56 protein-coding genes and 1 pseudogene (2 of these 57 cut by a window edge) are annotated in these 55,297 nt (G+C 72.9%); 34 read left to right on the top strand and 23 right to left on the bottom strand.

The genetic code is table 11. The features are described 5' to 3' along the window. From ABZX11_RS26040 to ABZX11_RS25975, 14 genes are all read left to right on the top strand, one after another. Positions 1-376: the 3' portion of a general stress protein gene (locus ABZX11_RS26040; RefSeq protein ID WP_354917372.1), read on the top strand. 134 nt of this gene lie to the left of the window's left edge; only the last 376 of its 510 coding nucleotides appear in the window; its start codon lies beyond the left edge, outside the window; its stop codon occupies positions 374-376. After that, positions 376-2,244 carry a molecular chaperone DnaK gene (gene dnaK, locus ABZX11_RS26035; RefSeq protein ID WP_354917370.1) on the top strand — a complete coding sequence of 623 codons (1,869 nt, stop codon included), beginning with the start codon at positions 376-378 and terminating at the stop codon, positions 2,242-2,244. Before ABZX11_RS26040 ends, dnaK begins: the two co-directional genes overlap by 1 nt. Positions 2,245-2,293: 49 nt before the next feature. Beyond that, positions 2,294-2,809 (top strand): nucleotide exchange factor GrpE, encoded by a 516-nt coding sequence (locus tag ABZX11_RS26030; RefSeq protein ID WP_354917367.1) that lies wholly within the window; start codon positions 2,294-2,296, stop codon positions 2,807-2,809. 4 nt (positions 2,810-2,813) lie between these two features. Continuing rightward, complete coding sequence (locus tag ABZX11_RS26025; protein WP_354917364.1) at positions 2,814-3,749, top strand: J domain-containing protein; 936 nt, start codon at positions 2,814-2,816, stop codon at positions 3,747-3,749. Beyond that, the gene (locus ABZX11_RS26020) at positions 3,749-4,045 is read left to right on the top strand and encodes a chaperone modulator CbpM (RefSeq protein ID WP_354917362.1); all 297 of its coding nucleotides are present in this window, start codon (positions 3,749-3,751) and stop codon (positions 4,043-4,045) included. Before ABZX11_RS26025 ends, ABZX11_RS26020 begins: the two co-directional genes overlap by 1 nt. Next, positions 4,036-6,663 carry an ATP-dependent chaperone ClpB gene (clpB, locus tag ABZX11_RS26015; RefSeq protein WP_354917360.1) on the top strand — a complete coding sequence of 876 codons (2,628 nt, stop codon included), beginning with the start codon at positions 4,036-4,038 and terminating at the stop codon, positions 6,661-6,663. Before ABZX11_RS26020 ends, clpB begins: the two co-directional genes overlap by 10 nt. Further along, positions 6,660-7,106 (top strand): thioredoxin, encoded by a 447-nt coding sequence (trxA, locus tag ABZX11_RS26010; RefSeq protein WP_354917358.1) that lies wholly within the window; start codon positions 6,660-6,662, stop codon positions 7,104-7,106. Before clpB ends, trxA begins: the two co-directional genes overlap by 4 nt. After that, positions 7,103-7,366 carry a UBP-type zinc finger domain-containing protein gene (locus ABZX11_RS26005; protein ID WP_176176918.1) on the top strand — a complete coding sequence of 88 codons (264 nt, stop codon included), beginning with the start codon at positions 7,103-7,105 and terminating at the stop codon, positions 7,364-7,366. The genes trxA and ABZX11_RS26005 overlap by 4 nt, the downstream gene beginning before the upstream one ends. Continuing rightward, a complete protein-coding gene (locus tag ABZX11_RS26000) occupies positions 7,363-9,033 on the top strand; it encodes an FAD-dependent oxidoreductase (RefSeq protein WP_354917355.1) in 1,671 nt (556 codons plus the stop codon). The genes ABZX11_RS26005 and ABZX11_RS26000 overlap by 4 nt, the downstream gene beginning before the upstream one ends. Further along, positions 9,030-9,560: an STAS domain-containing protein gene (locus tag ABZX11_RS25995; RefSeq protein WP_354917352.1), complete on the top strand. Its 531-nt coding sequence runs from the start codon at positions 9,030-9,032 to the stop codon at positions 9,558-9,560. The genes ABZX11_RS26000 and ABZX11_RS25995 overlap by 4 nt, the downstream gene beginning before the upstream one ends. Continuing rightward, positions 9,557-10,489, top strand: a complete 933-nt coding sequence (locus tag ABZX11_RS25990; RefSeq protein WP_354917349.1) for a PrsW family glutamic-type intramembrane protease — start codon at positions 9,557-9,559, stop codon at positions 10,487-10,489. Before ABZX11_RS25995 ends, ABZX11_RS25990 begins: the two co-directional genes overlap by 4 nt. 67 nt (positions 10,490-10,556) lie before the next feature. Continuing rightward, entirely contained in the window at positions 10,557-10,928 is a 372-nt protein-coding gene (locus ABZX11_RS25985) for a low affinity iron permease family protein (protein WP_354917346.1), read from the top strand. Positions 10,929-11,030: 102 nt separating this feature from the next. Continuing rightward, entirely contained in the window at positions 11,031-11,381 is a 351-nt protein-coding gene (locus ABZX11_RS25980) for an STAS domain-containing protein (RefSeq protein WP_176176914.1), read from the top strand. 83 nt (positions 11,382-11,464) lie between these two features. Next, the gene (locus tag ABZX11_RS25975; protein ID WP_354917343.1) at positions 11,465-12,031 is read left to right on the top strand and encodes a dihydrofolate reductase family protein; all 567 of its coding nucleotides are present in this window, start codon (positions 11,465-11,467) and stop codon (positions 12,029-12,031) included. A 16-nt stretch (positions 12,032-12,047) separates the two neighbouring features. Here ABZX11_RS25975 and ABZX11_RS25970 read toward each other — a convergent pair whose 3' ends face one another. Continuing rightward, a complete protein-coding gene (locus tag ABZX11_RS25970; protein ID WP_354917340.1) occupies positions 12,048-13,043 on the bottom strand; it encodes an RNA polymerase subunit sigma-70 in 996 nt (331 codons plus the stop codon). Between the two features lie 152 nt (positions 13,044-13,195). Here ABZX11_RS25970 and ABZX11_RS25965 point away from each other — a divergent pair, with 152 nt between their 5' ends. After that, positions 13,196-13,423 (top strand): hypothetical protein, encoded by a 228-nt coding sequence (locus ABZX11_RS25965; protein ID WP_354917337.1) that lies wholly within the window; start codon positions 13,196-13,198, stop codon positions 13,421-13,423. A 26-nt stretch (positions 13,424-13,449) separates the two neighbouring features. Here the strand turns inward: ABZX11_RS25965 and ABZX11_RS25960 are convergent, their stop codons facing one another. Continuing rightward, the gene (locus tag ABZX11_RS25960; protein ID WP_176176911.1) at positions 13,450-14,091 is read right to left on the bottom strand and encodes a TetR/AcrR family transcriptional regulator; all 642 of its coding nucleotides are present in this window, start codon (positions 14,089-14,091) and stop codon (positions 13,450-13,452) included. Positions 14,092-14,212: 121 nt separating this feature from the next. On the opposite strand from ABZX11_RS25960, the gene ABZX11_RS25955 reads away from it, so the two are divergent. Together ABZX11_RS25955 and ABZX11_RS25950 are read left to right on the top strand one after the other, a co-directional pair. Next, positions 14,213-15,259: an LLM class flavin-dependent oxidoreductase gene (locus tag ABZX11_RS25955; RefSeq protein WP_354917334.1), complete on the top strand. Its 1,047-nt coding sequence runs from the start codon at positions 14,213-14,215 to the stop codon at positions 15,257-15,259. After that, positions 15,256-15,891 carry an isochorismatase family protein gene (locus ABZX11_RS25950; RefSeq protein ID WP_354917331.1) on the top strand — a complete coding sequence of 212 codons (636 nt, stop codon included), beginning with the start codon at positions 15,256-15,258 and terminating at the stop codon, positions 15,889-15,891. Before ABZX11_RS25955 ends, ABZX11_RS25950 begins: the two co-directional genes overlap by 4 nt. A 12-nt stretch (positions 15,892-15,903) precedes the next feature. Here ABZX11_RS25950 and ABZX11_RS25945 read toward each other — a convergent pair whose 3' ends face one another. From ABZX11_RS25945 to ABZX11_RS25935, 3 genes are read right to left on the bottom strand one after another with little or no spacing between them, the layout of a single operon-like run. Then, positions 15,904-18,162 carry a heavy metal translocating P-type ATPase gene (locus tag ABZX11_RS25945; protein WP_354917328.1) on the bottom strand — a complete coding sequence of 753 codons (2,259 nt, stop codon included), beginning with the start codon at positions 18,160-18,162 and terminating at the stop codon, positions 15,904-15,906. Next, positions 18,159-19,061, bottom strand: coding sequence for a hypothetical protein (locus tag ABZX11_RS25940; protein ID WP_354917325.1), 903 nt, complete (start codon positions 19,059-19,061; stop codon positions 18,159-18,161). The genes ABZX11_RS25945 and ABZX11_RS25940 overlap by 4 nt, the downstream gene beginning before the upstream one ends. 37 nt (positions 19,062-19,098) lie before the next feature. After that, complete coding sequence (locus ABZX11_RS25935) at positions 19,099-19,305, bottom strand: heavy metal-associated domain-containing protein (RefSeq protein WP_354917322.1); 207 nt, start codon at positions 19,303-19,305, stop codon at positions 19,099-19,101. 386 nt (positions 19,306-19,691) lie between these two features. Between ABZX11_RS25935 and ABZX11_RS25930 the strand changes: the two genes are divergently transcribed. The 4 genes and pseudogenes from ABZX11_RS25930 to ABZX11_RS25915 form a co-directional block, all read left to right on the top strand. Then, on the top strand, positions 19,692-21,518 hold the full coding sequence (locus ABZX11_RS25930) for a ThiF family adenylyltransferase (protein ID WP_354917319.1): 1,827 nt from the start codon (positions 19,692-19,694) through the stop codon (positions 21,516-21,518). After that, on the top strand, positions 21,515-22,468 hold the full coding sequence (locus ABZX11_RS25925; protein WP_354917316.1) for a ketoacyl-ACP synthase III: 954 nt from the start codon (positions 21,515-21,517) through the stop codon (positions 22,466-22,468). The genes ABZX11_RS25930 and ABZX11_RS25925 overlap by 4 nt, the downstream gene beginning before the upstream one ends. Positions 22,469-22,549: 81 nt before the next feature. After that, positions 22,550-22,936, top strand: coding sequence for an STAS domain-containing protein (locus ABZX11_RS25920; RefSeq protein ID WP_176176903.1), 387 nt, complete (start codon positions 22,550-22,552; stop codon positions 22,934-22,936). A gap of 37 nt (positions 22,937-22,973) precedes the next feature. Further along, positions 22,974-23,120 (top strand): annotated as a pseudogene (locus ABZX11_RS25915) (zinc-binding dehydrogenase); the annotation flags it as partial. Here the strand turns inward: ABZX11_RS25915 and ABZX11_RS25910 are convergent. From ABZX11_RS25910 to ABZX11_RS25885, 6 genes are all read right to left on the bottom strand, one after another. Then, positions 23,113-23,859: a hypothetical protein gene (locus ABZX11_RS25910; RefSeq protein ID WP_354917313.1), complete on the bottom strand. Its 747-nt coding sequence runs from the start codon at positions 23,857-23,859 to the stop codon at positions 23,113-23,115. The pseudogene ABZX11_RS25915 and the gene ABZX11_RS25910 sit on opposite strands and share 8 nt — an antisense overlap. Next, a complete protein-coding gene (locus ABZX11_RS25905) occupies positions 23,852-26,875 on the bottom strand; it encodes a DEAD/DEAH box helicase (protein ID WP_354917311.1) in 3,024 nt (1,007 codons plus the stop codon). Before ABZX11_RS25905 ends, ABZX11_RS25910 begins: the two co-directional genes overlap by 8 nt. A gap of 148 nt (positions 26,876-27,023) precedes the next feature. After that, complete coding sequence (locus ABZX11_RS25900; RefSeq protein ID WP_354917529.1) at positions 27,024-27,128, bottom strand: alpha/beta hydrolase; 105 nt, start codon at positions 27,126-27,128, stop codon at positions 27,024-27,026. A 215-nt stretch (positions 27,129-27,343) separates the two neighbouring features. Next, positions 27,344-28,780 carry an alpha/beta hydrolase gene (locus ABZX11_RS25895; protein WP_354917526.1) on the bottom strand — a complete coding sequence of 479 codons (1,437 nt, stop codon included), beginning with the start codon at positions 28,778-28,780 and terminating at the stop codon, positions 27,344-27,346. A 28-nt stretch (positions 28,781-28,808) separates the two neighbouring features. After that, on the bottom strand, positions 28,809-29,528 hold the full coding sequence (locus tag ABZX11_RS25890; protein ID WP_354917308.1) for an ABC transporter permease: 720 nt from the start codon (positions 29,526-29,528) through the stop codon (positions 28,809-28,811). A 13-nt stretch (positions 29,529-29,541) separates the two neighbouring features. Continuing rightward, positions 29,542-30,426 carry an ABC transporter ATP-binding protein gene (locus ABZX11_RS25885; protein WP_354917305.1) on the bottom strand — a complete coding sequence of 295 codons (885 nt, stop codon included), beginning with the start codon at positions 30,424-30,426 and terminating at the stop codon, positions 29,542-29,544. Between the two features lie 155 nt (positions 30,427-30,581). Between ABZX11_RS25885 and ABZX11_RS25880 the strand changes: the two genes are divergently transcribed. From ABZX11_RS25880 to ABZX11_RS25865, 4 genes are all read left to right on the top strand, one after another. Then, positions 30,582-31,703, top strand: a complete 1,122-nt coding sequence (locus ABZX11_RS25880; RefSeq protein WP_354917302.1) for a histidine kinase — start codon at positions 30,582-30,584, stop codon at positions 31,701-31,703. Then, positions 31,700-32,302 (top strand): response regulator transcription factor, encoded by a 603-nt coding sequence (locus ABZX11_RS25875; protein WP_176176897.1) that lies wholly within the window; start codon positions 31,700-31,702, stop codon positions 32,300-32,302. The genes ABZX11_RS25880 and ABZX11_RS25875 overlap by 4 nt, the downstream gene beginning before the upstream one ends. A 131-nt stretch (positions 32,303-32,433) precedes the next feature. Continuing rightward, complete coding sequence (gene ribB / locus ABZX11_RS25870) at positions 32,434-33,084, top strand: 3,4-dihydroxy-2-butanone-4-phosphate synthase (protein ID WP_176176896.1); 651 nt, start codon at positions 32,434-32,436, stop codon at positions 33,082-33,084. Next, positions 33,084-33,761, top strand: a complete 678-nt coding sequence (locus ABZX11_RS25865) for an HAD family phosphatase (RefSeq protein ID WP_354917299.1) — start codon at positions 33,084-33,086, stop codon at positions 33,759-33,761. The genes ribB and ABZX11_RS25865 overlap by 1 nt, the downstream gene beginning before the upstream one ends. 4 nt (positions 33,762-33,765) lie before the next feature. Here ABZX11_RS25865 and ABZX11_RS25860 read toward each other — a convergent pair whose 3' ends face one another. After that, positions 33,766-34,623, bottom strand: coding sequence for a LysR family transcriptional regulator (locus tag ABZX11_RS25860; RefSeq protein WP_354917296.1), 858 nt, complete (start codon positions 34,621-34,623; stop codon positions 33,766-33,768). A gap of 92 nt (positions 34,624-34,715) precedes the next feature. Between ABZX11_RS25860 and ABZX11_RS25855 the strand changes: the two genes are divergently transcribed. Beyond that, positions 34,716-35,459: an SDR family oxidoreductase gene (locus ABZX11_RS25855; RefSeq protein ID WP_354917293.1), complete on the top strand. Its 744-nt coding sequence runs from the start codon at positions 34,716-34,718 to the stop codon at positions 35,457-35,459. Between the two features lie 116 nt (positions 35,460-35,575). Here the strand turns inward: ABZX11_RS25855 and ABZX11_RS25850 are convergent, their stop codons facing one another. The 9 genes from ABZX11_RS25850 to ABZX11_RS25810 form a co-directional block, all read right to left on the bottom strand. Then, positions 35,576-36,709 (bottom strand): agmatine deiminase family protein, encoded by a 1,134-nt coding sequence (locus ABZX11_RS25850; RefSeq protein WP_354917290.1) that lies wholly within the window; start codon positions 36,707-36,709, stop codon positions 35,576-35,578. Positions 36,710-36,781: 72 nt separating this feature from the next. Continuing rightward, positions 36,782-37,336, bottom strand: a complete 555-nt coding sequence (locus tag ABZX11_RS25845) for a TetR/AcrR family transcriptional regulator (protein WP_176176890.1) — start codon at positions 37,334-37,336, stop codon at positions 36,782-36,784. 83 nt (positions 37,337-37,419) lie between these two features. Further along, complete coding sequence (locus ABZX11_RS25840; protein WP_176176889.1) at positions 37,420-38,547, bottom strand: UbiA prenyltransferase family protein; 1,128 nt, start codon at positions 38,545-38,547, stop codon at positions 37,420-37,422. Positions 38,548-38,910: 363 nt separating this feature from the next. Then, positions 38,911-40,554, bottom strand: coding sequence for an ABC transporter ATP-binding protein (locus ABZX11_RS25835; RefSeq protein WP_354917286.1), 1,644 nt, complete (start codon positions 40,552-40,554; stop codon positions 38,911-38,913). After that, positions 40,551-42,218, bottom strand: a complete 1,668-nt coding sequence (locus ABZX11_RS25830; RefSeq protein WP_354917283.1) for an ABC transporter substrate-binding protein — start codon at positions 42,216-42,218, stop codon at positions 40,551-40,553. The genes ABZX11_RS25835 and ABZX11_RS25830 overlap by 4 nt, the downstream gene beginning before the upstream one ends. A gap of 10 nt (positions 42,219-42,228) precedes the next feature. Next, positions 42,229-43,224, bottom strand: coding sequence for an ABC transporter permease (locus tag ABZX11_RS25825; protein WP_354917280.1), 996 nt, complete (start codon positions 43,222-43,224; stop codon positions 42,229-42,231). Beyond that, positions 43,224-44,147: an ABC transporter permease gene (locus ABZX11_RS25820; RefSeq protein ID WP_176176885.1), complete on the bottom strand. Its 924-nt coding sequence runs from the start codon at positions 44,145-44,147 to the stop codon at positions 43,224-43,226. Before ABZX11_RS25820 ends, ABZX11_RS25825 begins: the two co-directional genes overlap by 1 nt. 178 nt (positions 44,148-44,325) lie before the next feature. Continuing rightward, positions 44,326-45,588: a sulfite oxidase gene (locus ABZX11_RS25815; RefSeq protein WP_354917277.1), complete on the bottom strand. Its 1,263-nt coding sequence runs from the start codon at positions 45,586-45,588 to the stop codon at positions 44,326-44,328. Positions 45,589-45,661: 73 nt separating this feature from the next. After that, positions 45,662-46,783 carry an LLM class flavin-dependent oxidoreductase gene (locus tag ABZX11_RS25810; RefSeq protein ID WP_354917275.1) on the bottom strand — a complete coding sequence of 374 codons (1,122 nt, stop codon included), beginning with the start codon at positions 46,781-46,783 and terminating at the stop codon, positions 45,662-45,664. Between the two features lie 120 nt (positions 46,784-46,903). Between ABZX11_RS25810 and ABZX11_RS25805 the strand changes: the two genes are divergently transcribed. Next, positions 46,904-48,034, top strand: coding sequence for an LLM class flavin-dependent oxidoreductase (locus ABZX11_RS25805; RefSeq protein ID WP_354917272.1), 1,131 nt, complete (start codon positions 46,904-46,906; stop codon positions 48,032-48,034). 47 nt (positions 48,035-48,081) lie between these two features. Continuing rightward, entirely contained in the window at positions 48,082-48,549 is a 468-nt protein-coding gene (locus ABZX11_RS25800) for a winged helix-turn-helix domain-containing protein (protein ID WP_354917269.1), read from the top strand. Between the two features lie 527 nt (positions 48,550-49,076). On the opposite strand, the gene ABZX11_RS25795 is transcribed toward ABZX11_RS25800, so the two are convergent. Continuing rightward, a complete protein-coding gene (locus tag ABZX11_RS25795; protein WP_354917523.1) occupies positions 49,077-50,915 on the bottom strand; it encodes a cellulase family glycosylhydrolase in 1,839 nt (612 codons plus the stop codon). A 199-nt stretch (positions 50,916-51,114) separates the two neighbouring features. Continuing rightward, a complete protein-coding gene (locus tag ABZX11_RS25790) occupies positions 51,115-51,774 on the bottom strand; it encodes a helix-turn-helix domain-containing protein (RefSeq protein WP_354917266.1) in 660 nt (219 codons plus the stop codon). 121 nt (positions 51,775-51,895) lie between these two features. On the opposite strand from ABZX11_RS25790, the gene ABZX11_RS25785 reads away from it, so the two are divergent. The 6 genes in view from ABZX11_RS25785 to ABZX11_RS25760 are tightly spaced (at most 47 nt apart) and all read left to right on the top strand, a layout consistent with a single transcriptional unit that may run on beyond the window. Continuing rightward, a complete protein-coding gene (locus ABZX11_RS25785) occupies positions 51,896-52,756 on the top strand; it encodes a 3-hydroxybutyryl-CoA dehydrogenase (protein ID WP_354917263.1) in 861 nt (286 codons plus the stop codon). After that, positions 52,753-53,040: a hypothetical protein gene (locus ABZX11_RS25780; protein WP_354917260.1), complete on the top strand. Its 288-nt coding sequence runs from the start codon at positions 52,753-52,755 to the stop codon at positions 53,038-53,040. Before ABZX11_RS25785 ends, ABZX11_RS25780 begins: the two co-directional genes overlap by 4 nt. A 47-nt stretch (positions 53,041-53,087) precedes the next feature. Further along, a complete protein-coding gene (locus tag ABZX11_RS25775) occupies positions 53,088-53,414 on the top strand; it encodes a multidrug efflux SMR transporter (protein ID WP_354917257.1) in 327 nt (108 codons plus the stop codon). Then, positions 53,404-53,925 carry a TetR family transcriptional regulator gene (locus tag ABZX11_RS25770; RefSeq protein WP_354917254.1) on the top strand — a complete coding sequence of 174 codons (522 nt, stop codon included), beginning with the start codon at positions 53,404-53,406 and terminating at the stop codon, positions 53,923-53,925. The genes ABZX11_RS25775 and ABZX11_RS25770 overlap by 11 nt, the downstream gene beginning before the upstream one ends. A 19-nt stretch (positions 53,926-53,944) precedes the next feature. Then, positions 53,945-54,625 (top strand): SGNH/GDSL hydrolase family protein, encoded by a 681-nt coding sequence (locus tag ABZX11_RS25765; RefSeq protein WP_354917251.1) that lies wholly within the window; start codon positions 53,945-53,947, stop codon positions 54,623-54,625. 42 nt (positions 54,626-54,667) lie between these two features. After that, a protein-coding gene (locus ABZX11_RS25760) for a BTAD domain-containing putative transcriptional regulator (protein WP_354917248.1) crosses the window boundary here: on the top strand, positions 54,668-55,297 show its 5' portion. It continues 2,214 nt past the right edge of the window; only the first 630 of its 2,844 coding nucleotides appear in the window; the start codon lies at positions 54,668-54,670; its stop codon lies off the right edge, out of view.

Below are 55,297 nucleotides of genomic sequence, written 5' to 3'. Positions count from 1 at the left end.
GCGGACCGCCATCATCGGCCGTGACGTGCAGCTGGTCGAGCAGGTCATCGGCCGGCTCGGCCTCGGCGGCGCCGCCCTGCGCGGCGCCGGTTCCGGAGCGCTGAGCGGGCTCCTGATCGGGTGGCTGTTCGGCCTGTTCAACTGGTTCACCCCGGTTCTCGCCACGCTGACGCTCGCCCTCTACGGGCTGGTCTTCGGCGCGGTCGTCGGGGCGATCTTCGGGCTGGTCGCGCACGCGCTGCAGGGCGGCCGCCGCGACTTCGCGTCGGTCCGCGCGATGGCGCCCACCCGCTACGAGGTCGTCGCCGACGCCGAAGTCGCCGACGACGCACGGGCGCTGCTGGCGCAGCTGCCCCCGGCGCCGGGGGGTGTGTGATGGCCAAGGCGGTCGGGATCGACCTCGGCACCACCAACTCGGTGATCGCCGTCTGGGAAGCGGGCGAACCACGGGTCATCCCCAACTCGGAGGGAGCACGGACCACCCCGTCGGTGGTCGGGTTCACCGAAAGCGGTGAACGGCTGGTCGGGCAGCTCGCCCGCCGCCAGGCGATCCTCAACCCGAAGGGCACCATCTACTCGGCGAAGCGGTTCATCGGCCGCAAGTTCGACGAGGTGTCCGACGAGGCCAAGGCGGTCGGGTTCGACGTCGTCGAAGGCGAGGGCGGTGTCGTCCGCTTCGACATCCGCGGCAAGCTCTACTCGCCGGAGGAGATCAGCGCGCAGGTGCTGCGCAAGCTGGCCGACGACGCGGGCAAGCACCTCGGCGAGCGGGTGACCGAGGCCGTGATCACCGTGCCCGCGTACTTCAACGACGCCCAGCGGCAGGCGACCAAGGACGCCGGGAAGATCGCCGGGCTGAACGTCCTGCGGATCATCAACGAGCCGACCGCCGCCGCACTGGCCTACGGGCTGGACTCCCAGCAGCACGAGACCGTGCTGGTCTTCGACCTCGGCGGCGGCACGTTCGACGTGAGCCTGCTCGACGTCGGCGACGGCGTGGTCGAGGTGCGGGCCACCGCGGGCGACAGCCACCTCGGCGGCGACGACTTCGACCGGCGGCTCGTCGACTTCCTCGCCGACAAGTTCGCCGCGGACAACGGCATCGACCTGCGGCAGGACGCGCAGGCGCTGCAGCGGCTGTTCGAGGCGGCGGAGAAGGCCAAGGTCGAGCTGTCGTCGGTCGCCCAGACGAGTGTCAACCTGCCGTTCATCACCGCCGACGCGAGCGGGCCGAAGCACCTGACCGCGACGATCCGGCGCTCGGAGTTCGAGCAGATCACCGCGGACCTGGTCGAGCGCTGCCTCGGCCCGGTTCAGCAAGCGATGTCCGACGCCAAGGTGAGCGCGAACGACATCGACGAGGTCATCCTGGTCGGCGGCTCGACCCGGATCCCCGCCGTGCAAGCCCTGGTCCGCCGGTTGACGAACGGCAAGGACCCGAACATGAGCGTCAACCCGGACGAGGTCGTCGCGCTCGGCGCCGCCGTGCAGGCCGGGGTGCTCAAGGGCGAGGTCAAGGACGTCCTGCTGCTCGACGTCACTCCCCTGTCCCTCGGCGTGGAAACCCGCGGCGGCGTGATGACGAAGATCATCGAGCGGAACACGACGATCCCGGCGCGGCGCACGGAGGTCTTCTCCACTGCGGAGGACAACCAGCCCGCCGTCGACATCGTGGTGCTGCAGGGCGAGCGCGAGCGCGCGGCCGACAACCGGGTGCTCGGGCGGTTCCAGCTCAAGGACATCCGGCCGGCACCGCGCGGCGAGCCGCAGATCGAGGTGACCTTCGACGTCGACGCGAACGGCATCGTCAACGTCACCGCGCGGGACAAGGACACCGGCGCCGAGCAGGGCATCACGATCACCGAGAGCTCGAACCTCGACAAGTCCGAGATCGAGCGGATGGTCAGCGAGGCCGAGCGCAACCGCGCCGACGACGAACGCCTGCGCGAGGAGGTCGAGGCGCGCAACCTGCTGGACAGCGTCGCCTACCAGGCCGAGAAGGCGATCACCGACCAGACGCCGGCGCACGAGAAGGCACGCGCGGAAATGCTGATCACCGACGCCCGCGAAGCCGTCCAGTCGAACGCGCCGCTGGACCGGGTGCGCGAGCTGACCTCGGAACTGCAGCAGGTGCTGGCCGGGCTCACCGCGGCCCGGCCGGGCGGGGACGGCGGTCCTCCGCCGCCGCAGCGAGAGCCGGCCGAGGACGACGACGTGATCGACGCCGACTTCGATCGGGCGTGAGGAAACCATGGCCACCACAGGAAAATCCACGGAGCCGGGGACATCCTCCGTGGACGCCGCCGGGACGGGTGCCGAGTCCGGCCCCCAGGACGCACCCGTCCCGGCGGTGGGGCCGGACCGGCTCCAGGAGCTCGAGGCGAAGGCGGCCGAATGCGAGGACCGCTGGCGCCGGGCGATGGCCGACGCCGACAACCTGCGCAAGCGGCACGCGGCGGAGCTGCGCGCCGAGCGCGCGGCCGAACGGGCCCGGGTCGCCGCGGCCTTCCTCCCCGTCGTCGACAACCTGGAACTGGCGCTCTCGCACGCCGAAGCCGACCCCACCGCCGTCGTGCAGGGCGTGCTGGCCATCCGCGACCAGGCCGTGCAGCTGCTGGCCGGCCTCGGGTACGAGCGGGACGCCGAGAGCGGCGTCCCGTTCGACCCGGCCCGGCACGAGGTGGTCGCGGTCGTCGACGAGCCGGGTGCCGAGCCGAACACGGTGACCAGGGTGGTCCGGCCGGGGTACGGGACCGGTGGCGGGCAGCTGCGGCCGGCCGCGGTCGCCGTGGCCAAGTCGCGGGGGTGAGCGCGTGGCACGGGACTTCTACGCCGCGCTCGGCGTCGGCCGGGACGCCGGCACCGAGGAGATCCAGCGGGCGTACCGGAAGCTCGCCCGCGAGAACCACCCGGACGTCAACAAGGACCCCAAGGCCGAAGACCGGTTCAAGGAGGTCAGCGAGGCCTACCAGGTGCTGTCCGACCCGGAGCAGCGACGCAAGTACGACCGGTTCGGTGCGGACTTCCGGCAGGTGCCCGACGACTGGGAGCAGCGCGTCGGCGCCGGCGCCGGACCGCGCGGCGGCCGGGTCCGGTACAGCACCTCCGGTAGTGGATTCGACGGCAGTGGGTTCGAAGGAAGTGGGTTCGAAGGGTTCGAGGGTGTCGACCTCGAAGACCTCCTCGGCGGTCTCTTCGCCGGCCGGGGGCGCGGCGGCCCGGTGCCGGGCGCGGACCAGGAGGCCGAGCTCGAGCTGACCGTCGAGGAGGCCTACCGCGGCGGGCAGCGGCACCTGAACTTCGGCGGCGACCGCGAATACGACGTGAAGATCCCGCCGGGGGTGCTCGACGGGCAGCGCATCCGGCTGGCCGGGCAGGGCGGGCGCGGCTCCGGCAACGCCGCCCCCGGCGACCTCTACCTCGTCGTCCGCATCCGGCCGGACCGCCGGTACCGCCTGGACGGGCGCGACATCCACGTGACACTGCCGGTGACGCCGTCGGAGGCCGCGCTCGGGGCCACGGTCCCGATCACCACCCCCGGCGGCGAGGTGAAGGCGCGCGTCGCGGCCGGGTCGTCCAGCGGACGGCGGCTCCGGCTGCGCGGGGAAGGCATGCCGAACCCGAAGGGCAAGCCCGGTGACCTCTACGCCGAGGTCCGGATCATGGTGCCGAAACGCCCGACCAAGCGCGAACGCGAGCTGTTCGAAGAGCTCGCCGCGGCGTCCGACTTCGATCCCAGGAGGACCTGATGGCGCGGTACGTGCTCGTCCGCCCGGCCCGGCTCGACCTCGAGACCGTGGCCGCGCGCACCGGGCTGCACCCCGAGCTGCTCCGCCGGTTCGCGGCCCTCGGCCTGGTGGAGACGACCCCGGACGCGAACGGGCGCCCGTGCTTCCCACCGTCCACTGTGGCCAGACTGGCCCGGATCCAGCGGTTGCGCGCCACGCTGTCGGTGAATTACGCCGCGCTCGGGCTGGTGCTGGACCTGCTCGACCGCATCGACGTCCTCGAAGCCCGAGTCAGGAGCCCCCGGCGATGGACATGAGCAAGCTGACCCAGAAGTCGCAGGAAGCGCTGCAGGAGGCCCAGAGCGTCGCCGGCCGCCTCGGCCACACCGAAACCGACGGCGAGCACCTGCTGCTCGCCCTGCTCGACCAGCCCGAGGGGCTCGTCCCGCGGCTGCTGGCGCAGACCGGCGCGGACGTCGACGCACTGCGCACCGCCGTCGAGGCCGAGCTGGCCCGGCGGCCGAAGGTGACCGGGCCCGGGGCCACGCCGGGGCAGGTCTACGTCACCCGGCGGCTGGCCGGGCTGCTCGACGCGGCGGAGCGGGAAGCCCGGCGGCTCAAGGACGAGTACGTCTCCGTCGAGCACCTGGTCCTGGCGCTGGCCGAGGAGGGGACGGCGTCGGCGGCCGGGCGGATCCTGCGCGACCACGGCGTGACCCGGGACTCCTTCCTGACCGCGCTGACGAAGGTCCGCGGCAACCAGCGCGTCACGTCGGCGACGCCGGAAGGTGCCTACGAGGCACTGGAGAAGTACGGCCGCGACCTGGTCGCCGACGGGCGCGCCGGCAAGCTCGACCCGGTGATCGGGCGGGACACCGAGATCCGCCGCGTCGTCCAGATCCTCTCGCGCAAGACTAAGAACAACCCGGTGCTCGTCGGCGATCCCGGCGTCGGCAAGACCGCGATCGTGGAGGGGCTGGCGCAGCGGATCGTGCGCGGCGACGTGCCGGAGGGCCTGCGGGACCGGACGATCTTCTCGCTCGACCTGAGCGCGCTGGTGGCCGGGGCCAAGTACCGCGGCGAGTTCGAAGAGCGGCTCAAGGCCGTGCTCGGCGAGGTCAAGGCGGCCGAAGGCCGGATCATCCTGTTCGTCGACGAGCTGCACACGATCGTCGGCGCGGGCGCCACCGAAGGCGCGATGGACGCCGGCAACATGCTCAAGCCGATGCTGGCCCGCGGCGAACTGCACATGATCGGCGCGACCACGCTGGACGAGTACCGCAAGCACATCGAGAAGGACGCCGCGCTGGAACGGCGGTTCCAGCCGGTCGTCGTGCCCGAACCGGCCGTCGAGGACACCATCTCCATCCTGCGCGGGCTGCGCGAACGGCTCGAGGTGTTCCACGGCGTCAAGATCCAGGACGCTGCGCTCGTCGCCGCGGCCGTGCTGTCGCACCGCTACATCAGCGACCGGTTCCTGCCGGACAAGGCGATCGACCTCGTCGACGAGGCGTGCGCGCGGCTGCGCACGGAAATCGACTCGATGCCCGCCGAACTCGACGAACTCACCCGGCGCCTGACGCGGCTGGAGATCGAAGAAGCCGCGCTGGCCAAGGAAACCGACAAGGCGAGCAAGGCGCGGCTGGAAGAGCTGCGCCGGGAGCTGGCGGACCTGCGGGCCGAAACCGACGCCAAGAAGGCGCAGTGGGACGCCGAACGCCAGGCGATCCGGCGCGTGCAGGAGCTGCGGTCCGAACTGGAGCGAGTCCGCCACGAAGCCGAAGAGGCGGAACGGAACTACGACCTCAACCGCGCCGCCGAGCTGCGCTACGGCGAGATCCGCGAGCTGGAACGCCAGCTCGAAGCCGAAGAGGAGCGGCTGGCGAGCAAGCAGGGCGAGAAGCGGCTGCTGCGCGAGGTCGTCACCGAGGACGAGATCGCCGAGATCGTCTCGCAGTGGACCGGCATCCCGGTTTCCCGGCTGCAGGAAGGCGAACGCGAGAAGCTGTTGCGGCTGGACGAGATCCTGCACGAGCGGGTCATCGGCCAGGACGAGGCCGTCCGGCTGGTCGCCGACGCGATCATCCGCGCCCGGTCCGGCATCCGCGACCCGCGCAAGCCGATCGGGTCGTTCCTCTTCCTCGGCCCGACCGGCGTCGGGAAGACCGAGCTGGCGAAAACCCTGGCGGCGGCACTGTTCGACAGCGAGGACAACATGGTCCGGCTCGACATGAGCGAGTACCAGGAGCGGCACACGGTCTCGCGGCTGCTCGGCGCGCCGCCGGGGTACGTCGGCTACGACGAGGGCGGCCAGCTCACCGAAGCCGTGCGGCGCAGGCCGTACTCGGTGGTGCTGTTCGACGAGATCGAGAAGGCGCACCCGGACGTGTTCAACACGCTGCTGCAGGTGCTCGACGACGGCCGGATCACCGACGCGCAGGGCAGGCTGGTCGACTTCCGCAACACGGTGATCATCATGACGTCCAACATCGGCTCGCAGCACCTGCTCGACGGCGTCACCTCGTCCGGGGAGATCAAGGCGGAAGCCCGCGAGGCGGTGCTGGCGGAGCTGCGGCACCACTTCCGGCCCGAGTTCCTCAACCGCCTCGACGACATCGTGCTGTTCACCCCGCTGGCGCTGCCGGAGATCGAGCGGATCGTGGACCTGCAGTTCGACCAGCTGCGCCGCCGGCTGGCCGAGCAGGGCGTCACGGTGGAGCTGACCGAAAACGCGCGGCGGTTCATCGCCGAGCGCGGGTTCGACCCGGTGTACGGCGCCCGGCCGTTGCGCCGCTACATCTCCCACGAGGTCGAGACCCGGATCGGCCGCGCGCTGCTGCGCGGCGAGCTGACCGAGGGCCTGGTGATCGTGGTCGACGCGGCCGACGGCGACCTGACCGTCGACTTCCGGGCCCCCGCGGAGGAAGCCGCATGAAGACCGTCACCGTCACCTGCGAACACTGCGGGAAGACCAACCGGATTCCCGCCGCCGCGGACGGATCGCCCCGGTGCGGTAACTGCCACCGGCCGCTGCCGTGGGTGGTCGACGCGGGCGACGACGACTTCGCGCCGATCGCCGAGCAGGCCGGCCTCCCGGTGCTCGTCGACCTGTGGGCCACCTGGTGCGGCCCCTGCCGGTCGGTGAGCCCGGCACTGGACCGGCTCGCCCGCGCGCGGGCCGGGAAGGTGAAGCTCGTCAAAGTGGACGTCGACCGGGCGCCGGGCGTGGCGCGCCGGTTCGAGGTCATGGCCGTGCCGACCCTGCTGGTGCTCCGCCACGGCGAGGTCGTCCGGCGGCAAGCAGGCGCGGCACCGGAGAACGTGCTGCGCGACTGGCTCGACCAAGCACTGGACTCGCCGGAGGAGGCGAAGAAATGACCACCGTCATCGACCCGCACCTGGCCCTCGTCCGGGACGTGGTGCCCCGGACACCGCAAGGCTGCCAAGAGTGCCTCGCGGCCGGGACCGCGTGGGTGCACCTGCGGCTGTGCCTGACCTGCGGGCACGTCGGCTGCTGCGACTCGTCCCCGATGAAGCACGCGAGCCGGCACGCCCACGCCATCGGCCACCCCATCGTGCGCTCGTTCGAGCCCGGGGAGAACTGGCGCTGGTGCTACGTGCACGAGGCGTTCGTATGACGGTCGCGGCGCAGGACCTCGTCGAGACCCCGGATCCGCACGGCGCGTTCCCCCGGCTGACCCGCGAGCAGATCGAGAAGCTCTCGGACGCGGGCGAGCGCCGTCCGGTGCGGCCGGGGGACGTGCTCTACGCCCAAGGGGAACGGGACACGGACTTCTACGTCGTCCTGAGCGGCAAGGTCGCCATCCAGCACCGCGAAGGGGACGAAACCAGAACCGTGCGGGTGCACGGGCCGGGACGGTTCCTCGGCGAGCTGGGCCTGCTCGAAGGGCAGCCGTCGTTCTTCTCCGCCGTCGTCGCGGAACCCGGCGAGGTGCTCGCCATCGGAGCCGGCAAGCTGAGGCAGCTCGTCCTCGGCGACCCGGTCCTCGGCGATCTGATCCTGCACGCCTACTTCGCCCGCCGCGCGGTCATCATCGGCTCCGGCGACGGGCTGCGGATCGTCGGCTCGTGCTACTCGCCGGACACCCGGCGGCTGCTGGAGTTCGTGGCCCGCAACCGCCTCCCGTACCGGCTGGACGACCTCGACAAGGACCACGGAGCCGAGGAGCTGCTGCGCCGGCTCGGCGTCACGGTCGACGAGACCCCGGTGGTGGTGCTGCCCGGCGCCGGGGTGCTGCGCAACCCCAGCAACACCGAACTGGCGTCCGCGATGGGGCTGCGGCACGAGGAGCTCCCGGTCGGCGTGCGCGACGTGCTCGTGGTCGGCGCCGGACCCGGCGGGCTCGCGGCCGTCGTCTACGCGGCCTCCGAAGGATTGGCGACGTCGGCGTTCGACGCCGTCGCCGCGGGCGGGCAGGCGGGCACGACGTCCCGGATCGAGAACTACCTCGGCTTCCCGTCCGGGATCTCGGGCGCGGAACTGGCCGAGCGGTCGGTGATCCAGGCGGACAAGTTCGGCGTCCGGGTCGTGGTTCCTGGCGAGGCCCGCACGCTCACCCCGCAGGGCGGGCTGTACGCGGTGGGCTTCGACGACGGCACCGAAATCGTCACCCGGACGGTGATCATCGCGACCGGCGCCCGGTACCGGCGGCTGCCCCTCCCCCGGCTCGAACACCTGGAAGGCACCTGCCTGTACTACGCCGCGACCCCGCAGGAGGCCCGGCAGTGCCAGGCCGACCCGGTCGCGGTGGTCGGCGGCGGCAACTCCGCGGGGCAGGCCGCGGTGTTCCTGGCCCAGACCTCGCCCGTGGTGCACCTGCTCGTGCGTGGCGGCGACCTCGGCGCGGACATGTCGCGGTACCTGGTCGACCAGGTCGAGCGGCACCCGCGGATCCAGGTCCACCTGCACACCGAAGTCCGCGACGTCGACGAGGACGGCAAGACGATGTCGGGCGTCGAGGTCGAGGACAACCGCACCGGCGAGCGGCACCGGCTCGCCGCCCGCGCGTTGTTCGTCTTCATCGGCGCGGCACCCCACACGCGCTGGCTGTCCGGCCACGTCGCGCTCGACGAGGACGGGTTCGTGCTCACGGGCGCGGACGCGGGAGGCTCCCACAGGCCGTTGCCGCTCGAAACGAGCAGCCCCGGCGTGTTCGCCGTCGGCGACGTCCGGCACGGCTCGGTGAAGCGCGTGGCCTCGGCGGCGGGCGAAGGGGCGATGGCCGTCCGGCTGGTGCACGAGCGCCTCGCACAAGAACTCGCCGAACCGGGAGGACTCCCATGACCACCAGGCTTTCCCTCGCGCTCACGGAACTGGACCGGCTGATCGGCCAGGTGGCGCCACCGCACGAACTCACCATCAGCTCGACCCTGCACCCCGGGAGCTACACCGTCGTCGCGATCGCCGGGCGGGCGGACGCACCGGCGTTGCGGACTCTTGCCGGGTACCTGGCCGGGCTGGTCCACGCGGGCTCCCGGAACTTCGTCGTCGACCTGTCCGGGGTCGAGCGGCCCGGCGACGACCTGCTCGGCCTGCTGCGCCGCTTCGGCGACCGGCTGACGGCCGCCGGCGGGGAGCTGGAGCTGATCGGGCTGACGCCACCGGTGCTGTACGAGCTGGACGACGAGCCGCTCGCCGAGATCTTCGCGCTCTACCGCGTGGATGCCGAAGGCGGACAGCCGCGGTGGGCGGCGCTGCGCTGCCCGCAGGGGTTCGACGGCGTCGCCGAACCCGGCTCCCCCGCCCGGTTCCGCGCGTTCGTCGACACCGCGGCCACCGGCCGCGGCGAGCGGTTCGGGAGGCGCCGATGACCACCGTGAGCCGCCGCCCCCACCGGCGGGCGTGGTTGCAGATCTTCGCGATCGGCCTGCTGCTGTGGGTGCTGTCGGTCGTCGTGACGTACGCGACCGGCAACCCGAACCTGCTGCCGACGCTCGTGCTGCTCGGCAGCTTCCTGGTGCCGGTGACGTTCGTGGCGTGGGCGTTCGAGCGCCGTGACTCCGGGGAGATCACCGCCGAGCTGGTGTTCCGGACCTTCTTCGTCGGCGGGGTGCTCGGCGTCCTCGGCGCTTCGGTGCTGGAGACCTACCTGCTGTACCCGTCTATGTGGCTGTACGTGGGGGTCGGGCTGATCGAGGAGGCGGTCAAGCTGATCGCGCTCGCTCTCCTCACGCGCCGGCTGGCCGTGAAGTCCATGCGGGACGGGATCATCCTCGGCGCGACGGTCGGTTTCGGCTTCTCCGCCTTCGAATCCGCGGGTTACGCGCTCACGTCGTTGTTCACCGCGCGCGGCCTGTCGCTGGACGACCTGGTCACGACCGAACTGCTGCGCGGGCTGCTCGCGCCGGTCGGGCACGGGCTGTGGACCGCCATCCTGGGCGGGCTGCTGTTCGCGTGGAGCACGCGCGAACACTTCGTGCTGAGCCTGCGCCTGGCGCTCGCGTTCCTCGGCGTCGCGTTGCTGCACGCGCTGTGGGACTCGATGTCGGCCATCGCGCTCGTGATCACCCTGGTGCTGTACGGGCAGGTGGCGCAGTTCGACCCGCGCGGCCTCGTCGTCCCACCCGAGGACGTGACAACGGTGTACACCGTGACGACCTGGGTGGGGTTGGGCGTGATCGCGCTGATCGGCGTGCTGTGGCTGCTGGTCCTGGTCCGGCGGTCGCGGCGGGAACGCCGGGAACCCCACTGGACGTACCGGATCCCGGCCGCGCGCACGCCGGCGACCGGACGGTACTGACCCACCGAGGGAGTTCGCCGACGTGACCGTTTCACCATCTTCCCGACCGGCCACCATGCCTTCGGACGTGAATGAGCAGCTCGGACCGTTCGACCGGTTCGCCAGCGTCGTCAGCAAATTCACCTCACGCGCGTGGTTCTTCGTCCTTTGTGTCCTGCTGGTCGTCCTGTGGGCACCGTCGTTCCTCATCCTGCCGAGCTTCGACACGTGGCAGCTGATCATCAACACCGCGACCACGATCGTGACGTTCCTGCTCGTCGCCCTGCTGCAGAACACCCAGAAACGCTCCGACGACGCCACCCAGCACAAGCTCAACGCCATCGCCGCGGGCCTGTGCGACCTGATGGCCCACCTCTCCGACGACCACCCGCAGCTGCACCGCGACTGCGCCCAGCTGCGCAAGGCCGTGGGGCTCGAAAACCACGAAAGCGCCGCCTGAACCCGGCCCACGCCACCACGAAAGAAGTCCCGGACGACAAGGAGCACGGCAATGCGGGATTGCTTCCACGACAGAGTATTGAGCGGCCACGGGAGAATCGCCGTGTCCATCACCCGCGACGCCGGCGTGGTGCTGGCCGCCGTGTCGGGCGAGATCGACCTCGCCACGGCGCGTGCCTTCGCCCAGCACCTCGAATCGACCCTCGCCGGCTCGCCGGCCGCGGTCATCGCCGACCTCGACCAGGTCGGCTTTCTCTCCTCCTCCGGCCTCGCGGCCCTCCAGATCTTCGCGCACGCAGCGGACTCCGCGGGCATCGCGTTCTGCCTGGTCTGCGCCCAGCGCACGGTGCTCCGGCACCTGCAGCTCACCGCACTCGACCGCGCCATGACCGTCAAGCCAACCGTCGCCGAGGCGCTCGCCTGGCTCTCGGAGGAGCCGACGCCGGATACTTGAGCCGGACCCGCCCGCGGACGCACCGATGAGTTTCCCGCGCCTCAGCCGTCTTTCACGGGTGAGAACGACGCACGGGAGGCACGATGCGGAAACTGATCTTCGGCATGAACCTGACCCTGGACGGCTACATCGCCGCGCCCGGTGACGACATCGGCTGGAGCGGGCCACCGAGCGAGGAGCTGTTCCGGTGGTGGCTCGACCAGGAGCGGGCGAGCGAGCTGACGCTGTACGGGCGCAAGCTCTGGGAGACGATGAGCTCTTTCTGGCCGACCGCGGACCGGCAGCCCGGCGCGACCCCGGCGGAGATCGCGTTCGCGCGGAACTGGCGGGACACGCCGAAGGTGGTGTTCTCCTCGACGCTCCACGAGGCCGGCTGGAACACCCGCCTGGTCACCGGCGACGCGGTCGCCGAGCTGACCCGGCTCAAGAACGGCGACGGCGGCCCGATGACCATCGGCGGCGCCACGCTCGCCGGGGCGGCCATGCGGGCCGGGCTGATCGACGAGTACGCCGTGGCCACCCACCCGGTCCTGGTGGGTGGCGGCACGCCGTTCTTCACCGCGCTGGACAGCCGGGTGAACCTGACCCTGCTGGAGACGCGGACCTTCCCCGGCGGCGTGGTGCTGACGCGGTACGCGACGAGGCACTGAGGCCGGTCGAGGCCGGTCACAGCGCCGGCGGCAGGCCCGGCCACGGTGTGCCGCCGGCGGCGAACCCGGTGAGCTCGGCGATCCTGCCGTCGACGACATGCAGGACCGCGACGGCGAACAGCCGGTGCTCCGGCTCGCCGGGGGCGCGCAGGTACAGCGCGGCGGCCGGCATCCGGTTGACCGTCGTGGCGATCCCGCGCCAGTCGTCGTGGCCGGGCCGGAAGAGCCCGCCGGAGACCCAGCCGTTCACCGCGTCTTCGGCCGTCGTGGTGCCGGTGCCGCGCTCGGGCAGCATCGCGAAGCGCAGGTCGTCGCGCAGCAGGGAGCTCAGCCCGGCCAGGTCGTTGCGCTCGTGGGCGTCGATGTAGGACTTCACCGCCGCACGCTCGCCGTCCGACAGCTCGTGCGTGGCGGGGCTCCGCCAGTCGAGGCGGCGGCCGGGCAGCCGCTCGCGCACCGTCACCCGCGCCCGCTGCAGCGCGCTGGTCACCGACGCGACGGTCAGCTCGAGGGCCCCGGCGACCTTCGACGCCGGCCAGCCGAGCACGTCACGCAGGATGAAGACGGCCCGCTGCCGCGGCGGCAGGTGCTGGACGGCGACGACGAACGCCAGCTCGATCGTCTCCCGCGCCACCACCGATTCCTGCGGATCCTCGGGCAGCACCCGGTCGGGGTAGGGCTGCAGGTACAGCACCTCCGGGGCCTCGGCAGGCAGGGGCGCGCGGTCGTGGCGCTTGTCCAGGAAGTCGAGGCAGGCGTTCGTCGCGATCCGGAACAGCCAGGTCCGCAGCGCGGCGTGACCCCGGAACGACTCCCGCCTGCGCCACGCCCGCAGGAAGGTCTCCTGGGTCAGGTCCTGGGCGTCTTCGTAGTTCGCGAGCATCCGGTAGCAGTGGAGCTGCAGGTCACGCCGGTGCCGCTCGGTGACGAGCGCGAACCGCGCCGGGTCGCCCGAGAGGGCCGCCGCGATGAACGCGGCCTCATCGGCGCCGAGCGGCCTGGCCTCGGTCATGGTCAGCCATCCTTCCACGGGGTACGGGGGCTACCTGAACCGACGATCCGGCGCGGGATTTCTCATCGGTGGGGCCCCCGGGGGACGCACCGGCCGAGGGGCGGCTCCGCCGACCCGGGCACGGCGAGCAGCGCCCAGTCACCCACACGCGCGTGGGCGGATCAGGCACCCGCGGGCAGCTGGTCGTGGTCGGCGCCGCGCCGGACCCGATCAAGGTCCGGACGCCGGCGATCGAGAACGAGGACAGCCTCCGGCTGGCTCACGAGCGCGGCATCCGCAGCCGCAACGAGATCATGCCGCTGTCGGCGGCACCGGCCGCCTACGAGCGGATGATGTCCGGCGACGCGCGCTTCCGCGTCGTCCTCGACACCCGCGCCTGAACCTGCCCTCAGCGATCGGCCACCGGTCAGTGGCGCTGGCTGATCTCCAGCGCCCGGTACAGCTCCCGCGGTGGCGGCAGGCCCGGCAGCGGATCGGTGTTCCCCGCGGCGCACGCCTGCAGGAGGTAGCCGACGAGCCGGTCGGCCGCCGCGGCCAGTGCCGGGGTTGCGGGGCGGGTCACCGCGCCCGTGGCCAGCATGAGCAGCGGGAGGTCGTGCGGGGAGAAGTCCGCACGGAGGCCGCCCGCCTCCTTGGCCCGGCGCACCAGGCGGATGAACTCGCGCAGGCCACGCTGGCGTTCCGATTCGAGGGGCTCCACGCCCGGGAACATCGTCGTCAGCACCTGGCCGAAGCCGCGGTCGCGCTGCGGGATGCGGCAGACGTGTTCGATGAAGCCGCAGAACGCCCGCCACGGGTCCGGGTCGGCCGCGGCGGCGGCCACGGTGTCCGCGTAGGCCGTCATCGAAGGGCCGAAGACGGCCGCGATCAGGTCTTCGCGGGCCGGGAAGTTGCGCGCCAGGGTCGCGATGCCGACGCCGGCCCGGCGGGCCACCTCGCTCATCGGGGCGTCGATGCCGGACTCGCCGAACACCGCCTCCGCGGCGTCGAGCAGGCGCTGGCGGTTGCGCGCGGCATCCGCGCGGGGCCGCCGGGGACCGGGTGTCACGGCTCACTCACCTCGATCTGGAAGGAGTCTTCCGGATAGCGTACCGTAGGTGAAACGGAAGACCCCTTCCAGATTTCCCGAACGGAGGAGAAGCCATGGACGACGAAAGCGGCACGCGGCGATGAGCGTCGAGATCGGCGTGGCGACCCTGGCCGACCGGCAGCCGCGCACGGTGGACGGCCGGGAAGTGACCGAAGCCGCCCGCTTGGCGCAGATCGTGGACCTGGGCGTGCAGGCCGACGAGGAAGGTCTCGACGTCTTCGGCGTCGGCGAGCACCACAGCGCGGACTTCGCCGTCTCGTCGCCGGTGCCCGTGCTCTCGGCGGTCGCCGCGCGGACCTCCCGGATCCGGCTGACCAGCGGCGTGACGGTGCTCAGCGTGCACGACCCGGTCCGCGTGTACCAGGACTTCGCGACGCTGGACCTGCTGAGCGCCGGCCGCGCGGAGATCACCGTCGGCCGCAGCGCCTACCCGGAGCCCTTCGCGCTGTTCGGGGTGGACATCGAGCGCTACGACGAGGTGTTCGCCGAGAAGCTCGGGTTGCTGCTGCGGCTGCGCGACGAACCCGAGGTGTCCTGGCGCGGCCGGGACCGGCCGCCGCTGGAGCGGGCGGTCGTGGTGCCCCGGAGCGCGTCCCTCCCGGTCTGGATCGGTGCGGGCGGCTCGCCGTCGAGCGTGGCGCGAGCCGGCGCACTCGGGCTCCCCCTGATCCTCGGCTACCTGGGCGGCCACCCCGGCCACCTCCGGCAGCTCGCCGACCTCTACCGCGCCGCGGGACGGCAGGCGGGCCACGGCGACCGGCTCCGGCTCGGTGTCGCCGCGCACTACTTCGGCGCGGCCTCGGCGGCAGAGGCGGCCTCGACCTACCGCCACTACCACGACTTCCTGCGGCCCAAGCGGCCCGGCGGCGGCGGGTACACCGTGTCGCGCCCGGACTTCGCCGAAGGCGCCGGGCCGGACCGGCCGCTGATGATCGGCACCTCCGAACACGTGGCGGACAAGCTCGTGCGCCTGCACGAAGTCGTCGGCTACGACCGCGTGCAGCTGCTCGCCGACTGGGGCGGCCTGCCGCCCGGGCAGGTGCGCGAATCCGTACACCGGCTGGGCAGCGAGATCGCGCCCGCGGTCCGCGCCGCCACCCGCCTCACCCGAAAGGAATCGGCATGAACCTCGAACCCCTGTCCCCCGACAACGCGACCGTCGTGCTCGTCGACTACGCGGTCGGCTTCGCGAACCTCCTGCGCTCGCACGACCTGCGCGAGCACGTGAACAACGTGGTCGGCCTGGCCAAGACCGCGAAGCTCTACGGCGCCGGCCTGGTCGTCACGAACGGCGAGCCCGCCAAGCCGTCCGGGCCGCTCTACCCCGAACTGCTCGCCGCGCTCGGCGACCAGCCGGTCATCGAGCGCGCGACCGCCTTCGACTCGTTCCTCGACCCCGCCTTCCGAGCCGCCGTCGAGGCCACCGGCCGCCGCCGGCTGCTGATCGGCGGGATCGCCACCGACGGGTGCGTCCTGCAGACGGCGCTGGGTGCCCTGCGCGCCGGCTACGAGACGTACGTGGTGGCCGACGCGACCGCCAGCACCAGCAAGGAGGCCCACGACACGGCGATCCAGCGCATGGTGCTGTCCGGCGTCGTGCCGGTCACCTGGTGGTCGATCGCCGCGGAGTTCCAGCTCGAGCCGCGGTTCGCGGACTCGCCGATCCGCACGCAGCTGATGAGCGAGTTCCAGCCGGCGATGACCATGGGCGGCCGCACGTTCTTCGCCGGCGTCGCCCAAGGCCGTCGCGCTCCCTGACGGCAGGAGCGGTCACGTCGAGCGGAATCCGCGCAGGCGAAGGCTGTTCGTGACCACGAACACCGAGCTGAACGCCATCGCCGCGCCGGCGATCATCGGGTTCAGCAGGCCCGCCGCGGCCAGCGGGAGCGCGGCGACGTTGTAGGCGAAGGCCCAGAACAGGTTGCCCTTGATCGTCCGCAGCGTCCGCCGCGACAGCCGGATCGCGTCCACGGCCGCGCGCAGGTCGCCGCGGACCAGGGTCAGGTCGGCGGCTTCGATCGCGACGTCGGTCCCGGTGCCCATGGCCAGGCCGAGATCGGCCTGGGCCAGGGCCGCGGCGTCGTTGACGCCGTCGCCGGCCATGGCCACGACCTTGCCCTCCTCCTGCAGCCGCCGGACGACGTCGACCTTGTCCTGCGGCAGGACTTCGGCGATCACCCGCTCGATCCCGACCTCGGCGGCCACCGCCTCCGCGACGGCTTTGCCGTCCCCGGTCAGCAGCACCGGGGACAGCCCGAGCGCCTTCAGCTTCGCGACCGCCTCGGCCGAAGTCGGCTTCACCGTGTCCGCGACGACCAGCACCGCCCGGGCCCGGCCGTCCCAGCCGACCGCGACCGCCGTCCGGCCGAGCCGTTCGGCCGCGGCCTTGGCGTCGGCCAGCTCGCCGGGCAGGCGCAGGCTCCCCTGTTCCAGCAGCGCCGTCCGGCCGACGAGCACCGCCGCACCGTCCACGACACCCCGGACACCGAGCCCTTCGAGGTTCGCGAAGCTTTCGACCTCGGGCAGGTCGCCGACCCTTTCCCGGGCGCCGCGGGCGATGGCCTGCGCGATCGGGTGCTCGGACGCGTTCTCCAGCGCCCCGGCCAGCCGGAGCACCTCGTTCGCCTCGACGCCGTCCGCGGGGTGCACCTCGACCAGCGCCATCCGGCCGGTCGTCACGGTGCCGGTCTTGTCCAGCACCACGGTGTCCACCCGCCGGGTCGACTCCAGCACCTCGGGGCCCTTGATCAGGATGCCCACCTGCGCGCCGCGGCCGGTGCCGACCAGCAGCGCGGTCGGCGTGGCCAGCCCGAGGGCGCACGGGCAGGCGATGATCAGCACGGCCACCGCGGCGGTGAAGGCCGCCGACGCCGTGCCGCCCGCGCCGAGCCAGAAGGCCAGGGTGGCCACGGCCAGAGCGATCACGATCGGGACGAAGACCGCCGACACGCGGTCGGCCAGCCGCTGGACCTGTGCTTTGCCGGTCTGCGCGTCCTCGACCAGCTTCGCCATCCGCGCGAGCTGGGTCTCGGAGCCGACCCGCGTCGCCCGCACGACCAGGCGGCCGCCGGCGTTGACGGTCGCGCCGGCCACGGTGTCCCCGGAGCCGACCTCGACCGGGACGCTTTCGCCGGTGAGCATGCTCGTGTCGACCGCCGAGCTGCCGTCCTCGACCACGCCGTCGGTGGCGATCTTCTCACCCGGCCGCACGACGAACCGGTCCCCGACCTGCAGCCGGTCGACCGGAACGCGCTGCTCACGGCCGTCCCGCAGCACGGCGACGTCCTTCGCGCCCAGCTCGAGCAAGGCCCGCAGGGCGGCGCCGGCGCGGCGCTTGGAGCGGGCCTCGAAGTAGCGCCCGGCCAGGATGAACGTCGTCACGCCGGCCGCGACCTCGAGGTAGATGTTGCCGTCGCCGGACATCCGCTCGATGGTCAGCTCGAACGGGTGCTTCATCCCCGGCACGCCCGCGGTGCCGAACAGCAGCGCGTACAGCGACCAGAGGAACGCCGCGAGCGTGCCGAGCGAGATCAGCGTGTCCATCGTCGCGGCGCCGTGGCGCAGGTTCGCCCAGGCGGCGCGGTGGAACGGCCACGCGCCCCACACCAGCACCGGTGCGGCGAGCATCAGGGAAATCCACTGCCAGTAGGTGAACTGCAACGCGGGCACCATCGCCGTCAGCACGACCGGCAGCGACAGCAGCGCCGACACGATCAGCCGTTCCCGCAACGCCGCGGCCGGGTCGTCTTCCCCGGATGTCGCGGGCGTCTCGGGCGTCTCGGTCTTCGGCGCGGGCAGCGTGGCGCCGTAGCCCGCGGCTTCGACCTGCTCGACCAGCCGTTGCGGCTCGACGTCACCGGCGAAGACGACCTTCGCCTTTTCGGTGGCGTAGTTGACCGTGGCGGTGACGCCGTCCAGCTTGTTGAGCTTCCGCTCGATCCGCATCGCGCACGACGCGCACGTCATGCCGGTGATCGCCAGCTCGACCTCACCGGTCACGACCCGGGGGTGCCCGGCTTCGGTGGTCATGCGCCGTCCTCCTCTCGTGCGTCGACGGTGAACTCGGCCGTGCGGACCTGCCCCGCGTGCCGGAAGTCCAGGAACAGCCGGTAGGTGCCGGCCGAGGGGACTTCGGCGTGGAACGTCACCGCGGGGCCCGCGGGGGTCCGGCCGTCGCCGGGTGCACCGTCGGGGTGGACGTGCAGGTAGGCGAGGTCCCCGCCGCGCAGGGCCACGAGGTGGCCGTACGCGCCGAGGTAGGGCTGCAGGTCGGTGACGGGCCTGCCGTCCTCGGTGACCGTGACGGTCACCTTCGACGTGCGGCCGGGCACGAGCTCGCCGTCGAGCCGGACCCGATAGCCGTCCACAGTGGACGTCTTCGACGGCGGGTGGTCCACCGGCCGGAAGTCGCCCGGCGCGACGAGGTCTACGCCCAGTGTGGTGGCCGGTCCCCCGGCCGGCTTGAAGTCGGCGAAGGCGCGGTAGCTGCCCGCCTCCGCGACCGGCAGCGGCACGCTCCACGTGCCGTCGGCCGCGAGGTCCGGGTGCACGTGCCGGAACCCGGCGGTGTCCCGCCGGACGACGACGAGGTGCAGCCGCTTCTCGTGTTCGACGTCGAAGGCGGTCACCGCGTGCCCGTCCGGGCCGGTGATGCGGAAGGTGAAGGGCGTGGTCGTCCCGGGGGTGAGCGTCGTGCTGGTGGGCGTGAGGGTGTAGCCGCCCCTGGACGACGCGAGCCCGCCGGGCTCGTCGGTGGTCGCGGCCTCCGCGACGGTGCCGCTGTGGACGTCCCCGTGCCCGGCGTTCTCGCCGCCGTGCACTCCGGCCGCGCCGGTGAAGGGACCGACAGCGGTGCCGGTCGCCCAGGCGCCACCGGCGGCCAGGACGAGCGCCGCACCGTAGGCGGAGAGCTTCGCTGCTGTGTTCATGTGCGTGTGTCCTCGCAGGGGGAGGAGCTGCCGCGGCTCAGGCGGTCAGCTCGTAACCGGCTTCTTCGACGGCGCCGCGCACGTCCGCGACGTCGATGTCCCTGCTGCCGGACACGGTCACCGTCCCGGCAGGCAGGTCCACGACGACGCCGGTGACGCCGTCGAGCCCGCCGATCTCCTCGGTGACCGAGCGGACGCAGTGCTCGCAGGTCATGCCGGCCACGGTGTAGGTCTGTTCGCTCATGCGTCGTTTATACCCTAGGGGGGTAGGGTAGGCGCAACCGGCAGCGGGATGATCTCTCCCCCGCCGGGGTGAAGCTCGCCAACGGGCTCCCCGCCGGACCCCGGCGCCGTTCCGGACGTCCATCGCCGTCCGGAACGGGCCGCCACTCCTTCGAGCTAACCGCCGCCGCCGAGCTGCCTCATGGGCGGGCCCGACGGTCACCGGGTGTCAGGATTCCTTGCGGGTAAAGGATTTCCCGTGCGCAAGGTGGCGCCGCGCTCTCGCGCGGCCGGGAATCCCCGGCCGCTGCTAGCGTTCCGCCCCGGTCCGGACCACGTTCCCGGCCCGGTCCTCTGCGCGGACGGCTCCAGCGCGCCCGCCCGCACCCCCGGAAGAAAAGGCGACACTTGACCCACCTGAACCACCCCGGCGAGCCTGTGCCGGACTGGCACGTCACCGCGTTCCCCGGACCGCTTCCCGGCACCGGCGACCCCGCGCTGCTCGACACCGTCCGCGAACTCCGCGCGCGGATCCTGTTCGACCACGGCCGCCGCCCGGCGTTCCGGCGCGCCGACGGCACCCACACCGACGACCAGGCCCTCGACTTCGGCGCCTGGCACTTCATCGCCCGGCGCAGTCCCGCCGGGCCGCCGCTGGGGTACATCCGGCTGTCCACTCCGGACACCGGAGTCCCCTACCAGTCCCGGGAATTCCTCGGGGACGAGCGGTACGAAGAGCTGCTCGCCGCGGAAGGCCTGCCCGAGGACACGGTCTTCGAGCACAGCAGGCTCGTCGTCGAGCACCGCGCCCGGAAGCTCGGGCTCGGGCTGTACCTCAACGCGCTGGCGATCGGCGCCGCCCACCACCTCGGGGCGCGGGCGATGATCGGCACGTCCGGCACGAAGGACGGACAGGACCGGTTCCACGAGCGGTTCGGGTTCCGGCCCGTGCCCGGCACCCGCCGGTACGTGCCGCAGTACACCGAGGACGTCGTGATCCTGCTGCACCGCGTGGCCGACGGTGCCGGGCAGCACCGGGACCTCGTCACCCGGCTGCGCGGCGAGTTCCCGGTCATCGCCGCGAGCAGGCCCGCCGAGCCGGCCGCCGCGGCCCGCACCCGCCGCCCAGCGCCGGTCACCCTGACCGGCTCGCCCGCGCCGGACCACGGTGTTTGGCGTCCGGTGCTGCACACGGCGGACGCCGCACTGGACGCGTTGCTGGCCTCCGGCGAAGTCCGCGAAGTCCACGACACGATCGACGAGCAGCTGACCGAACTGGTCCGCAGCCGCGAACCGGCCTGCCGGGACGAAGCCGAAATCGACCGGCGCAAGCAGGACCAGCTCGGCGGGGTCCCGTCGTGGGCGTACGGCACGTGGGCCTGGTACCCGTGGTCGGGGCGGCTGGTGCACGTGCTGCCGCGCGAGGAGTTCCGGCTCGTGCGCACCGACCGCAACCGCGGCCGGATCGAGCGGCCCGAGCAGCGACGGCTGCTGGCCAAGCGGATCGGGGTCATCGGGCTGTCGGTCGGCAACAGCGCGGCGCTGACGTGCGCGCTCGAGGGCATCGGCGGCGCGTTCCGGCTGGCCGACTTCGACGCCTTCGGGCTGTCGAACCTCAACCGGCTCCGCGCCGGGGTGCACGACCTCGGCGTCAACAAGGCGGTGCTGTCGGCCCGCCAGCTGTTCGAGGTGGACCCGTACCTCGACGTCGAAATCCAGCCCGCCGGCCTCGACCCCGACACGATCGGGGACTTCTTCCGCGGCGGGCTCGACCTGCTCGTCGAGGAGTGCGACACGCCGTGGGTGAAGATCGCCGCCCGCGAGCACGCGCGCGACCTCGGCATCCCGGTCGTGATGGACTGCAACGACCGTGGCATGCTCGACGTCGAGCGGTTCGACACCGAGCCCGACCGGCCGCTGCTGCACGGGCTGCTCGGCGACGTCAAGTCCGTCGATCTGCTCGAGCTCGAGCCCCGGGCCAGGGTCGAGCTGATCCTCGCGATGGTCGACGCCGGCCGGATCAGCCCGGAGCTGGCCGCGTCGTTCGGGGAGCTGGGCCGCACGCTCAGCAGCTGGCCGCAGCTCGCTTCCGGGGTGGCTCTCGGTGGCGCGCTCTGCGCGGAAGCGGCGCGCCGCATCCTGCTCGGCCTGCCGTGCGCGTCCGGCCGGTTCTACACCGACCTCGGCGAGCAGCTGCACCCGGCGCGCGACGTCTACGCGGGCGGTGTGCGATGAGCGGCCTGTCCGTTCCCGTCGTGATCGCCGGCACCGGCGTCCACCTGCCACCGGACGTCGTCCCGAACGCCGAGCTCGCGTCCACACTGGACACTTCGGACGAGTGGATCGTCCGCCACACCGGCATCCGCACCCGCCGCCGCCTGGCGCCGGCGGAGTCGACGTCCGGGATGGGCGCGGCGGCGGCCCGCCAAGCACTGGCGGCCGCCGGTCTGACGGCCCGTGACGTCGACGCGATCATCGTCGCCACGTACACCCCCGACCAGCCGCTGCCGTCGACCGCGCTGATCGTCAAGGAGCGCCTCGGCGCGGACCGCGCGCTCACGCTGGACATCACGCAGGCGGCGTGCGCCAACGGGGTCCAGGCGCTGTTCCTCGCCGCGCACCTGCTGCAGACACCGGCGGCCCGGACGGTCCTGGTCGTCGCGGCCGACTGCGCGTCGCGCGTGACGGACCCGGCGGACCGCACGACGAGGGTGTTCTTCGGCGACGCGGCGGGCGCGGCGGTGCTCACCCGTGCCCGGTCGCCCCAGGGCGGCCTCCTGGGCTGGGACTTCGGCGCGGAGCTGTCCTACGACGTCGAGATCCCGGCGCCCGGCGCGTACCTGAGGATGAACGGCCGCGCGGTCTGGAACACCGCGACGCGCTGCCTGCCCGACAGCATCCTCCGCGCGGCGGACGAGGCGGGCGTGCCGGTGGAGGAGATCACCCACTTCTTCCTCCACCAGGCGAACCTGAACATCGTCACGGCGGCCATGGACAAGCTCGGCGTCCCCCGCAGCCGGGCGCCGGTCACGGTCGACACCCTGGGCAACACGGGCTCGGCCGGCGTGTTCACGGCCCTGCACGAACGGTTCACCACCGGCGCCGTGCGTCCCGGCGACACGTACGTGGTGTCGGCGATCGGCGCCGGTTTCCAGTGGGGAACGCTGTGCTTCCGCCACCCGTGAGTGACGGCGGCCCCGGCTCCGGCCGGGGCCGCCGGCCCGCGTGCGCTGCGCGCTTCCGCTGGCCGAGGCACACTTCCTGACGTGCCCAGCCACGAAAACGCCTCCGCCGGATCGTCTGCGGACGATTCGCTCGTCGTCGCGCGCCGTCACATCGACGGCGTCACCGTGCTCACCGTCACCGGCGAAGTGGACCTGCTGACGGTCGCCGACTTCACCGCCGCGCTCGGGTCCGTGCCGCCCGGCCCGCTGGCGCTGGACCTGACCGGGGTGACGTTCCTGGACTCCAGCGGGATCAACGCGATCCTGCGGGCTTCGGGGAAGGTCGAGGCGGCAGGCGACCGCCTGCTGGTGATCGCCGACATAGCCGACGAGACCGACACCGTCGGGCGGCCGTTGCGGCTCTCCGGCGCCGACGAGCTGCTGACCTTCGCGCCCTCGGTGACCGCCGCGCTCGCCCGGCTCCGCTGAGCCGCGCCGATCAGCGGCCGGGGCGGCCGGCCGAGCAGTGCGGGCGACCATCGGCGAGCTGGTCGAAGCCGGCAAGTTCCGGCTGCCGGTCGAACGGACCTTCGCCCTCGCCGACGTCGTCGAAGCCCAGCGCGCCGCCGAGACCGGTCACGTCCGTGGCCGCCTGGTGCTGATCGTCAGCTGACCGAACTCCGCGGCCCGTGCTCTCCCGCGAGGGCCCGGTACACCGGCCGGAGCAGCTCGGGGACTTCGTCTCCGGCCACCGTGATCGGGAACGGCGGGGCTTGGTCCAGGAGCGCGTCGACCGGCGTCCGCGGCGCGTGCAACGGCGCCGCGCCGGCCAGGCCCGGGGCCGGACCGGAGTCGAAGTACGTGGCCATGACGTCGGTGAGGGCCGGGGACCCGTCGTCGGGGTGGAGCGGCTCGGCCGAGATCAGGCGGTTCTTCAGCTCCTCGAGCAGCGCTTCGCGGTCCCGGCCGCGCAGCGCGAGGATGGTGAACGGATCCTCGGCCACCCGCGCCACGAGCGCGGTGAACACCGCGTTCAGGTGGCCGCACGGCACTTCGGCGGCCGGGCAGGTGCAGTCCAGCGACACCTCAGGCGCCGACGACGGGAACAACGGCAGCCGGAGCGCCTTGCAGGTCTGCTCCACTTCGCGGGGCAGCTCGCCGCCGAGCAGCTGGACGGTGAGGGACGCCGTCGCGGCCAGAGCGTGGGTGATCGCCGCCCACTCCGCTTTCCCGAACGCGGTCAGCCCGACCCGCACCCGGTGCGGCCGGCCGTCCTGCACCTCGGCGTCGACCCGCCCGGCGCCGACCGCCAGTGCCACGACGTGCCCCTGGCCCGCCGCGGGCAGCAGGACGCCGATCGCCGTCGACGCCCGGATGAACCTGGTCGCCCACCAGGGAAGCGGCTCAGTCATCGATCGCCTCCTCGCCCAGTGCGAACACCCCGCGCAGCTCCTCGGTGGACAGTTCGGTGAGCCCGCCTTCGCCCTCGCCGACGACCATCCCCGCCAGCGCCCGCTTCCGGGTGATCAGGGTGTCGATGCGGTCCTCGACCGTGCCCGGGCAGAGGAACTTCCGGACCTGGACGGTGCGGTGCTGCCCGATACGGAACGCCCGGTCGGTGGCCTGGTTCTCGACCGCCGGGTTCCACCAGCGGTCCAGGTGCAGCACCTGGCCGGCCGCGGTGAGCGTGAGCCCGGATCCGCCGGCTTTCAGGGAGAGCAGCAGGATCGGCGGCCCGTCGCCGGACTGGAACCGGTCCACGAGCGCGTCGCGCGCGCCCTTGGCCAGGCCACCGTGCAGGAAACCGACTTCGGCTCCGAGCCTGCCGGTCAGGTGGGGCACGAGCAGGTGCCCGAATTCGGCGTACTGCGTGAAGCACAGCACCCGGTCACCCGAGGCCAGGATCTCCGTCAGGACCTCTTCGAGGCGGGTCACCTTGCCGGAGCGCTGCCCGATCGGGGAGCCGTCGTGCAGCAGGTGCGCGGGGTGGTTGCAGACCTGCTTGAGCTTCGTGATCGCGGCGAGGACGTTGCCGCGGCGCTTGATGCCGTGGCTGTTCTCGATCTTCGTCATCATCTCGTCGACGATCGCGCTGTACAGCGTGCCCTGTTCGCGGGTGAGCCGGTACTCCTGCCTGATTTCGATCTTCTCCGGCAGCTCGGGGACGATCGCGGGGTCGGTCTTCGCCCGGCGCAGCAGGTACGGCCGGGTGAGCCGGCGCAGCTCGGCGGCCGTGGCGGGGTCGCCCCGGCGCTCGATCGGGGCGGCGAACCGCTGCCGGAACTCGAACCGGCTGCCGAGCAGCCCGGGGTTGAGCAGGTCGAGCACCGACCACAGGTCCGCCAGCCGGTTCTCCACCGGGGTACCGGTCAGCGCGAGCCGGTGCCCGGCGGTGAACCGCCGCACCGCCCTGGCGGTCGCGGTGTCGGCGTTCTTGACGGCGTGCGCTTCGTCGAGCACCAGCCGCCGCCAGGTGAACGCCTTGAGCTCGCCGGCGTCCCGCGCGGCGGTGGCGTAGGTCGTGACGACCAGGTCGGCCGCGGCGACCTGGCCGGCGAGCGCGTCCCCGTGCGCGCGGGCGCTGCCGTGGTGGGCGAGCACCCGGAGTGCGGGGGCGAAGTCCGCCGCCTCCCGCTGCCACATGCCGACCAGCGACATCGGGCACAGCACCAGCGTCGGCGGGTGCTCGCCGTCGGCCCGCTCGGCGGCTTCGAGCGCCAGCGTCTGGACGGTCTTGCCGAGCCCCATGTCGTCGGCCAGGCAGGCGCCGAGGCCCAGCGCCGACATGAACGCCAGCCAGGCGACGCCCCGCTGCTGGTAGGGGCGCAGGGTGGCGCGGAACGACGGCGGCAGCGCGACCGGCGGCAGCCTCTGCGGCACCCGCCCGGCCAGGACGTCCCCGGCCCAGCCGTCGGCGTCGACGCCGGTGACCGGCAGCGGGGTGTCCCGTCCCGGGCGGAGGAGGTCCAGCAGCTCGGCCGCGGTGGGGCGCGGGGTGCGCCGGTGCGGGTCGCGGCGCAGGAACTCGAGGCCCGCGCGGAGCCGGTCGGCGTCGACACTGACCCACCGCCCCCGCAGCCGCACCAGCGGCGTCTTCGCCGCGACCAGCTTGGCCAGCTCCTCCTCGCCGATCTCGTCGTCGCCCACCGCGATCGACCAGCGGAACGCGGCCAGCTCGTCGCGGCCGACGCGGCTGCGGGTGACGACCTGCTCGGCGGGGGTGCTGCGGACGGACAGCCGGAGCCCGAGCCGGCGCCTGCCGTCCCAGGCGGCCGGGAGCTGCACCTCGAACCCGGCCTCGATCAACCGGGTCGCGCCCGAGGTGAGGAACCGCTCGGCTTCCTCGACGGTCAGGTCGTACTCGGACGGCTGCGTCCGGCGCAGCGCCGGCGCCAGCACCGGCTCGACCAGGGCGGCGCGGCCCAGCTCGGCGAGGAGCAGCCCCCGCGGATCCCGGACCAGGCCGTTCGCCTCGCCCGACCAGATCTGCCCGGCCGACAGCAGCAGGCTCGGATCGGCGGTCGAGCGCAGGAGGAACTGCAGCTGCCACTTGGTGCCGTCGCCGGTCTGGTCGTCGGGATCGTCGACGTCCGGCTGCCGCAGGGTGGCGACTTCCGCCAGCCGGAAACACGCCCGGCCGTCGACGACATCGGTGTCGGCGACCTCGTCCCACTTCGCGACGGCCTCGGCGAGGACACCGAGTTCGTCCAGCGGCAGCTCGACGCGGGGAGCACCGCCTTGGAGAGCGGACAGCCACACCCCCGCCGGGCCTGGACGTCCGCGCAGGTCGGCCGGCGGATCAGCCCGCGCCAGCCGGTCACGGACGGCCGCGTCGACCAGGGCGTGCAGGGCATCGGTGACGAGCGCGCGCGGCGAGGCCCCGGTGAGCGGCGCGACCTGTTCGGCCCGCCCGACCGGAGGCAGGGCCGCGACCAGCGCGTCGAAGGCGACGAAGTCGACGCCCTGCAGCACCGGCCGCCACCGCGCCTCCGAGGCGTCGCCCCGCCGGACCAGCGTCGGCAGCACCCGCCCGCGCCGCACGAGGTCGGCGGCCAGGCGCGCCACGGCCCGCAGGTGGGTGACCGAAGAGCCGTAGGAGGCCGAGCCATCGAGGTCGTCCAGCTCGGCGGCGTCCACGACCAGGGCGGGAACCGACCACGGCCGCAGGGACGGCTTGGGGCCACGCTGCGGGGCGCCCGCGGTCGCCTCCTCCGAGGCGAGCGGACGGCTCGCCCGTGAGGGCAGCAGCAGGGTCACCGACGTGGGCTTGCCGGGGTGGAGGGAGGTCAGATCCGCACTGGAGACGGCGAAGGGGTGCGACAGCGCGATCCGCGCGGACCGGCTCGAGGTGCCGGCCGGGCCGCGGTCACGCTCGGCCCAGAGCAGCAGCCCCCGGCCCGGAGACCACAGGGCGTGCACCACGGGCAAGAGCTTGAGATCCTTTCGAGCGGCGGGCGACCCCCTGATCGTCGCACGGCTCGAGTCGAGGTCGCCGCCGAGACCACGGATGACCTTGACGGCGCGAGGTGAAGGCGGCCGCGGATCCCGCAGCCGCCCACTCCCCCGCGGGTCCCCCTCAAGAACCCGCGCCGACCTCAGCTGCGCAATGCACGTCCTGCGCCGGACGCTCCCCCGTCACCAGAAACCCCGTCACCGCACCGTTGGCGCACTGGTTGGGCATCAGGTACACCCCGTGGCCACCCTGGTCCGCAGTCACCATCCTCGCCCGCTCACCGACGTCGAGTACCTGCCGGAGGACGCGGTGGAGCGCGGCGGTTCGGTGGAGGTGTTCACCACCGAGGAAGCCGCGAAGGCGCGGACGAACTTCATCCAGGCCGTGGGGAAGGAAGCGGCGGCCGCGGACTCCGCAGCCGCCCACTCCCCGCGGGTTCCCCCTCAAGAACCCGCGCCGGCCTCAGCCGCGCAATGCACGTCCCGGGCCGGACGCTCCCCCGTCACCAGAAACCCCGTCACCGCACCGTTGGCGCACTGGTTGGGCATCAGATACACCCCATGGCCACCCTGGTCCGCAGTCACCATCCTCGCCCGCTCACCGAACGCCGAACGCAGCTTGAGCGCGTTCACCAACGGCGTCCCCGGGTCGCGTTCGTTCTGCACCAGCAGCACGTTCGCCGGGCCGCGGCCGGTGATGCGCACCTGGGGCTCCGCCGGCGGTGCCCAATACGCGCACGCCGAGATGTTCGCCGTGGCCGCGCCGAGCAGGGGGTAGCGGATGCGGTCGATCGCCACGTTCACCTGGTACGTCCCCAGCGAACGCGGCCACGCGGAGTCGCCGCAGATGACCGCGAAGCGGGCCGCCATCAGGTTCTGGACCGAGCCCGGCACGACGGGCGGTTTCGGCGGCTGCCCGTGGTCGAGGGCCTGCCAGTCCGCCGCCAGCGGGGCCAGGTCCGTCGAGTACAGGCCGCTGAACGTCAAGCCGCGGAAGATCGCGCCCGTCACCTCCGCCACCGGGGCGCGGTCCAGGCGCGCCGCCAGCTCGTGGAACTTCGCCGTCACCTCGGCCGGTGAGCGGCCGAGACCGTACTCCGGGTGCGCCGCGGCGAACTTCGCGAAGTCCGGGAAGCGGTCTTCCATGCCCCGTGCGAAGGCGCGCATCGCCGTGATGTCGTAGCCGCCCGGGCCGAGGTTGCTGTCCAGGACGATCCGGTCGCTGCGGTCCGGGAACATCGTCGTGTACACCGCGCCCAGGTACGTGCCGTAGGAAGCACCGAGGTACGACACCGTGGACTCGCCCAGCGCCGCCCGGACGCGGTCGATGTCCCGTGCGGTGTTCGCGGTGGTGATGTGGGGCAGCAGCGGGCCGGTCGCGGCGTCCCGGCACTGCCGGGCCTCGGCTTTCGCCAGCTCGGCCTGCCTGACGACGTCGGCAGGGCCGTCGGCGTAGGGCAGGTTGCCGATCGCCAGCTGCTCCGGTGTCAGGTCGCACGTCACCGGCGTGCTGCGGCCGACACCCCGCGGGTCGAACCCGATGATGTCGTAGGTGTCCAGCACGCTCTGCGGCAGCTTCAGGTACTTCAGCAGCTGCGGGTAGTCCAGGCCCTCGCCGCCGGGGCCGCCCGGGTTGGTGAACAGCACGCCCCGGCGCTTCTCCGGGTTCTTGCTCGGCAGCCGGGACACGGCGACGTCGATCGTCCGGCCGTCCGGGTCTCCGTAGTCCAGCGGCACCGGCACCGTCGTGCACTGCAGGTCCGGCACCGGGAAGGCGCCGGCCGGACACGGTCCCCAGGCGAGGCCGGTCGCGGCGGACGCCGGGGACGCGGTCGTCGCGGCGAGCACGGCGACCGCGGCGGTGAGCAGGGTTTTGCGCAACATCGGGGTTCCTTTCACGCGGCCGCGGTCAGCGGCGCGGTTCCCAGCGGAAGAGCCGTGCGGCGAGCACGACGGCGACGACGACCCAGGCGAGCGTCGGTGCGAAGAGGGCGAGCGAGCGGGCGAGCGGGACGCCGCCGTTCCAGGCGTTCAGCACCAGCTCGGTCGCCGAGCCACCGGGCAGGAGACGCTTGAGCAGCGTCAGGTCGCCGGTGCCGGTGAGGCCGACCCAGCCGGACACCCCGATGACGCCGATGCTGACCGGCAGCGTCGTCACCTGGGCGTGCTCGGGTGAGTTCGTCAGCCCCGCCGTGGCCAGCCCCAGCGCGAGCAGCATGACCACAGTGGACACCACGGCGGCCACCAGCAGCAGCGGGTTCGCCGGCTTCCCGGCGACCGCGGCCAGCACGCCGAGGATGACGGCGATCTGCAGCAGCGAAAGCACGGTGATCGGCAGCAGCAGGCCGCCGAGGATGCCCGCGTCCCCCGCCGCGGTGGAGCGCAGGCGCTTGAGGAACAGGTTCTGCCGGCGGGCGGCCAGTGTGGTGACCGACGTCGTGTACAGGCCGATGCCCGCCACGAAGAACAGGGTCAGCGTCGCGATGTAGCCGAGGGTGGCACCTTCGGTGAACAGGTCGCGCTTGGCGATGAAGAACGCGCTGAACGCGGCCGGCAGCACCAGGGCGGTGACCAGCACGAGGCGGTTGCGGAAGATCTGGATCAGCTCGCCACGAGCGATCGTGAGCATGGGAGTCCTTCTCTCAATCGTGTTCGATGGCACGGAAGACGTCGTCGAGCCGCGTCGGCCCGGCCTGCAGGTCGGCCAGTTCGACGGCGTGGTCCTGCGCCCAGCCGAGCAGCGTGTGCAGGTCCTTCTGCAGCTCGAAGGTCTCGACGAGGAACCGGCCGTCGCCCCGGCGCGCGGCGTGCAGCGGCGGCGAGGGCGCACGCGGCGGCAGTCCGAAGTGGATGGTGGCGGGCAGCGTGCGGGTCAGCTCGGCGACCGTGCCCTCGCGGTGCAGGGCGCCCTGGTGCATCAGCCCGATGCGGTCGGCGCGCTGCTGCGCTTCTTCGAGGTAGTGGGTGGTGAGCACGATCGTCGCGCCGTCTTCCCGCAGCCGGTCGACGGCGGCCCACAGCGCGTCGCGGGACTGGATGTCCAGGCCGGTGGTGGGTTCGTCGAGGAAGACCAGCTCGGGCGTGCCGTACACGGCGGTGGCGAAGTCCAGCCGCCGCTTCTCCCCGCCGGAGAGCTGCCCCACCTTGGTCCCGGCCTTGCCGGTGAGGCCGACGACGCCGAGCACGCGCCCGGTGTCGTCGGACCGTTCGGTGAGCCGCCCGATCAGCCGGACGGTCTCGCGCACCGTCAAGTCCGGGGAGAACCCGCTCTCCTGCAACATGATCCCCATCCGCGGACGGACGGCGGCGCGGTCGCGGGGGTCCTTCCCGAACACCCGCACGGCGCCCGAGGCCGGCGCGCGGTGGCCTTCGACCGTTTCCAGGGTCGAGGTCTTCCCGGCGCCGTTGGTGCCGAGCAGGGCGTACAGCTCCCCGCGTTCCACTTGGAACGAAAGGTCCTGCACGGCGGTGAACCCGCCGTAGGTGAGTTTCAGGCGATCGACGTCGATGACCGGTGTCGTGGACATGCTCCGATTCCAGCGCCGCTCGCGGCCGGGCGGCAGTGCGCCCGCGTCACCACCGCACCGTGACGTTCCGGCCCCGGAAGCATGACGTGGCGTCACTGGTCGGCCCCCGGCCGGTGGGGCATGCTGGCGGGAGACCGCCCCGACCCAGGAGAACCATGACCGAGACCCGCCGGAGGTGGTCCGGCGGCGCCGTGCAGGACCGGCTGCGCCGGCTCAACCTCATCACGACGGTGCCGCCGCTGGCCTTCGTCGGCGTGCTGCTGCTGGGCCTCACCGCCCGGTCCTGGTGGCACGTCGCCATCCAGGTGGTCGGGCTGGTCGCGGCGCTGGCGACGGCCGAACGCTGGACGGCGGGCGACTACCTCCGCGTCGCGCGGCCGAGCCTGGTGATCACGGCGGTGGTCTGGCTGGCCGGGGCCCTGACCGACGACAGCGCGGCGTTCTACGGCGTGTCGATCGTCGGGTCGTTCCTCGTCCCGCCGCTGCGGCGCCACCGGCTCGCGGCGCTCTTCGGGCTCTCCGCGCTGGTCGCGGTCCTGGGCCTGCCGAACGTGCTCGTGCACCCCGGCCACACCGGGGCGCGGCTGGTGCAGTACGTCGCCGTCCCGGCGATCGCGGTGCTGATCTCGGCCGGGTTCATGTTCGCCACGCAGCGGCTGTTCGACCTGGTCGCGGAGCTCGAGCAGTCCCGCGAACGGGAGGCCGAACTGGCCGTCGCCCGGGAACGCGTCCGCTTCGCCAGCGACCTGCACGACATCCAGGGGCACACGCTGCACGTGGTGAAGCTGAAAGTGGCGCTGGCGGAAAAACTCCTCGACGCCGACCCCGGCCGCGCGCGGGAGGAGCTGCGGGAGGTGCACACGCTCGTCGGCGACACGATCGTCCAGACCAAGGAGCTCGCCCACGCCCAGCGGCGGCTCAACCTGACCGCGGAGCTGGAGAACGCGAAGAATCTGTTCGAGGCGGCGGGCATCCACGTGCGCCTCGAACGGGAAGCCGAGCCGGACGCCCGCGTCGGCGAGCTGCTCGGCCAGGTCCTGCGTGAGACGACGACGAACATCCTGCGCCACGCCGAGGCCCGGCACGTGCGGATCACGCTCGGCCGCACCGGCATCGCGATCGTCAACGACGGCGCGGGCGAGCCGGGGCCGCTCGGCGGGCTTTCGGCGTTGCGGCACCGGCTGGCGGAGAACGGAGGGGAGCTCGAGGTGTCCCAGCAGGACGGCCGGTTCCTGACGGCGGTGGCGTTCCCGGAGCTCGAAGAGGCGGTCCGATGACCTCCGTGGTGCTCGCCGACGACGAAGCCCTGCTGCGCAAGGCCTTGGCGGCGCTCCTGCCGCTGGAGGGCGGCATCACCGTGCTCGCCGAGGCCGAAGACGGCGAGCAGGCGGTGGCGGCCACCCTGCGGCACCGGCCCGACGTGCTCGTCATCGACCTCGAGATGCCCACCGTGGACGGGCTCGCCGCGGTCGCGGAGATCCGCCGGGCGCGCCCGGAGCAGGTCATCCTGATGCTGACCCGGCACGCCCGCCCCGGCGTGCTGCGGCAGGCGCTGAAGCTCGGCGTCCAGGGGTTCGTCAGCAAGGCGGCGGAACCGGCGCACATCACCGCGGTGATCCAGGCCCTGCACGCGGGCAAGCGCTGGATCGACCCGGACGTCTCGGCCCTCGCCGTCGTCGACGACTGCCCGCTGACCGAACGCGAGCTCGACGTCCTGCGCGCCACGCGCGAGGGGTACTCGGTGGCCGAAATCGCCGTCCGGCTGCACCTGGCCGCGGGGACGGTGCGCAACTACCTGTCGAACGCGATGCAGAAGACCCAGACCCGCACCCGCCACGAAGCGGCCCGCTACGCCCGCGAGCACGACTGGCTCTGACCGCCTCGGCCGGCGGCGGACGCCGTTGCCCGTTCGGGTCACGGGCGGCGTTCCGCCGAGCGGACGGGCCCGCGGTTGTGGATCATGCAACCGGTGCCGTCCGCGTTCGCGGGGTCCAGAGAGGACAGTCGATGACCGTCTCCCTTCCGGAGCAAGCCCGGCCCGGCCGGACCACCCGGCTCGACAGCGTGCAGGCCGCTCTCGCCGACCTCGGCGCCGGGCGGCCGGTGATCGTCGTCGACGACGAAGACCGCGAGAACGAAGGCGATCTCATCATGGCGGCCGAGCACGCCACCACGGAGGCGCTCGCCTTCTACATGCGGCACACCAGCGGCCTGATCTGCGCGCCGATGCCCCCGGAAACCGCCGACCGCCTGCGGCTGGAGCCCATGGTCCGGCACAACGAGGACCCCGCGGGCACCGCCTACACCGTGTCGGTGGACGCCGTCGACGGCGTCGAGTCCGGGATCTCCGCCGCCGACCGCGCCCGCACGCTGCGAGCGCTCGCGGCCCCGGCCACCACCCCCGGCATGCTCTGCCGGCCCGGGCACGTCTTCCCGCTGCGCGCGCGGGAAGGCGGCCTCGCGCAACGCCGCGGGCACACGGAGGCCGCAGTGGAGCTGATGCGCCGGTGCGGCCTCGCGCCCGTCGCGGTGATCAGCGAGGTGTGCAACGACGACGGCAGCGTCGCCCGGCTGGCCGAGCTGCGCGCGTTCGCCGACCGGCACGGGCTGAAGGTGGTCTCGATCGAGCAGATCACCGCGGTCACGGTGACGGCCTGATGTTCGCCGCCACCGCCTTCGACCTCGACGAGACGCTCGTCGACAGCGCCGCGGCCTGGAACCGCGTGATCGGCACGGTCGCCGCGCGCCACGGCCACCCCTGGACACCGCGGGACTGGGCCGCGATCCAGGGCACCAGCACCCGCGCGTGGAGCCGGTACCTCGCCGACCGCTGCCCGGGGCTCACCGCCGGCCGCGCCGCCGCCGAATGCGCCGACGGCATGGTCTTCGAGATCGGCCGCGGCGGAGTCGGCCTCCGCCCCGGAGCCACGGACCTCGTCGCGGCGGCGGCCGCGTTCGGCCCGGTCGGCCTGGTGTCCGCGTCCCCGAGGCGCTATGTCGACGCGGTGGTGACGGCCTGCGGACTGGCGTCGCGGCTCGCCACCTCGGTGGCCGGCGAGGATGCGGTCCACGGCAAACCGGCGCCGGACCCGTACCTGCTCGCCGCCCGCCGGCTCGGCGTGGAGCCCGCCCGGTGCCTCGCGGTGGAGGACTCGGCATCCGGCATCCGCTCGGCGAGTGCGGCGGGCATGACGGTCCTGGCCATCCCCAACCCGGCCACGGCCGCCGACGTCGCGACCCTGCGGCTCGCCCGGCACTGCGCGGCCGATGCGCACATCGCCGCGAAGACGATCCGCGCGCTGGCCGGTCCTACGCCCGCAGTCAGCCGCGGGTGACCGCTCAGCCTGCGCCGACCGCCAGGGGGACCAGCATCCGCGCGGCCTCGCGGAACGGCGCCACCAGCGGATTCGGGTCCCGGGTCCGCGACGCCACCACGACCCGGCAGGGCTCGAAGCCCTCGATCGGGATCGCCGTCACGTCCTCGCGCAAGCGGGGGCGGTGATCGCCGGCCGGGAGGATGGCCAGCGAGCTTCCCGAAGCCACCAGTTCGAGCTTGTCCTCGAAGCTGTCGTCCGGCGACGGCGGCGGTGAGCCGTCCTTCGGGGTGCTCCACATCGCCGGTGTCACCGCGCACGCCACCAGTTCTTCGTCACCCAGGTCGTCCGCCGAGACCACCTCCTTGCCCGCCAGCCGGTGGGTGACGGGCACGAGCAGCACCCGCGGCTCCTCGTACAGCGGCGTCACCGTCGCCGGGAACGGCAGCGGTTCGCGGGCGACGAGCGCGTCGACCCGCCCTTCGGGCAACGCGTGCGTGTCGTGCCAGCGCAGCAGCCGCGTCCGGATGCGCGCGTCCGGGTGGCGGTGGCGCAGCGCCTGCACCGCGGGGGTGATGATCAGGCCCTCGACGTAGCCGATGGTGAGCTCACGCGGCGGATCGGCGGCGCGGGCCACGGTCACGGCGTCGCCGGCGGCCTGGAGGACGGCGTGGGCCCGCGGCAGGAACGCCGCACCGGCGGCGGTCAGGCTGGTGCCGTGCGGCGTGCGCGCGAACAGGCGGACGCCGAGCTGGTGCTCCAGCCGCTGGATCTGGCGGCTCAGCGAGGGCTGGGCGAGGTGCAGCGCCGCGGCGGCGCGGCCGATGTTGCCGTGTTCCGCCACGACCGTGAAGTACCGGACCAGCCGCAGGTCGAGATCCACCCTTCCGAGCGTACGCCGCCATGCACCGGCGGTATGGCGGCATGCGGAACAGGACTTGGACGCCCCGCCGTGGCCGGCGGTTGACTCGGGGCATGAACGCTTACGCAGGAAAGAACGTGGTCATCACCGGCGGCAGCAGCGGGCTCGGCCTCGCGACCGCCGAACTGCTGGTGGCCGGCGGCGCGCGGGTGCTGATCACCGGGCGGGACAAGGAAAAGCTCGACTCCGCGCGCCGGCGGCTCGGCGAGCGGGCGACGGCCGTGCGCAGCGACTCCGCGTCGATGGCGGACGTCGAGGAGCTGGCCCGGGTGGCCGGCGCGGAGTTCGGCGCGGTGGACGCGGTGTTCGTCAACGCGGGCGTGACCGCGTTCGCGCCGTTCGAATCGATGCCGGAAGCGCAGTACGACGAGCTGTTCGCGGTGAACACCAAGGGCCCGTACTTCACCGTGCAGAAGCTGGCGCCGCTGCTGCGTGAGGGCGCGGGAGTCGTCCTCACCACGTCGGTGGCCAACGTCAAGGGCCTCGACTCGATCAGCGCCTACGCCGCGACGAAGGCCGCCCTGCGCTCGATGACCCGGTCACTGGCGCGGGAACTGCTGCCCCGCCGGGTCCGCGTCAACGCGGTCAGCCCGGGCCCGATCGCGACCGGCATCCTCGACGCGACCCTCCCCCCGGAGGTCGCCGAACGGACCAAGACCGAGATGGCCGCGCAGAACCCGATGCAGCGCTTCGGCGAGCCGTCCGAAGTCGCGGCCGCGGCGGCGTACCTGGCGTTCGAAGCGACGTTCACCACCGGCGCGGAGCTCCCCGTGGACGGCGGCGCCGCCCAGCTGTAGCGCTCGGCGCTCCGAACCCGGGAAGTTCTTGCCGGCCTCCTCGACCGTCTTCGACCGGCCCTCCACCTGACCGCACTCCTTTCCCCGCGCCCTTCGCGCAGGGGCTTCGCGGCGGCTCAGCCGGGCATGTCGTGGGTCGAGCAGTGGATCCCGCCCCCGCCCGCGGCGATCGCGTCGATCGGGACGAGCACCACCTCGCGGTCCGGGAAGTGCTCGCCCAGGATTCCGCGGGCACGGTCGTCGGCCTCCGGGTCGCCGAACTTCGGAAGGAACACCGCGCCGTTGGCGACGTAGAAGTTCGCGTACGACGAAACGAACGCGTCGCCACGGCCGGTGATCCGGTCCGGGTCGGGCTGGGGCAGCTCGACGACCCGGAGCCGGCGCCCGGCGGCGTCGGTGGCTTCGGCGAGGACGCCGCGGGCCTGCTCGGCGGAGCGCGACCAGACGTCCGGCGGCCCGCCGGGAAAGGCCTGGTCCAGGAGCACGACGCCGGGGGCGACGTAGCGGACGAGGCAGTCGACGTGCGCGTCGGTGATGTCCTGGCCCTTGACACCCGCGAGCCAGATCACCGTGCGGACGCCGAGCGCCTGCTTGAGGTCGGCCTCGACCTGCGACCGGTCCTTGCCGGGGTTGCGGTTGTCGTTGACCAGTGAGCTTTCGGTGGCGAGCAGCGTGCCCTCCCCGTCGGTCTCGAGCGCGCCGCCTTCGGCGACCAGCGGCGCGGCGATGCGTGGGAGCCGGTAGCGTTCCAGCACCGCGGCCGCGACCCGGGAGTCGTTGGGGTGACGCTGTTTCCCGCCCCAGCCGTTGAAGGCGAAGTCCACGCCGGCCGGCTTCCCGGCGTCCTGCACGAAGACCGGCGCGGTGTCGCGGGCCCACAGGTCGTCGGTCGGGATGGGGACGACCTCGACCTCGGCGCCCACGGCGGCCTGGGCCTTGTCCCGGTCCGCGGGCGCGGCCAGCAGGACGACGCTTTCGAACCCGGCGACGGCCCGGGCGAGCCGCGCGATGTCGGCCTGGACGGCGGGCAGGTCCTCGCCCCAGATGCCGGTCGACGCCGGCCACGACATGATCGTCCTGGCGTGGTGCTCCCACTCGGCGCCGAAGGTCCGCCCGGCCGCGGCGCCACTGCTGCCGGCCGCCGGGGTGGGCGGGACGTCGGTGGCACACCCGGCGACACCGAGGGCGGCGGCGCCGAAGCCGAGCGCGGCCGTGAGGGCGCTGCGGCGGGAGACGGGTTCGGGTCGCATCGGGCTCCTGTCCGAGGGGGTGCGGTCACCCCAGCCTGACACTGACTGAAAATTCAGTCAAATTGGGGTCCCTCAGGCCCCCAGCTCGACCGCGATGCCCCCGGCCAGCAGCTCCCTGGCCCGGTCCAGGGTGAGCGTGCCGGACAGCCACCGTTCCGACAGGCCTTCGACGAGCGCGGTCAGCCGCTCGGCGGCGTCCTCGGCCTTCGCGGGCGCCCCCGCCGCCGCGACGAGCTCGGCGATCTCGGCAACCCACAGCCCGCATGCGGCGGCCAGGCGGTCGCGCAGGCCGGGCTCGAACACGGCGCTGGCCCGCAGCTCACCCCAGGCCAGACTGGTTTCGCGTACTTCGTCGACGTCCTGCAGTTCGAGGAGGAGGCGCTGTTCGAGCCGTGCACGCGGGTCGCCGGACTCGGGCAGGGTGCGGGTGGTGTAGCGCTCGGCCCGGTCGTTGACGTGGTCGAGAGTGGCGGCGAGCAGCCCGGCCCGGTCCTTGAAGTGGTAGTAGATGAGCCCGGTCGAGACCCCCGCCTCGGCGGCGACTTCCTCGACCCGCAGCCCCCGCACGCCGTTGCGCGCGATCATGCTGACAGCGGCCTCGAGGATCAGGTCGCGTTTCCCGGCCACGGCAGCGCCTTTCGCTTGACTGAAGCTTCAGTCAACACCGTAGCCGGATTCGCCGCGGGAATCGGTCCCGGCCACGGAATCGCTCAGTCGCCGGCGTTCTCCGTTTCCTCGGCGCGGTCGCGGTTGCGCTGCTGCCGCTCCTGCTCGCGACGGCTGTAGGTCGCCCGGCGGACGCGTTCCTCGTCCTCGACGCTCGAACCCACCGCCCCGGCCACGATGCCCACGGACGTCGCGAGCCACACGAGCTTCAGGTACGAAGCCGGGCCGGCCGGGTGGCCGAGGACCTGCCCGAAGTACGTGCCTTCGACCAGGACGATCGACGCCACCAGCGCCAGCCCGAACAGGATCGCGTACATGCAGGCGACGCCGATCGACAGCGTCAACGCGGTGGAGGCGTTGTACAGCAGGGCTTTCCGCCGGTCGAGGTGTCCGGACGGTTTGTCCCACAGGTGGTTGTGCACCATCAGCCAGCCCGCCATGACCACGATCGCCAGCACCGTGATCCCGGCCAGCCGCAGGGCGGGCAGCGCTTCGGCAAGCTTCCAGAACGAGGTGGTGATGATGCCGTACGCGGCGGTGGCCGCCGCGGCCGCGGTCGCGCCGGCGAGGTTGGGCACCAGCCGCCACGGGCGGTTGTCGCGGATCATCCCGGCCAGCAGCCGCAGCCGGCCGCGCAGGCCCACCAGGGCCAGGTGCTCGTCGGCCGGGCCGCGGCCGTGGATGTGCCGCGTCGGCGCCACCAGCTCCCGCAGCCGGTCGACGAGCCCCCGCGGCGGATCGGCCTCGTGCGCCGACCGCCGCGCGATGAGGTGCCGGACCAGGTGGACGATCAGCCGGGACACCCGGCCCCGCAGCCGCAGCGCCCCGAGCGCGGGCAGCGACACCATGGCCACGCCGTGGTCGGCGTTGTAGTCCGAGGCGATCGGGACCGTACCGGCCCGCCGCGGGAGGTCGGTGACCAGCACCAGCAGGTCCCACCCGTGTTCGGCCCGGCGCTCCTGCGCGAGGGCCAGCATGGGGATGTCGCCCTCCTCGTTCAGCGGGAGCGGCTGCGTCTCGTGCTCGACCCGGTAGGTCGTCCCGTCCTCGCCGAGGTCACGGGCCAGCCGGGCGGGCAGGCCGTCGGCGATTCTCCCGGCGAGCTGCCCGGGCAACCCGTCATCGGTCAGCAGCCCCACTACGAGGTCCTCCGGCGCACGTTGGGCGGTCATGCTCGAGCCTTCCCGTCGACCTTCGGTGAGCTCACCGGGTTCCCGGGCCGATCACCGACAAACGGGCGGCCTGCATCCGGGACACGACGATGGGCAGGCCAGGCCGGACCGGCAGCTCGGTCCGGTCACGCCGGGCCTCGGGAAGCAATCAGCGCAACGCCCGCCAGGCAGGCCCGCCGGCGGTGCCTGGCCTCCGGGTCGACCACCACCGGCAAATGGGCCGCCCGGAACCGGCGCACGACACTGGCCGCCCGCTGAACCGGGCCCCCGGTCCGGTCGCGCCGGACCGAGGAAGCGATCAGCCGCTCCAAACTCGCCGAAGCCGCTTCACCGGAACCCGGCGCACGAACACTGGCCGGCCGGCTACCGCAGCTCCCGCCAAGCGGCCCGCCGGCGGCGCTGGGCCTCCGGGTCGGCCACCGGTGCCGCCGACAGCAACCGCCGGGTGTACGGGTGCGCCGGTGCCGTCAGCACCTCCTTGGCCGGTCCTTGCTCGACCACCTGCCCCCGGTGCATCACCGCCACCCGGTCGGCCAGCTGCTCGATCACCGCCAGGTCGTGGCTGATGAACAGGCACGCGAACCCGAACTCCTGCCGCAGGTCGCGCAGCAGGTCGAGGATGCGGGCCTGGATCGTCACGTCCAGCGCGCTCGTCGGCTCGTCGGCCACCAGCAGGTCCGGGTTGAGCGCCAGGGCCCGGGCGATGCACGCCCGCTGGCGCTGGCCGCCCGACAGCTCGTGCGGGTAGCGGGACCTCAGCGACGGCGACAGCTGCACCGCCGACAGCAGCTCCGCCACCCGTCCGTCCACTTCGGACGCTCGGACCGCCCGGTGCAGGCGCAGCGGCGTCGCGACGCTCTCCCCCACCGTCGTGCGGGGGTTCAGCGACGAGAGCGGGTCCTGGAACACCACGCCGATCCGGCGGCGCAGCTCCTTCGCCGCCCGGCCGCGGACGCGGGTGATGTCCGCGTCCCCGATGCGGACCGAGCCGGCGGACGGCGCCAGGAGACCCGTGACCGCCCTGGCCACTGTGCTCTTGCCCGAACCCGACTCCCCGACGAGGCCGAGCACCTCCCCCGGCTCCACGTGCAGGTTCACCCCCGTGGCGGCGTGCACGGACAGCGTGCGGAACCGGCCGCGGTAGGTCACCGACAGGTTCTCCACGCGCAGCAGCGGCGCCACGGCGGGGACGTCCGGCAGCGACGGCGCCGGGCGCGTGGTGACCACGCTGCCGAGGGAGACGACCGAACCGAGCAGCTCCCGCGTGTAGTCCTCGGCCGGCGCCGTGAAGATCGTCTCGACCGGCCCCTGCTCGACCACGACGCCGTCGTGCATCACCACCACCCGGTCGGCGAGGTCGGCGACCACGCCCATGTCGTGCGTGATCAGCAGGATCGCCGTGCCCAGCCGCGAGCGCAGGTCCCGCAGCAGCTCGAGGATCTCCGCCTGCACGGTGACGTCCAGCGCGGTCGTCGGCTCGTCGGCGATGAGCAGCTTCGGTTCGTTCGCCACCGCCATCGCGATGACGACGCGCTGCAGCTGCCCGCCGGAGAGCTCGTGCGGGTAGGACCGGAACCGCTCGCGCGGGTCCGGCAGCCCGACCAGGGTGAGCAGCTCGATCGCCCGTTCCCGGGCGGCCGGGGCCGCGAGCGGCTGGTGCGTCCGGATGGCCTCGACGAGCTGGTCGCCGATGGTGAACACCGGGTTCAGCGCGCTCATCGGCTCCTGGAACACCATGCCGACCTCGCCGCCGCGGACCGCCCGCAGCTCGGACGGCGTCATCGCGTAGAGGTCCCGCCCGGCCAGCTCCGCGCGGCCCGTGACGCGGGCCGTGGGCGGCAGCAGGCCGAGCAGGGACATCGCGGTGACCGTCTTGCCGGAGCCGGACTCCCCTACCACCGCGACGACTTCGCCCGCGGCGACCTCGTAGCCGACCCCGCGGACGGCTTCGACGTCCCCGAACGAGACCACGACGTCGTGCAGCCGCAGGAGCCCGGCTCCGCTCACTGCACGATCCCGAACTTGCGGTAGTCGACGTAGGCCGGGAACCGGCCGATCTCGACCCCGCCGACCTGCGAGCCGTGCAGGAACGAGTTGCGGGTGTAGATCAGCGGCACGACGGGCGAGTCGGCGAGGATCTTCTTGTCCAGCGCCGCCCACTTCTTGCCGGCCTCGGCCGGGTCCACCGTGGCCTGCGCCTCGGCGATCAGCTTGTCGACGTCGGGGTTGTCGTACCGCGACTCGTTGTACCCGCCGTTGCCGATCTCGGTGGACTGGAACAGCGGCTGGATGTTCGCGTTGGCCGACGGGATGTCCGGCTGCCACGAGGTCAGCGTCAGGTCGAAGTCCGAGAGGCCCTTGGTGTCCACTTCGGACGTGTAGGTGTCCTCGTCGAGCGGCTTGATGGAGACCTTGATGCCCGCGCGCGCCAGGGACGCCTGGATCGACGCGGCCTTCTCCGGGAAGCCCCGTTCGTTGTGGGTGGCCAGCACCAGGCCGTCCAGCCCGTTCGGGAACCCCGCCTCGGCCAGCAGCTGCTTGGCCTTGGCGACGTCACCGGACGGCGGCGCCGGGTACAGGTCGTACTGCTCGCGGCCCTGCAGCCCCGGGGTGATGAGCGTGGTCGCGACGTCCCCGGCCAGCTGGGCGCTGCCGGCGCTGGCCACCTGGTAGGCGGCCTTGTCGACGGCGTACTGGAACGCCTGGCGCACCTTCGGGTTCTTCAGGTTGCCGCGCTGGGTGTTCAGCGACAGGTAGGCCAGCGCACCGGACTCCGACGTCACCAGCCGCGCCTTCGCCGAGGCGTTGCCCTGGATCTGGGCCAGCTGCGCGGGCGAGGCGAACGACATGCCGAAGGCGGCGCGGTCCTTGCCCGTGTCGTCGACCAGCCGCTTGGAGATGACCCCGGTGTCCTGGCCGAGCTCGAAGTCGATGGTGTCCGGGTTGGCCAATCGCGTCTTGTCCTCGTCGCGGTTCCAGTTCGGGTTGCGCGTCAGCTTCGCCGACTTGCCCCGCTCGTAGCTCGCCAGCTGGTACGGGCCGGACGCGACCGGGTGGTCACCGTAGTTCGCCTCGGCGCCCTTGCCCTTCGGCACCGGCGAGAACGCCGGGGTGCTGGCGACCCAGTTGAAGTCGCCGTACGGGCGGGCGAGGTGGAAGACGATGGTCTTCGCGTCCGGGGTCTGGATCGTCTCGAGGTCCTTGCCCTCGAACGGGCCCTTGTACGCCAGGCCCGGCGAGAGCAGGTCCTTGTGGTAGGCCAGGCCGCCGGAGAACGCCGGGGCGAACGAGCGCTCGAGGCCCCACTTGACGTCTTCGCTCTTGATCGGCGTCCCGTCGGCGTACTTCAGGCCGTCCTTGAGGGTGAACGTCCACGTCTTGCCGCCGTCGCTCGGCCGCCCGGTGTCGGTGGCCAGATCGGGCACGATCGTGGTGTCCTTGCCCGGCGCGACATTCCACGACGTCAGCCGCCGGTGGATCAGCCCGAGCGTGGTGACCACCAGGTTCGAGCTCTTCGCCGGGTCCCACGTGATCGAGGGCGCGTCGTTGAGCAGGACGAGGTTCCCGCCCGGCTTGACGGTGCCGCCCTGCCCCGCCGGCGTGTCGTTGGCGCCGCACGCCGTCAGCAGTGTGACGGCGGCCAGCACCCCGGCCGCGAGCCTGAGTTTCATCGTTTCCCCTTCAGACGAGGCGGGCTCGCGGATCGAGCGCGCCGTAGCAGAGATCGACCAGGAAGTTGAGGACCGTGACGAGCAGGGCCGAGAACAGCGTCACGCCGAGCAGCACCGGCAGGTTGAGCGACGCGATCGCGTCGACCAGCAGCCGCCCGACGCCGGCCATGCCGAAGATCCGCTCGGTGATCACGGTCCCGGCCAGCAGGGCGCCGAGGTCGACGCCGAACACGGTGACCACCGGCAGCAGGACGTTGCGCAGCGCGTGCCTGCCGACGACCTTGCGCTCGGTCAGGCCCTTGGCCCGCGCGGTGCGGATGTAGTCCTCGCCGAGGGTTTCCAGCATCTGGCCGCGGGTGAGCCGCGCGTAGATCGCCGCGTGCAGGAACGCGAGCACGAACCACGGCAGCACCAGGTGCCACGCCCACTGCAGGGGATCCTCGGTCAGCGGCACGTACCCGTTCTTCGGGACGACGTCGAGGGCGAACGCGAAGATCGTGATGCCGATCATCCCGGCCAGGTAGGCGGGCATCGACACGCCGGCCATCGCGGCGGCCATGGTGATCCGGTCGACCGCGGTCCCGCGGCGCAACGCGGAAAGCACGCCGAGGCCGACCCCGAGGACGATCCAGATCGCCGCCGCGCCGAGCGCCACGGAGAAGCTGACCTCGATCCGGCCGCCGATTTCGGCGAGCACGCCGACGTTGTTCTGGAAGTCCCAGCCGAAGCACGGCGCCGTGCAGTGGATCGCCGCGGCGCCGGTGCCGAACGTGCGGCCGCCGAGTATCCCGCCGAGGAATTCGAAGAACTGGCCGTACCAGGGGACGTTGTAGCCCATGAACTCCCGCGCGAGCTGCAGGCCTTCCGGCGAGCACGGGCGGCCGCAGGCCATCCGGGCCGGGTCGGCGGGCAGGACGTAGAACACCACGAAGGTCACGAACGTCACGACCAGCAGGACCAGGAGCATCCCGGCGAACCGGGTGGCGACGAAGCGGGCGGTGCGCATCAGGCCGCACCCGCCGAACGCGGGTCGAGCGCGTCGCGGATCGCGTCGCCGACGACGTTGAAGGCGAGCGTGATCAGGAACAGCAGCAGCCCCGGGAAGACCAGGTACATCGGGTCCGTTTCGAAGAAGTCGATGGCGGTGCTGATGGTGCGGCCCCAGCTGGGGGTCGGGGGCAGGACGCCGACGCCGAGGAACGACAGCGCGGCTTCGCTGCCGATCATCGACGGGATGGCCAGGCTGGCCACCACGATGATCGGCGCCCACAGGTTGGGCAGCAGTTCCCGGGTGAAGACGTGCCACGGGCCGCCGCCGACGACCTTGGCCGCGGCGACGAAGTCGCGCTTGGCCAGCGTCAGCGCTTGGGCCCGGACGATCCGGGCGACGCGCGGCCAGCCGAAGAGCCCCAGCACGACGATGAGCGTGACCTGCCGCGGGAAGTCGACCGGCAGCACGGCGCCGAGCGCGATCATGAAGATCAGGTACGGGAAGCCGAGGATGACGTCGGCGGTCCAGGTCACCAGCCGGTCCCACCAGCCGCCGAGGTAGCCGGCGCTGACGCCGATCAGCACCCCGAGCGTCGTGCCCAGCACGGTGGCACCGAGCCCGACGAGCAGCGACGTCCGCGCCCCGTGGGCGACGAGCGCGAAGAGGTCGACGCCGGTCAGCGGCTCGACCCCGAACCAGTGCGCGCCGCTCACCCCGCCGAGCGGCCCGGCCGGGAGCCCGGTCGGGCCGAGCGTCGAGATGTCCGGGACGAGGCTCTGGCCTTCGAGGAGGACGAAGAGGTCGGCCCCGGCGGCGAGCAGCACGATGAGGGCGATCAGGACGGTGCAGACGGACGTCCACCGCCCGGACCGGACGGCACGCCAGACCGCGGCAGGTAGAGAGCGCGCCGCAAGCGGCGGGAGGGCAGGGGCGGACACAGCACCTTCAAGGTTCAGCCGATCGAGTGACGATCAGGGACCTTAGGCAGTCCGGGCCGTGATCGATCCACCGTCTCACCATCTGGACGGGAACTCACGCACGGCGGTGGCGATTCGGGGCGGTTACCCGGCCGATGTCCGATTCGGGTCCAAGCTTCGGACATCGGCCGGCCCGGGGTCAGCTCGCGCTCACCGTCACCGGGTGGTGGACGACCGCGCCGAACAGGTACCCCTGCGTGTTGTAGGGCGCCACGTCCGGCTGCCGGACCCCGGTGACGTCGGTCGCGCGCGCCCGCAGCGTGTACTCCCCCGCCGTCCGGGGCCGCCACGGGAACTCCCACTGCAGCCAGCCGCGGTCGAGCGCCGGGCTGATCGGCTTCGCGGGCCGCCAGGTGCGGCCGTCCGTGCTCACCTCCACCCGGCGGATCCGGCCGTGGCCCGACCACGAGCGGCCGCGCAGCACCTGGCGCTGCCCCACCGCCAGCGTCGCGCCCCACGGGAGCTCGAACGCGCTCTTGACCACCTGCTCGGTCACCGGCGTGCCCTCGGCCGGGTAGTCCGGGCCCAGCAGGCGGTAGTACTGCGTGTTCCACGGCGACACCAGCGGCGTCGCCGACACCTCGATCCGGCCCAGCCACTTGATCGACGCGATCCCGGCCCACGACGGCACCACCAGCCGCACCGGGAAACCGTGGTCGGGCGGCAGCGGCTGCCCGTTCATCTCGTAGGCCAGCAGGACGTCTTCCAGTGCCTTCGCCACCGGCAGCGGCCGCCGCACCTTGCCGAGGTTCACCCCGCCCGTGACGTAGTCGGGGTCGAGCCCCTCCGGCAGGACGTCCACGGCGTCGCGGGTCAGCCCGGCCCGGGCGAGCACGGTCGCGAGCCGGACGCCGCGCCAGCGGGCGACCCCGACGGCGCCGAGCTTCCACGCCGTCCCGCTGACGGTCTGGCCCTGCTGGCCGGTGAAGAAGCTCCGGCCGTTGCCGGCGCATTCGACGAACGCGGTGACCGTCTCCGACGGCAGCGCGCGCAGGTCCCGGTAGGACAGTTCGACCGGCGCGGCGGCGGTCGGCGACCCGCGCAGCCCCGAGCCGAACAGCTGCAGCTGCCAGGTGGCCGCGTCCAGCACCGGCGTCGACGTGTGGTCGCGGACGAAGAACCGGTCGATCGGGGTCAGGTACCCCTGGCCGCGCAGGGCTTCCCAGCGCGTCTCGGCGTTGGTGCCGTAGACGTCGAACAGCTCCGGCGGCAGCGGTTTGACGATCGGCCCGGCGGCCGCCGCCGTCCCCGTCGTGGCCCCGGTGACGGCCAGCGCGAGACCGCCCGCCGCCGTCAGCCGCAGCAGGTCGCGCCGGTTCAGCCCCGGCATCCGCGCCCGGCCGTCCCGCCACTGCGCCACGCGCACCCGGTCGTAGCCCGCCTCGTCATGCAACGCTGTCATGCGGGGCATTGTTCGGAACCGGGCGCCGGACCGGCCAGCACGTCCACAGGGCGGAACGGCGGCCGCCGTCCGGTCAGTGGCCGCTCGCCGCGTCCGCGACGGTCCGGCCGTGCACCGCCGGGCGGCCGCCGTACGGGTCGTCGCCGGTCCACAGTGTCGTCGGCGCGGCCTTGCGCACGACCGGCACGACCTCCGAGGCGAACCGTTCCAGCATGTCCAGCTGCTGCTCGTGCGGGATCATCGTCGGCAGGCTGAACGACTGCAGGTCGTGGCCGTAGGCGTCGTGCCACCACAGGATCTTCTCGGCGATCTGCTGCGGGCTCCCGACGAGCACCGGCCCGCGCTTGATGGCGTCGTCGACGGTCGGGAACTCCATCGGGTTGCCGGGCGTGTGGTTGCCCGGCTGGTTGAAGTACTCGACGATCTTCTCGTAGGTCGGGCCGAACGCTTCCCGCGCTTCCTGCGTCGTGTCGGCCAGGTACAGGAACCCCGCTCCGGCGCCGACGAACGCCAGGCGCGGATCGTGACCGTGCTCGGCGTAGTGCTTCCGGTAGTGCTCGATCAGCACGGTGTACCGGTCCCGCGGCTGCAGGGCGTTGGCCGAGAACAGCGGGTCGCCCCACTTCGCCGCCAGCTCGGCCGACGTCAGCGTGGTGGCCGAGCCGTGCCAGACGCGGGGCGCGCCCGCGAACGGCCGCGGCAGGCTCGTCACCGACGTCAGCGGACCGCGGAACCGGCCCGACCAGGTGACGTCCTCCTCGCGCCAGAGCCGCCGCAGCAGTTCGTACTTCTCGGCGAGCGCGTCCCACTGGTCGCCGTTCTCGATGCCGAACATCGGCAGCTGGCGCAGCTCGTTGCCCTTGCCGATCACCAGTTCCAGCCGTCCGCGGGACAGCTGGTCGACGGTGGCGTAGTCCTCGGCCACCCGCAGCGGGTCGTGGATCGACAGCACCGAGACCCCGGTCTGGATGCGCACCCGGCTCGTCGTCGCGGCGATCGCGCCGAGCAGCACGGTGACACCGCTGCTCAGGAAGTGCCCGGCGTGCCGTTCGCCGAGCGCGACGGCGTCGAACCCGAATTCCTCCGCGTAGCGCGCCGACGTCAGCGCCTGCGCGAAGCGCTCGTCGGTGCGCACCCGGCGACCGGTGACCGGGTTCGTCAGGTGGGGCAGGATGTCCAGGACCTGGAGTCTCATCCCGCGAGTATCACCGGACGGCGACGCCGGGCCGGACGAGTCCACATCCTGAGCACCCGTGCGGCCCCGGCGGGGTGCGGGCTACCTGTGGACCACCCGCTCCGGAAGAAGAGAGCCGCCATGCCTGACGTCCCGCTGTCGGTGCTCGACCTCGTCCCGGTCAGCTCCGGGTCCGACGTGGCCGAAGCCGTGCGCAACACCGTCGACCTCGCCCGGCAGGCCGAAAGCTTCGGCTACCACCGCTACTGGTTCGCCGAGCACCACCTCAACCCGGGCGTCGCCGGCGCTTCGCCGCCGGTGCTGATCGCCCTCGTGGCCGGCGCCACCTCGCGGATCCGGCTCGGCTCGGCGGGCGTCCAGCTCGCCCACCGGACGCCGCTGGCCGTCGTCGAGGAGTTCGGCCTGCTCGAGGCCCTCCACCCCGGCCGGCTGGACCTGGGCCTCGGCCGCAGCGGCAAGCAGCTCGTCCGCGAATACGCCGCTGCCGCCGCCCGGCCGCCGGAGGCCGCGCGCCGGGTCGATGGCCTGCTCATCCCGCCGAAGCCCGACTTCGGGCGCCTGGCGCGGTCCCCGCGACTAGGGTTGACCTTCAAGTTGCTGCAGCAGCCCGGGGCGGAGTCCCCCGACTACAGCGAGCAGGTCGACGACATCCTCGCGCTGCTCGCCGGCACCTACCGGTCCCCGGAAGGCCTGGAGGCGCACGCCGTCCCGGGCGAAGGCGCGCGGCCGGAGGTCTGGATCCTCGGCAGCAGCGGCGGGCAGAGCGCCGCCGTGGCGGGCCGCCATTCCCTGCGGTTCGCCGCGAACTACCACGTGAGCCCGTCCAGCGTGCTGGAAGCCGTCGACGCCTACCGGCGGGAGTTCCGCGCCTCGGAAGCGCTGGAGCGGCCGTACGTGGCCGTGTCGGCGGACGTCGTCGTGGCCGAAGACGACGACACCGCGCGCGAACTGGCCGCCGGCTACGGGCTCTGGGTCCGCAGCATCCGGCGGGCCGAGGGCGCGATCCCGTTCCCGGCCCCGGCCGAAGCCGCGGCCCACCGGTGGACCGACGAAGACCGCGCCCTGGTCGCCGACCGCGTCGAGACGCAGTTCGCCGGCTCCCCGGAGACCGTGACGGCCGGCCTGCGGCGGCTGCAGGAGGCCACCGGCGCCGACGAGCTCGTGATCACCACCATCACGCACCGGCACGCCGACCGGGTCCGGTCGTACGAATTGCTGGCCTCGCAGTGGCAGTCAAGCCGTTTCACCTGACGAGCGCATTACCGCTCCGCCGGTCCTGGCCCCGACAATCCGGCGGTATGACGACCTCGGCGGAACGACGAGCGACCGACGTGATCCACGTCGGCATCCGGATCGACCTCACCGGCCGCGCGGTCGACGCCGACGCGCTCGCCTCCCGGCTGGCCACCGCGCTCGGCGGCGTGGACGTCGTCACCGTGGAGCGCCGCAACCACCTGAGCCTGGTCCCGGACCCGGTGCTGCACATCGAAACCGGCCCCCGGCGCGTGCTCCTGCTGGGCCGCCCGGTCCCGTTGACCCGGCTGGAGTTCGACCTGCTGCGCTTCCTGAGCGCACACCCGGACCGGGTGTTCACCCGGTCCGCGCTGAAGACCGCGCTGTGGCCGAGACAGGACGGCGGCGACCGCACGGTCGACGTCCACGTGCGCAAACTGCGAGCCAAGCTGGAACCGCACCTGGACCCGATCACCACGGTCCGGGGCGTCGGTTACCGCTTCGAGGGATCGGCACCGGTCACGCTCTCGTGAGCCGGCCGGCATCCGGGTGCACGCTCCGCCGAGGCCGGGCGGTAGGAGCACCGGGATCCGGTGTGCACGGTGCCCCGCAAGTGGGTTCCGATCGCCGGGTCGGCGGCGCTGATCCGGACCAGTGCGCGGCGGATCGCCTTTCCCGCCGCGACCCGCGCTCGCTCCGCGGCGTCGGCGAACAGGCGGGACCGGCCGCACCGAGTTCGCGGAAACCCGGGAGACCTTCGGCCTGGTCTTCGTCGGTGCGGGCACCACAAGCATCCAGCCGCACGAACAGCGGACCGCGGCCGGGGCGGAGGTGCTGCGGGACCGGCTGCGGCACGCCCTCGCGAGGTGCGACGGGTTCTTCCGGGTCAGCGGCCCAGCGGCCGCGCGAGCCGGGGTGCTGAACCGGTGCTTCGCCGTGGAGGCACCGACCCGCTGAACCGGCCCGGCCGGCTCTTCTCGGACGCGGGGACGACGGGCTCCGGGTGGACGGCGATGGTCGCTTCGCCGCCCACCCGGCGCCGGCTCGGGTTCGAACTGCGTCAGGACCGGCAGAACAGCGCGTCCGGCGTCCGGCTCGAACCGATCCGGCCGGTGTAAGCGACGCCGGCGACGTACTCCCCCGGTGCGCACTGCCCCTTGTAGTTCCCGGTCGCGAAGTCGCCTCCGGGGTCGCCGGCCGGGCGGTTGTCGCCGCGGTCGAACCACACCGTTCGGCCCGTGCGGCCCAGGGGTGTCGCCGACCTGCCGCACAACACCGCCGAGAAGGCCGCGCCCTGGACGCTGTAGCCGACGACCGCGTGGTCGGGCGGGCACTGCGTTTTCGTGTAGCCGGACGCCCAATCGGTGTCGACGTGGGTCTCGTCGCGGACGACCACGTACCCGGTGGGCGCGGCGAGCGTTCCGGTGCACAGGCCGCGGTTGCCGGTGTGCGCCAGGCCGGCGAGCCGCCGCCCGTCCGGGCAGACGCCCTTGCGGGCGCCGGAATTCCAGTCGGGCAGCGCGCGGACCTGGCGTGACTCCTGGAAGTCGGCGTAGTCGAGGTTCAGCATCGACCAGTGCGCCGCGTCGTCCGGGATCGGCCCGGTCCGCGACGGTGCGGAAATCAGCCGCTGCCAGGCCGGGCCGCGCCAGTCGGTGCCGTCCAGGACGTCGATGCGGTGGCCCGCCGAGTCGTATTCGAGCAACGCCCAGCCGTCGCCGGAACCGTTGGCCTGGAAGCCGACCGCGGGCCAGTAGGCGAAGTCCGTGTCCGTCTCGGCCAGGTAGTTCACGAAGGTCTCGAAGAACGTGCGCGATGCCGGATCGGTGGTGTTGCGGCCTTCGCCGAACTCGCTGATCCACAGCGGCGCGGTGTAGTGCTTCCAGGTGTCGGCGGAGACGAAGAACGCCTGCCGGTACAACGTGTCCCGCAGGTCCTGGGGTGACAGGTCGCGGTAGCGCGGGTCGTGCGTTTCGCCGATGCCGGTCGCGCCGGAGTGGTTGGGGCCGGTGTAGCCGTAGAAGTGCGCCGAATAGACGAGCTTGCCGGAGTCCACCAGCGTGTGCGACAGCGTCCGGGCGGGCTCCAGGGTCGGCCTGCCGTGCGCGAAGCCGTCGATCGGCAGCCCGGTCCAGTTGATGCCCTCGACGAAGATCAGCAGGTCCCGGTTGGCTTCGGTGAGGATGCGGTCGGCGACCTGCTGGCTCGCGCGCTGCCAGTCGGTGCCGTTGCCCCAGCCCCAGTTGGGGTCGTCGAAGGCGTTGCGGCGGACCTCGTTGTACAGGTCGGCGCCGGCGACCCGCTTGTTCGCGGCGTAGCGGCGCGCCATGAACAGCCAGTCGTCCTGCCACTGCTGCTCGCTCTGCGCGGTGTTCCAGCGTTCGTTGCCGTCGAGGCCGCAGCACCAGCGCGAGGTCGTGGTGTGGTTGTTGAGGATGACGGCGAACCCGCGTGCGGTCAGCCGGTCGACGACGCGGTCGTAGACCTGCAGCGGCGTCAGGCCGTGCAGGTCCGGGTTGGCGGCCAGGTCCGGGACGGGCCGGGTGTCGTGGATCATCGCGTTGGAGAACTGCAGCCGGACGCTGTTGAGGCCGAGCTGCGCGAGCCCGTCGACGACGGTGTCGATCGACGCGCGGTCGAGCCCGAGCGGGGTCTGGTAGGCGATCTCGCCGGCGTGGTGGTTCGCCGGGTCGTTGACGTCGCCGGAACCGGTCCACGTGCCGCTCGCGCCGTGCCAGTTGGCGGCCTTCAGCTTGAAGCGATCGCCGTGCGCGTCGACGATGTACCGGCCGCGGGTGCTGAGCGGCCCGGTCCAGGACGGCGGGTCGGCGGCGGCCCGGCTGACGGGCACGGCGAGACCGGCGGTGGCGAGCAGGACGGTGAGCAGCACACCCGAGATCCTCACGCCGGGAAGTCAACCAACTCACGGACCGCCGGATAAGAGCCGTTGGTATCCATTCGCCCAGCGGCTGTTCGCGCCGGCCGGATCGCCGGGCGATCCGGCCGTGGTGTGTCAGGAGCCGGCCGGCCGGACCTCGGCGCGCGAGTGCGGCATCGGGCGGTGTCTTCCCGTGGTCGTGACGGCTCCCCCGAGCGCGCTACCCGGAGCCGAGCAACCGGTGCAGCTCGGGCAGCACGGTGTCGAGGTCCTTGCTCGTCCGGACGACCACAATGGACGCTCCGGCGTCCTCGCGGGAGCGGTTGAACAGGTCGACGGTCTCGGTCATCGCCGCGTCGAACTCGGCTTCCGGGTCGTCCGACCGGCCGCGCAGCCACCGGCGCAGCACGTGGTTGTGCGCGCTCACCACGGCGCCGGCCATCAGCTCCGCGCGCAACGCCGTGTCCGCGCCACCCCCCATCCAGCCGTGCAGGAAGCGGCGGAAGAGCCGTTGGTACTGCTGGACCCCGGCGATCTCGCGGTCGCGCAGGGCCGGGACGCTGCGCGTCAGCCGGTAGCGGGTCACCGCCCGCTCCCCCTCGGCGAGGTAGTGGCGCAGGACCAGCCGGGCCGCCTCGGTGACCGCGATCAGCGCGGTGCGGTCGGTCGAACCGGCCAGGCGGGTTTCGATGGCCCCGAGGAGGACTTCGTGGTCCGGGAAGATCACGTCCTCCTTCGTCCGGAAGGTGCGGAAGAAGGTCGTGCGGCCGACGCCGGCCCGGTCGGTGATGTCGTCGACCGTGGTCTGCTCGTAGCCGCGCTCGGCGAACAGCGCGAACGCCGCTTCGGTCAGGCGCTCCTTGGCCGGCTTCGCCGCCATACCCCGCTCCCCTTCTCCCGGTCCGCAGCCTAGTGCGTGGCGCGCGTCATATCCGCCCGAACGGTCTTCAGCTACCTGCCGGTACTGAGTACCGTTCATATGATACCGAGTACCGGAGAGGATGGCGGCGATGGAACGCGTTGGCGTGGTCGGGTGCGGGCAGATGGGCGCGGGCATCGCCGAGGTGTGCGCCCGGGCCGGGCTCGACGTCGTGGTCGTGGAGGCCGATCCCGCCGGTGCGGACGCCGGACGCGGCCGGCTCGAAGCCTCGCTGGCCCGCGCGGAGAGTAAGGGCAAGATCCCCGACGCCGCCGAGGTGCTGCGCCGGATCCGGGTCACCGAGTCGCTCGACGACCTGGCCGACCGCACCTTCGTCGTGGAAGCCATCGTCGAAGACGAGACGGTGAAGGCGGACCTGTTCCGGCAGCTGGACAAGATCGTGGCCGCGCCGGACGCGGTGCTGGCGTCGAACACCTCGTCCATCCCGATCATGAAGCTCGGCACCGCCACCGAACGGCCCGCCCAGGTCGTCGGCGTGCACTTCTTCAACCCCGTGCCGGTGCTGCCGCTGGTCGAACTCGTGCCGAGCCTGCTGACCACCGAAGCCACCGTCGAGCGCGCCCGGACCTTCGCCCAGGACGCGCTCGGCAAGCAGGCCATCCTCAGCCAGGACCGGGCCGGGTTCGTGGTCAACGCGCTGCTGATCCCGTTCATCCTCGCGGCGATCCGGATGTTCGAGTCCGGCTTCGCGAGCCGCGAAGCCATCGACGAGGGCCTGGTCCGCGGCGCCGCCCACCCGCAGGGCCCGCTCGCGCTCGCCGACCTGATCGGCCTCGACACGACCAAGGCCGTCGCCGAATCGCTGTACGAAGAGTTCAAGGAGCCGCTGTACGCGCCGCCGCCGCTGCTCGCCCGCATGGTCGACGCCGGCCTGCTCGGCCGCAAGACCGGCCGCGGCTTCTACACCTACGGCCGGTCATGAGCGAGTGCCAGTGCCTCTGCGCCCCGGCCGGCCACCAGCCCCAGCTCTGCACGGGGACGGCGGAGTTCGGGAAAACGGTCCGGCTGCCGGGCAGCCCGGCGACGGCGTTGGTACCGGCGTGCGCCCCCTGCCACCAGGCGGCGGGCGCCAAACCGGGGTTTCCGGGCCGCACCGTCGGGAATCCACCGCCTCGGCGGCTCGGCGAGCGCGACCGGGACGCCGCCGCGCTCGCCCGGCCCGGGCGGCGGTCCGCGCGGTGGCCCAAGGCCAACGGCTCGGAGTAGGCGGCGCTGCCCAACTTCTGGAGCGATCGCTCAGGTAGTCTGGTGGCATGTGGTTCTGGCTGGCCGGTGCGATCGTCTCCGAGGTGACCGGCACCCTGGCGCTCCGCTTCTCCGACGGGTTCTCCAAACCCTGGCCCTCGCTCGTCGTCGTCCTCGGCTACGGCGTCGCCTTCTACTCGCTGTCGCAAGCACTGGCCAAGGGGGTCCCGGTCGGCGTCGCCTACGGGATCTGGTCCGCCGTCGGGGTCGCCTTGATCGCGCTCATCGGCGCGGTGTTCCTCGGCGAATCGCTCACCTGGGTCCAGGTCGGCGGGATCGGCCTGCTCATCCTCGGCGTGCTGGCCCTGGAGCTCGGCAAGTCCCATGCCACCTGAAATCGCCGACGGCAGGCTCCGCAAAGGCGCCGCCCGGCGCGAAACGCTGCTCGCGGCGACCCTGCGCGTGGTCGGGCGGTCCGGGGTCGCCGCCGTGTCGCAGCGGACGGTCGCCGCCGAAGCCGGCGTGCCGCCCAGCGCCGTGCTCTACTACTTCGCCTCCGTCGACGACCTGCTGGTGACGGCCCTGCGCGAGGTCAACGAACGCTATTGCGCGGAACTCGCCGCCATCGGAGACATCGACGGCCTGACCGCCCACGTCGTCCGGTACGCCGAGCAGGACCGGTTCCTGCTGATCGCCGAGTACGAACTGTGGCTGCTCGCCGCCCGCCGCGACGACCTCTGCGACGAGCTGACCGGCTGGGACAGCGTCGTGCAGGACCTGGCCGTCCGCCTCGCCGCGCGTCGCCCCGACAGCCTGGCCGCCGCGCTCAACGGGCTCTACCTCCGGGCCGCGCTCACGGGAGTCGACGCTGCCACGGTCCGCGAGGTCCTCGAGAATGCACTCTGAAAGATCAGGAGGGCCAGACTTGAGCCGGACGTGGTCGGGACGGTTGCTCGACGTCGCCGCCGCCGTGCTGCCCGGCGTGCGCCGGGTGCGCGGGCAGAAGGAGTCCTTCGCGCGGGCGTGGGAGGACGCCAACCGCGCGGCGCTCGCGTCGGACCGGCCGCTCTGGGTGGCGCTCGGCGACTCGATGACCCAGGGCATCGGCGCGGCGAGCGTCGAGGGCGGGTGGGTACCCCGGCTGAACGCGCTTCTCGGCGAACCGTTCGCGGTGGTCAACCTTTCCGCGTCCGGCGCCCGGGTGGCCGACGTTCTCGAGCACCAGCTTCCCCGGATGCGCGCCCTGTCCGCGTCGCCGGTGCTGGTGACGGTCCTCGTCGGAGCCAACGACATGCTCACCCGGGGCCGCCGCCGCGCGGTCCCGGACCGGTTCGGCCGGGTGCTGGAGCAGCTGCCGCCGGGCCGGTCCGTCGTGGCCACGCTGCCGAGGCGGAACGCGGCGGCCCGGGCGGCCAACGCACTGATCGACGCCGCGGCCGGCGACGGCCGGGTGCACGTAGCCGAGCTGCGCGGGCCGGCGCTGAGCCCGATCCGCGGCAGCCTGGCCGACGACTGGTTCCACCCGAACGACGTCGGCTACGCCCGGATCGCCGGCCTCTTCGAAGCCCCCGTGCGCGCGGCGGCCCGTCTCGGCGGCCCGGTCTAGGGCACCTCGGCCGCGGCGTCCCGGCGTGGGAAACTGCCGGCCATGCAGTTCCGCCTGCTCGGCTCCGTCGAAGTGCTCGGCGATGACGGCGCGCCCGTCGCGCTGCCGGGGGCCAGGGCGCGGGCCATCCTGGCCATGCTGCTGATCTCCCGGCCGGATGTGGTCTCCTCCGGCCGGTTGTTCGCCACCGGGCAGTCCGCAAAGGATCCCGTGAACGCGCTGCACGTCCAGATCGCGAAGCTGCGCGCCGCCTTGCCGGAGCCGCGGCTGGTTTCCGAACGCGGGGGCTACCGGCTGCTCACCCGGGACGGCGAGGTCGATGCCGACGTGTTCGCCGAGGCCTGCGCGACGGGACACGAGCTGGCGCGGCAGGGCGATCCGGCGGGCGCGGTCACCGTGCTGCGCGAGGCGCTCGCACGGTGGCGGCAGCCGGTCGGCTACGACTTCGCCGACGTCTGGCGGGCCCGGCTCCAAGAGCTGCGCCTGGCCGCGCTGGACACCGTGCTCGACGCGGAACTGACTCTCGGCCGGCATCGGGAGCTGGTGCCGGAGCTCGCCGGGCTCGTCGCGGCACACCCGTTGCGGGAACGGTTCGCGGAACTGCTGATGCGCGCCCTGCACCGCGGTGGCCGCCGTCCGGAAGCGCTGGCCGTCTTCGATGACCTGCGGCGG

Origin of the sequence: Amycolatopsis sp. NPDC004169 (assembly GCF_040610315.1) — a bacterium.
Taxonomy (GTDB): Bacteria; Actinomycetota; Actinomycetes; order Mycobacteriales; family Pseudonocardiaceae; genus Amycolatopsis.
The sequence above is the reverse complement of the archived record's forward strand: the minus strand, read 5'-3'. Positions and strand labels throughout refer to the sequence as shown.

Bases quoted from the DNA above. Each gene is read 5' to 3' on its own strand.
- dnaK (WP_354917370.1), top strand. From the start codon at position 376: ATGGCCAAGGCGGTCGGGATCGACCTCGGCACCACCAACTCGGTGATC.
- ABZX11_RS26020 (WP_354917362.1), top strand. From the start codon at position 3,749: ATGGCGCGGTACGTGCTCGTCCGCCCGGCCCGGCTCGACCTCGAGACC.
- clpB (WP_354917360.1), top strand. From the start codon at position 4,036: ATGGACATGAGCAAGCTGACCCAGAAGTCGCAGGAAGCGCTGCAGGAG.
- trxA (WP_354917358.1), top strand. From the start codon at position 6,660: ATGAAGACCGTCACCGTCACCTGCGAACACTGCGGGAAGACCAACCGG.
- ABZX11_RS26005 (WP_176176918.1), top strand. From the start codon at position 7,103: ATGACCACCGTCATCGACCCGCACCTGGCCCTCGTCCGGGACGTGGTG.
- ABZX11_RS26000 (WP_354917355.1), top strand. From the start codon at position 7,363: ATGACGGTCGCGGCGCAGGACCTCGTCGAGACCCCGGATCCGCACGGC.
- ABZX11_RS25995 (WP_354917352.1), top strand. From the start codon at position 9,030: ATGACCACCAGGCTTTCCCTCGCGCTCACGGAACTGGACCGGCTGATC.
- ABZX11_RS25990 (WP_354917349.1), top strand. From the start codon at position 9,557: ATGACCACCGTGAGCCGCCGCCCCCACCGGCGGGCGTGGTTGCAGATC.
- ABZX11_RS25975 (WP_354917343.1), top strand. From the start codon at position 11,465: ATGCGGAAACTGATCTTCGGCATGAACCTGACCCTGGACGGCTACATC.
- ABZX11_RS25970 (WP_354917340.1), bottom strand. From the start codon at position 13,043: ATGACCGAGGCCAGGCCGCTCGGCGCCGATGAGGCCGCGTTCATCGCG.
- ABZX11_RS25955 (WP_354917334.1), top strand. From the start codon at position 14,213: ATGAGCGTCGAGATCGGCGTGGCGACCCTGGCCGACCGGCAGCCGCGC.
- ABZX11_RS25950 (WP_354917331.1), top strand. From the start codon at position 15,256: ATGAACCTCGAACCCCTGTCCCCCGACAACGCGACCGTCGTGCTCGTC.
- ABZX11_RS25945 (WP_354917328.1), bottom strand. From the start codon at position 18,162: ATGACCACCGAAGCCGGGCACCCCCGGGTCGTGACCGGTGAGGTCGAG.
- ABZX11_RS25940 (WP_354917325.1), bottom strand. From the start codon at position 19,061: ATGAACACAGCAGCGAAGCTCTCCGCCTACGGTGCGGCGCTCGTCCTG.
- ABZX11_RS25935 (WP_354917322.1), bottom strand. From the start codon at position 19,305: ATGAGCGAACAGACCTACACCGTGGCCGGCATGACCTGCGAGCACTGC.
- ABZX11_RS25925 (WP_354917316.1), top strand. From the start codon at position 21,515: ATGAGCGGCCTGTCCGTTCCCGTCGTGATCGCCGGCACCGGCGTCCAC.
- ABZX11_RS25910 (WP_354917313.1), bottom strand. From the start codon at position 23,859: ATGACTGAGCCGCTTCCCTGGTGGGCGACCAGGTTCATCCGGGCGTCG.
- ABZX11_RS25900 (WP_354917529.1), bottom strand. From the start codon at position 27,128: ATGCCCAACCAGTGCGCCAACGGTGCGGTGACGGGGTTTCTGGTGACG.
- ABZX11_RS25890 (WP_354917308.1), bottom strand. From the start codon at position 29,528: ATGCTCACGATCGCTCGTGGCGAGCTGATCCAGATCTTCCGCAACCGC.
- ABZX11_RS25885 (WP_354917305.1), bottom strand. From the start codon at position 30,426: ATGTCCACGACACCGGTCATCGACGTCGATCGCCTGAAACTCACCTAC.
- ABZX11_RS25880 (WP_354917302.1), top strand. From the start codon at position 30,582: ATGACCGAGACCCGCCGGAGGTGGTCCGGCGGCGCCGTGCAGGACCGG.
- ABZX11_RS25875 (WP_176176897.1), top strand. From the start codon at position 31,700: ATGACCTCCGTGGTGCTCGCCGACGACGAAGCCCTGCTGCGCAAGGCC.
- ribB (WP_176176896.1), top strand. From the start codon at position 32,434: ATGACCGTCTCCCTTCCGGAGCAAGCCCGGCCCGGCCGGACCACCCGG.
- ABZX11_RS25865 (WP_354917299.1), top strand. From the start codon at position 33,084: ATGTTCGCCGCCACCGCCTTCGACCTCGACGAGACGCTCGTCGACAGC.
- ABZX11_RS25855 (WP_354917293.1), top strand. From the start codon at position 34,716: ATGAACGCTTACGCAGGAAAGAACGTGGTCATCACCGGCGGCAGCAGC.
- ABZX11_RS25850 (WP_354917290.1), bottom strand. From the start codon at position 36,709: ATGCGACCCGAACCCGTCTCCCGCCGCAGCGCCCTCACGGCCGCGCTC.
- ABZX11_RS25840 (WP_176176889.1), bottom strand. From the start codon at position 38,547: ATGACCGCCCAACGTGCGCCGGAGGACCTCGTAGTGGGGCTGCTGACC.
- ABZX11_RS25830 (WP_354917283.1), bottom strand. From the start codon at position 42,218: ATGAAACTCAGGCTCGCGGCCGGGGTGCTGGCCGCCGTCACACTGCTG.
- ABZX11_RS25825 (WP_354917280.1), bottom strand. From the start codon at position 43,224: ATGCGCACCGCCCGCTTCGTCGCCACCCGGTTCGCCGGGATGCTCCTG.
- ABZX11_RS25815 (WP_354917277.1), bottom strand. From the start codon at position 45,588: ATGACAGCGTTGCATGACGAGGCGGGCTACGACCGGGTGCGCGTGGCG.
- ABZX11_RS25810 (WP_354917275.1), bottom strand. From the start codon at position 46,783: ATGAGACTCCAGGTCCTGGACATCCTGCCCCACCTGACGAACCCGGTC.
- ABZX11_RS25805 (WP_354917272.1), top strand. From the start codon at position 46,904: ATGCCTGACGTCCCGCTGTCGGTGCTCGACCTCGTCCCGGTCAGCTCC.
- ABZX11_RS25800 (WP_354917269.1), top strand. From the start codon at position 48,082: ATGACGACCTCGGCGGAACGACGAGCGACCGACGTGATCCACGTCGGC.
- ABZX11_RS25790 (WP_354917266.1), bottom strand. From the start codon at position 51,774: ATGGCGGCGAAGCCGGCCAAGGAGCGCCTGACCGAAGCGGCGTTCGCG.
- ABZX11_RS25785 (WP_354917263.1), top strand. From the start codon at position 51,896: ATGGCGGCGATGGAACGCGTTGGCGTGGTCGGGTGCGGGCAGATGGGC.
- ABZX11_RS25780 (WP_354917260.1), top strand. From the start codon at position 52,753: ATGAGCGAGTGCCAGTGCCTCTGCGCCCCGGCCGGCCACCAGCCCCAG.
- ABZX11_RS25775 (WP_354917257.1), top strand. From the start codon at position 53,088: ATGTGGTTCTGGCTGGCCGGTGCGATCGTCTCCGAGGTGACCGGCACC.
- ABZX11_RS25770 (WP_354917254.1), top strand. From the start codon at position 53,404: ATGCCACCTGAAATCGCCGACGGCAGGCTCCGCAAAGGCGCCGCCCGG.